This is a genomic window from Paenibacillus algicola, from assembly GCF_005577435.1.
Taxonomy (GTDB): domain Bacteria; phylum Bacillota; class Bacilli; order Paenibacillales; family Paenibacillaceae; genus Paenibacillus_AQ; species Paenibacillus_AQ algicola.
The window spans coordinates 4,100,344-4,158,014 of sequence record NZ_CP040396.1 but is presented as its reverse complement, the minus strand read 5'-3'; the positions used below and the strand labels follow the sequence as shown (position 1 = coordinate 4,158,014).

52 protein-coding genes and 1 riboswitch (2 of these 53 only partly in view) are annotated in these 57,671 nt (G+C 53.9%); of the genes, 51 read left to right on the top strand and 1 reads right to left on the bottom strand.

What is annotated here, in order from left to right:
- The 48 genes from fni to E6C60_RS19180 form a co-directional block, all read left to right on the top strand.
- On the top strand, positions 1 to 538 hold the 3' end of the coding sequence (fni, locus tag E6C60_RS19415) for a type 2 isopentenyl-diphosphate Delta-isomerase (protein ID WP_138227907.1). The gene continues 578 nt to the left of window position 1, outside the view; only the last 538 of its 1,116 coding nucleotides appear in the window; its start codon lies beyond the left edge, outside the window; it ends in the stop codon at positions 536 to 538.
- A gap of 244 nt (positions 539 to 782) precedes the next feature.
- Positions 783 to 1,883: a redox-regulated ATPase YchF gene (gene ychF, locus E6C60_RS19410; protein WP_138227310.1), complete on the top strand. Its 1,101-nt coding sequence runs from the start codon at positions 783 to 785 to the stop codon at positions 1,881 to 1,883.
- A gap of 407 nt (positions 1,884 to 2,290) precedes the next feature.
- On the top strand, positions 2,291 to 3,358 hold the full coding sequence (gene prfA, locus E6C60_RS19405; RefSeq protein ID WP_138227309.1) for a peptide chain release factor 1: 1,068 nt from the start codon (positions 2,291 to 2,293) through the stop codon (positions 3,356 to 3,358).
- Between the two features lie 25 nt (positions 3,359 to 3,383).
- On the top strand, positions 3,384 to 4,253 hold the full coding sequence (gene prmC / locus E6C60_RS19400; RefSeq protein WP_175415439.1) for a peptide chain release factor N(5)-glutamine methyltransferase: 870 nt from the start codon (positions 3,384 to 3,386) through the stop codon (positions 4,251 to 4,253).
- A 140-nt stretch (positions 4,254 to 4,393) separates the two neighbouring features.
- Entirely contained in the window at positions 4,394 to 5,596 is a 1,203-nt protein-coding gene (locus E6C60_RS19395; RefSeq protein ID WP_138227307.1) for an FtsW/RodA/SpoVE family cell cycle protein, read from the top strand.
- 241 nt (positions 5,597 to 5,837) lie between these two features.
- Positions 5,838 to 6,527, top strand: coding sequence for a stage II sporulation protein R (gene spoIIR, locus E6C60_RS19390; protein WP_138227306.1), 690 nt, complete (start codon positions 5,838 to 5,840; stop codon positions 6,525 to 6,527).
- A gap of 139 nt (positions 6,528 to 6,666) precedes the next feature.
- The gene (locus E6C60_RS19385) at positions 6,667 to 7,911 is read left to right on the top strand and encodes an L-threonylcarbamoyladenylate synthase (RefSeq protein ID WP_233281066.1); all 1,245 of its coding nucleotides are present in this window, start codon (positions 6,667 to 6,669) and stop codon (positions 7,909 to 7,911) included.
- Between the two features lie 157 nt (positions 7,912 to 8,068).
- Positions 8,069 to 8,629: a manganese efflux pump MntP gene (locus E6C60_RS19380; protein WP_138227305.1), complete on the top strand. Its 561-nt coding sequence runs from the start codon at positions 8,069 to 8,071 to the stop codon at positions 8,627 to 8,629.
- Positions 8,630 to 8,673: 44 nt separating this feature from the next.
- A complete protein-coding gene (locus E6C60_RS19375; RefSeq protein WP_138227304.1) occupies positions 8,674 to 9,258 on the top strand; it encodes a low molecular weight protein arginine phosphatase in 585 nt (194 codons plus the stop codon).
- A gap of 143 nt (positions 9,259 to 9,401) precedes the next feature.
- Positions 9,402 to 9,484, top strand: a riboswitch (ZMP/ZTP riboswitch).
- Positions 9,485 to 9,601: 117 nt separating this feature from the next.
- A complete protein-coding gene (gene rpiB / locus E6C60_RS19370; protein WP_138227303.1) occupies positions 9,602 to 10,057 on the top strand; it encodes a ribose 5-phosphate isomerase B in 456 nt (151 codons plus the stop codon).
- A gap of 121 nt (positions 10,058 to 10,178) precedes the next feature.
- Positions 10,179 to 10,772, top strand: a complete 594-nt coding sequence (locus tag E6C60_RS19365) for a TIGR01440 family protein (RefSeq protein ID WP_138227302.1) — start codon at positions 10,179 to 10,181, stop codon at positions 10,770 to 10,772.
- A gap of 58 nt (positions 10,773 to 10,830) precedes the next feature.
- Entirely contained in the window at positions 10,831 to 12,081 is a 1,251-nt protein-coding gene (gene glyA / locus E6C60_RS19360; protein ID WP_138227301.1) for a serine hydroxymethyltransferase, read from the top strand.
- A gap of 235 nt (positions 12,082 to 12,316) precedes the next feature.
- A complete protein-coding gene (gene upp / locus E6C60_RS19355; protein ID WP_138227300.1) occupies positions 12,317 to 12,946 on the top strand; it encodes a uracil phosphoribosyltransferase in 630 nt (209 codons plus the stop codon).
- A 97-nt stretch (positions 12,947 to 13,043) separates the two neighbouring features.
- Positions 13,044 to 14,201, top strand: a complete 1,158-nt coding sequence (wecB, locus tag E6C60_RS19350; protein ID WP_138227299.1) for a non-hydrolyzing UDP-N-acetylglucosamine 2-epimerase — start codon at positions 13,044 to 13,046, stop codon at positions 14,199 to 14,201.
- A gap of 175 nt (positions 14,202 to 14,376) precedes the next feature.
- Entirely contained in the window at positions 14,377 to 14,610 is a 234-nt protein-coding gene (locus tag E6C60_RS19345; RefSeq protein ID WP_138227298.1) for an AtpZ/AtpI family protein, read from the top strand.
- A complete protein-coding gene (locus E6C60_RS19340; protein WP_138227297.1) occupies positions 14,603 to 14,980 on the top strand; it encodes an ATP synthase subunit I in 378 nt (125 codons plus the stop codon). The genes E6C60_RS19345 and E6C60_RS19340 overlap by 8 nt, the downstream gene beginning before the upstream one ends.
- Positions 14,981 to 15,015: 35 nt before the next feature.
- The gene (gene atpB, locus E6C60_RS19335; protein ID WP_138227296.1) at positions 15,016 to 15,777 is read left to right on the top strand and encodes a F0F1 ATP synthase subunit A; all 762 of its coding nucleotides are present in this window, start codon (positions 15,016 to 15,018) and stop codon (positions 15,775 to 15,777) included.
- A gap of 107 nt (positions 15,778 to 15,884) precedes the next feature.
- Positions 15,885 to 16,097: a F0F1 ATP synthase subunit C gene (gene atpE, locus E6C60_RS19330; protein ID WP_138227905.1), complete on the top strand. Its 213-nt coding sequence runs from the start codon at positions 15,885 to 15,887 to the stop codon at positions 16,095 to 16,097.
- A gap of 95 nt (positions 16,098 to 16,192) precedes the next feature.
- Complete coding sequence (gene atpF, locus E6C60_RS19325) at positions 16,193 to 16,681, top strand: F0F1 ATP synthase subunit B (RefSeq protein WP_138227295.1); 489 nt, start codon at positions 16,193 to 16,195, stop codon at positions 16,679 to 16,681.
- A complete protein-coding gene (locus tag E6C60_RS19320; RefSeq protein WP_138227294.1) occupies positions 16,678 to 17,217 on the top strand; it encodes a F0F1 ATP synthase subunit delta in 540 nt (179 codons plus the stop codon). Before atpF ends, E6C60_RS19320 begins: the two co-directional genes overlap by 4 nt.
- Positions 17,218 to 17,235: 18 nt before the next feature.
- Positions 17,236 to 18,750: a F0F1 ATP synthase subunit alpha gene (gene atpA / locus E6C60_RS19315; RefSeq protein WP_138227293.1), complete on the top strand. Its 1,515-nt coding sequence runs from the start codon at positions 17,236 to 17,238 to the stop codon at positions 18,748 to 18,750.
- 281 nt (positions 18,751 to 19,031) lie between these two features.
- Entirely contained in the window at positions 19,032 to 19,889 is an 858-nt protein-coding gene (gene atpG / locus E6C60_RS19310; protein ID WP_138227292.1) for an ATP synthase F1 subunit gamma, read from the top strand.
- 111 nt (positions 19,890 to 20,000) lie between these two features.
- Entirely contained in the window at positions 20,001 to 21,401 is a 1,401-nt protein-coding gene (gene atpD / locus E6C60_RS19305; RefSeq protein WP_138227291.1) for a F0F1 ATP synthase subunit beta, read from the top strand.
- A 98-nt stretch (positions 21,402 to 21,499) separates the two neighbouring features.
- The gene (locus tag E6C60_RS19300) at positions 21,500 to 21,904 is read left to right on the top strand and encodes a F0F1 ATP synthase subunit epsilon (protein ID WP_138227290.1); all 405 of its coding nucleotides are present in this window, start codon (positions 21,500 to 21,502) and stop codon (positions 21,902 to 21,904) included.
- A gap of 288 nt (positions 21,905 to 22,192) precedes the next feature.
- Complete coding sequence (locus E6C60_RS19295) at positions 22,193 to 22,450, top strand: DUF1146 family protein (RefSeq protein WP_138227289.1); 258 nt, start codon at positions 22,193 to 22,195, stop codon at positions 22,448 to 22,450.
- A gap of 470 nt (positions 22,451 to 22,920) precedes the next feature.
- Positions 22,921 to 24,267 carry a UDP-N-acetylglucosamine 1-carboxyvinyltransferase gene (gene murA / locus E6C60_RS19290; protein WP_138227288.1) on the top strand — a complete coding sequence of 449 codons (1,347 nt, stop codon included), beginning with the start codon at positions 22,921 to 22,923 and terminating at the stop codon, positions 24,265 to 24,267.
- Positions 24,268 to 25,114: 847 nt separating this feature from the next.
- Entirely contained in the window at positions 25,115 to 26,017 is a 903-nt protein-coding gene (gene spoIID, locus E6C60_RS19285; protein WP_233281065.1) for a stage II sporulation protein D, read from the top strand.
- 60 nt (positions 26,018 to 26,077) lie between these two features.
- Positions 26,078 to 26,812, top strand: a complete 735-nt coding sequence (locus E6C60_RS19280) for a M23 family metallopeptidase (RefSeq protein ID WP_138227287.1) — start codon at positions 26,078 to 26,080, stop codon at positions 26,810 to 26,812.
- A 273-nt stretch (positions 26,813 to 27,085) separates the two neighbouring features.
- Entirely contained in the window at positions 27,086 to 27,373 is a 288-nt protein-coding gene (gene spoIIID / locus E6C60_RS19275; RefSeq protein WP_138227286.1) for a sporulation transcriptional regulator SpoIIID, read from the top strand.
- Positions 27,374 to 27,588: 215 nt separating this feature from the next.
- On the top strand, positions 27,589 to 28,587 hold the full coding sequence (mreB, locus tag E6C60_RS19270; protein WP_138227903.1) for a rod shape-determining protein: 999 nt from the start codon (positions 27,589 to 27,591) through the stop codon (positions 28,585 to 28,587).
- An 83-nt stretch (positions 28,588 to 28,670) separates the two neighbouring features.
- Positions 28,671 to 29,546: a flagellar hook-basal body protein gene (locus E6C60_RS19265; RefSeq protein WP_138227285.1), complete on the top strand. Its 876-nt coding sequence runs from the start codon at positions 28,671 to 28,673 to the stop codon at positions 29,544 to 29,546.
- Between the two features lie 33 nt (positions 29,547 to 29,579).
- A complete protein-coding gene (locus E6C60_RS19260; RefSeq protein WP_138227284.1) occupies positions 29,580 to 30,386 on the top strand; it encodes a flagellar hook-basal body protein in 807 nt (268 codons plus the stop codon).
- A gap of 11 nt (positions 30,387 to 30,397) precedes the next feature.
- A complete protein-coding gene (locus tag E6C60_RS19255) occupies positions 30,398 to 30,598 on the top strand; it encodes a DNA-directed RNA polymerase subunit beta (protein WP_138227283.1) in 201 nt (66 codons plus the stop codon).
- Positions 30,599 to 30,883: 285 nt separating this feature from the next.
- Complete coding sequence (gene fabZ / locus E6C60_RS19250; protein ID WP_138227282.1) at positions 30,884 to 31,321, top strand: 3-hydroxyacyl-ACP dehydratase FabZ; 438 nt, start codon at positions 30,884 to 30,886, stop codon at positions 31,319 to 31,321.
- Positions 31,322 to 31,375: 54 nt separating this feature from the next.
- Positions 31,376 to 33,091 (top strand): phospho-sugar mutase, encoded by a 1,716-nt coding sequence (locus tag E6C60_RS19245; RefSeq protein WP_138227281.1) that lies wholly within the window; start codon positions 31,376 to 31,378, stop codon positions 33,089 to 33,091.
- Positions 33,092 to 33,231: 140 nt separating this feature from the next.
- The gene (locus E6C60_RS19240) at positions 33,232 to 35,253 is read left to right on the top strand and encodes a DUF5693 family protein (RefSeq protein ID WP_138227280.1); all 2,022 of its coding nucleotides are present in this window, start codon (positions 33,232 to 33,234) and stop codon (positions 35,251 to 35,253) included.
- Complete coding sequence (csaB, locus tag E6C60_RS19235; protein ID WP_138227279.1) at positions 35,226 to 36,347, top strand: polysaccharide pyruvyl transferase CsaB; 1,122 nt, start codon at positions 35,226 to 35,228, stop codon at positions 36,345 to 36,347. Before E6C60_RS19240 ends, csaB begins: the two co-directional genes overlap by 28 nt.
- A gap of 1 nt (position 36,348) precedes the next feature.
- Positions 36,349 to 37,101: a WecB/TagA/CpsF family glycosyltransferase gene (locus E6C60_RS19230; protein WP_138227902.1), complete on the top strand. Its 753-nt coding sequence runs from the start codon at positions 36,349 to 36,351 to the stop codon at positions 37,099 to 37,101.
- Between the two features lie 123 nt (positions 37,102 to 37,224).
- Positions 37,225 to 38,349: a glycosyltransferase family 4 protein gene (locus tag E6C60_RS19225; protein WP_138227901.1), complete on the top strand. Its 1,125-nt coding sequence runs from the start codon at positions 37,225 to 37,227 to the stop codon at positions 38,347 to 38,349.
- A 184-nt stretch (positions 38,350 to 38,533) separates the two neighbouring features.
- Complete coding sequence (locus E6C60_RS19220) at positions 38,534 to 42,514, top strand: S-layer homology domain-containing protein (protein WP_138227278.1); 3,981 nt, start codon at positions 38,534 to 38,536, stop codon at positions 42,512 to 42,514.
- A gap of 152 nt (positions 42,515 to 42,666) precedes the next feature.
- A complete protein-coding gene (locus E6C60_RS19215; RefSeq protein WP_138227277.1) occupies positions 42,667 to 43,011 on the top strand; it encodes a hypothetical protein in 345 nt (114 codons plus the stop codon).
- 388 nt (positions 43,012 to 43,399) lie between these two features.
- Entirely contained in the window at positions 43,400 to 46,411 is a 3,012-nt protein-coding gene (locus E6C60_RS19210; RefSeq protein ID WP_138227276.1) for an Ig-like domain-containing domain, read from the top strand.
- Positions 46,412 to 46,490: 79 nt separating this feature from the next.
- Positions 46,491 to 47,009: a hypothetical protein gene (locus E6C60_RS19205; protein ID WP_138227275.1), complete on the top strand. Its 519-nt coding sequence runs from the start codon at positions 46,491 to 46,493 to the stop codon at positions 47,007 to 47,009.
- Between the two features lie 108 nt (positions 47,010 to 47,117).
- Entirely contained in the window at positions 47,118 to 47,420 is a 303-nt protein-coding gene (locus E6C60_RS19200) for an alpha/beta-type small acid-soluble spore protein (RefSeq protein WP_138227274.1), read from the top strand.
- Between the two features lie 197 nt (positions 47,421 to 47,617).
- Positions 47,618 to 48,820, top strand: coding sequence for a methionine adenosyltransferase (gene metK / locus E6C60_RS19195; RefSeq protein ID WP_138227273.1), 1,203 nt, complete (start codon positions 47,618 to 47,620; stop codon positions 48,818 to 48,820).
- 209 nt (positions 48,821 to 49,029) lie between these two features.
- A complete protein-coding gene (locus E6C60_RS19190) occupies positions 49,030 to 51,729 on the top strand; it encodes a stalk domain-containing protein (RefSeq protein ID WP_138227272.1) in 2,700 nt (899 codons plus the stop codon).
- A gap of 46 nt (positions 51,730 to 51,775) precedes the next feature.
- Positions 51,776 to 52,930: a sensor histidine kinase gene (locus tag E6C60_RS19185; protein WP_138227271.1), complete on the top strand. Its 1,155-nt coding sequence runs from the start codon at positions 51,776 to 51,778 to the stop codon at positions 52,928 to 52,930.
- Positions 52,931 to 52,934: 4 nt separating this feature from the next.
- Positions 52,935 to 53,657 (top strand): response regulator, encoded by a 723-nt coding sequence (locus E6C60_RS19180; protein ID WP_138227270.1) that lies wholly within the window; start codon positions 52,935 to 52,937, stop codon positions 53,655 to 53,657.
- Positions 53,658 to 53,784: 127 nt separating this feature from the next.
- Here the strand turns inward: E6C60_RS19180 and E6C60_RS19175 are convergent, their stop codons facing one another.
- Positions 53,785 to 54,324 (bottom strand): 2,' 3'-cyclic nucleotide 2'-phosphodiesterase, encoded by a 540-nt coding sequence (locus E6C60_RS19175; RefSeq protein ID WP_138227269.1) that lies wholly within the window; start codon positions 54,322 to 54,324, stop codon positions 53,785 to 53,787.
- Positions 54,325 to 54,500: 176 nt separating this feature from the next.
- Here E6C60_RS19175 and E6C60_RS19170 point away from each other — a divergent pair, with 176 nt between their 5' ends.
- The 3 genes from E6C60_RS19170 to E6C60_RS19160 form a co-directional block, all read left to right on the top strand.
- Positions 54,501 to 54,923 carry a hypothetical protein gene (locus tag E6C60_RS19170; RefSeq protein WP_138227268.1) on the top strand — a complete coding sequence of 141 codons (423 nt, stop codon included), beginning with the start codon at positions 54,501 to 54,503 and terminating at the stop codon, positions 54,921 to 54,923.
- Positions 54,924 to 55,070: 147 nt separating this feature from the next.
- Positions 55,071 to 57,017 (top strand): helicase-related protein, encoded by a 1,947-nt coding sequence (locus E6C60_RS19165; RefSeq protein WP_138227267.1) that lies wholly within the window; start codon positions 55,071 to 55,073, stop codon positions 57,015 to 57,017.
- On the top strand, positions 57,014 to 57,671 hold the 5' portion of the coding sequence (locus tag E6C60_RS19160; protein ID WP_233281064.1) for a ComFC family protein. Its footprint extends 347 nt past the window's final position; only the first 658 of its 1,005 coding nucleotides appear in the window; its start codon is at positions 57,014 to 57,016; its stop codon lies off the right edge, out of view. The genes E6C60_RS19165 and E6C60_RS19160 overlap by 4 nt, the downstream gene beginning before the upstream one ends.

The window sequence follows — 57,671 nt, the reverse complement described above, 5'->3', positions numbered from 1 at the left end:
GGAAGGCAACCTTTCCTTCAAAGGGCTGCTGAAACAAATTGAGCAGCTGTGCGGGGCGCTGGAGGTGCCTGTCGGCATCAAGGAGGTCGGCTGGGGCATCGACGCGGAAGTCGCCGTACAGCTGGTGGAAGCCGGAGCCTCCTTCATTGATGTTGCCGGCGCAGGCGGCACCTCCTGGAGTCAGGTGGAGAAGTTTCGCAGTCCTGACCCGGTGCGCAAGGCCGCGGCAGAAGCCTTCGCGGATTGGGGCAACTCCACGGCGGATTGCATTGCTGAGGTGCGGGCTGCGCTGCCGCAGACCGAGCTCATCGGCAGCGGCGGTCTTACCAGCGGAGTGGACGCCGCCAAGACCATTGCGCTTGGCGCAGACATTGCCGGCTTCGGCCGGGGTCTGCTGGGCTCGGCGGTGGCCTCGGAGGAGGCGCTGGATGCCCGGCTGGCTCAGGTCGAGCTGGAGCTGAGCATCGCCATGTTCGGCATCGGAGCCGCTACCATTGAAGAGCTGCAGGGTCATAAGCGGCTGATCAGGCTGGGATAGGCCGTAAACGGGATGTGCGGAGCAGCCGGAGCTTGGGAAGAACCGGCAGGGAGCTTGCCGTGCGGCAGCCTTGGCAGTAAAGACCGTGCAAATGGAATGGAACAGGCCGGAACGCCAGGGGCGAGCCGGCCTGTTCTGCTGTGTAAACTTCAGTTTCAACAACCGGGATCATCTGCTATAATTAATAGGATTGTTTAGCGGCAAGATATTTGAGGATGATTATTCATAAGGAGTTGTCATATACATGGCTTTGAAAGCAGGGATTGTAGGTTTGCCGAACGTCGGCAAATCGACGTTGTTTAACGCAATTACGCAGGCAGGTGCGGAATCGGCCAACTATCCGTTTTGTACGATTGATCCGAACGTAGGTATTGTTGAGGTGCCGGATGAGCGCCTGGACAAGCTGACAGAGATGGTGGAGCCGAAGAAGACCGTGCCGACCGCCTTTGAATTTGTGGACATTGCCGGGCTGGTCCGGGGAGCGAGCAAGGGCGAGGGGCTGGGCAACAAGTTCCTGGCACATATCCGTGAAGTGGATGCGATCGTGCATGTCGTCCGCTGCTTCGAGGACGAGAACATTACCCACGTCGACGGCAAGATTGATCCCGTCAGCGACATTCAGACGATCAATCTGGAGCTGATTCTGGCGGATATCGAGAGCGTGGAGAAGAAGATTGAACGCTCCAAGAAGAATATGAAGGGCGGCAACAAGCAGTTTGTTCAAGAGGTTGAGGTGCTGGAGAAGGTCAAGGCGGTGCTCTATGAGGACAAGCCAGCCCGCAGCATGGACCTGACCGAAGACGAGCGCCTGCTGGTCCGCGATCTTCATCTGCTGACACTGAAGCCGGTGCTATATGCGGCGAACGTAGCGGAGCATGAGATTGGCGATGTCGCGAACAATGCCTATGTGCAGAAGGTTCGTGATTTCGCAGCGGCGGAGAATGCCGAGGTCGTGCCCATCAGTGCCAAGGTGGAAGAGGAGATTTGCGAGCTTGAGGGAGAAGACAAGCAGATGTTCCTGGATGAGCTGGGTATTCAGGAGTCCGGCCTGAACCTGCTTATTAAAGCAGCATACAAGCTGCTCGGCTTGTACACTTACTTTACCGCCGGTGTGCAGGAGGTTCGTGCCTGGACGATTCGCAAGGGCACGAAGGCTCCGGGAGCAGCCGGTGTCATTCACAGCGATTTCGAGCGCGGCTTCATTCGGGCCGAGGTCGTGTCCTACGAGGATCTGGTCGCTGCCGGCTCCATGAACGGAGCCAAGGAGCGGGGGCAGCTTCGCCTGGAAGGCAAGGAATATGTCGTGCAGGACGGCGATGTGATGCATTTCCGTTTCAACGTATAGCAGAGAACGGTGCCAGCCCGCCGCGCTTTAGAAGCGCGGCGGGCTGGCTTGTTTGTCTTGGCGGGAATTGCCAGGGGTTATCGTGTTCTCGCGGAGTCAGCGCGATGTCTATCGCTAGGCGTGCTGCACGGTCTTTGCCGTTGTCGTTGTAGCTGTCTTTCCCGAAAAGCTGTTGCTATTCAAAGCCTGTAGAATATGATATAATTAAGAGTCGTATGACTAGTGTTTTGAAACTAATGATGAAATGACGTAAAGCGAGATGTGCAGGGGAGACGGAGCGTTTTTGTACGCTGGCGGCCGAAATTCTGCAGCAGCTGGCGATCTGATAATGAATGAAATAGAAGCATGCTTCCGGACAAAGTGTACCCGGGGCGTGAAGAACATACCATACCATGAGGTGACAAGCCATGTTGGATAAATTACAGGCATTAGCGGATCGTTATGAGAAGCTCAGCGAGCTACTCTGCGATCCGGATGTGGCCAGCGATACGAAGAAGCTGCGGGAATACTCTAAGGAGCAGTCCGATCTCCAGCCGACGTATGAGGCGTACAATGAATACAAGCAGGTCAGCGAAGAGCTGGATGCCGCCAAGGAAATGCAGGGCGAGAAGCTGGATGATGACATGCGCGAAATGGTCAAGATGGAGATCGACGAGCTGTCCGGACGGAAGCAGCAGCTGGAGGAGACCATCCGCGTCCTGCTTCTGCCGAAGGACCCTAATGACGACAAGAACGTCATTGTGGAGATTCGCGGCGCAGCCGGCGGCGATGAGGCCGCGCTGTTCGCCTCCGATTTATACCGGATGTATACCCGCTATGCCGATACTCAGGGCTGGAAGGTCGAAGTGATGGATGTCAATACGAATGATCTCGGCGGTTTTAAAGAGGTTATTTTCCAGATTATCGGCCGGGGAGCATACAGCAAGCTGAAGTTTGAGAGCGGGGCACACCGGGTGCAGCGGATACCGGCTACGGAATCCGGCGGCCGGATTCATACCTCCACTTCAACGGTAGCGGTGCTGCCGGAGGCGGAGGAAGTGGACATCGAGATTCACGACAAAGACATCCGCGTGGATACCTTCTGCTCCAGCGGTGCTGGCGGCCAGTCCGTTAACACGACGAAATCGGCGGTTCGTGTAACCCACGTTCCAACGGGCATTGTGGCAACGTGTCAGGATGGGAAATCCCAGAACTCCAATAAGGAGAAGGCGCTGCAGGTGCTTCGGACCCGGATCTATGACATGATGCGCCAGGAAGAGGAAGCGAAGTATGCCGGTGAGCGGAAGAGCAAGGTCGGCACAGGAGACCGCAGTGAGCGGATCCGGACCTATAACTTCCCGCAAAGCCGTGTCACAGATCACCGGATCGGCTTGACGGTACACAAGCTGGATCAGATCATGAACGGTGAAATTGAGGAAATCGTTTCAGCCCTGACGATTGCAGAGCAGGCAGAAATGATGGATAAAGGAGAATAACGCTTTGGAGCGACAAAGGTTCAGCATGACGCCGGAGCAGACGATACGGGAAGCCTTTGCAGAGGCTTCTTCTTTTTTGAAGGCCCATGAAGTGATGGAGCCGCAGCGCAATGCCCAGCTGCTGCTGGAGCATGTGCTGGGGCTGTCGGGAACGTCTTATTACGTAGCCTTGGGAGATCCTTTTCCTGCCGAGAAGCAGGGAGAGCTAGAGGAAGGGATCACCCGGAAGGCACAGGGAGTTCCGGCTCAGTATATTACAGGGGTACAGGAGTTTTACGGCCGGGAATTTAAGGTGTCGCCCGCCGTGCTGATTCCCCGCCCTGAAACCGAGCTGCTGGTGGAGGCGGTGCTGCAGTATGGACAGAAGCTTGCGGCCGGTCCCGGCGGCGAGCTGAATGTGGTGGATATCGGAACCGGCAGCGGTGCTATAGCCGTAACCCTGGCGCTGGAATCGCCCCGCTGGCGTGTGCTCGCCAGCGATATATCCCCGGCGGCCCTGAACGCTGCCGAAGAGAATGCCCGGAAATGCGGCGCTCGGGTAGATTTCCGCCAAGGGAATCTGCTGGAGCCGTTCAGCGGACTTATGATTCACATTCTCGTCTCCAATCCTCCTTATATCCCGGCGCGGGATATAGAGGAGCTGCAGCCGGAGGTCAGGGACCATGAGCCGCGCACTGCACTGGATGGCGGCCCCGATGGGCTGGACCCATACCGGGCTATGATGGAGCAGCTTCAGCTGCTGCAGGCGCCGCCGCGCCTTATAGCTCTGGAGCTGGGCATGGGCCAGGCGCCGGAGGTGGCGGAGCTGCTGCGCCGTGCCGGGCACTGGCAGGATATTGTGACCGTTAAGGACCTGGCAGGCATTGAGCGCCATGTGCTTGGGGTGGGGCGCTAGCTGCAAGTGTGCAGTCAAGGAGTCCATCATGAGCGCTGGCATTGTACTGCGGGAAGGTTTTCTTTTACAATAGATGGAGGATATGAACTTGAAAATGGAAACACTAAAGAGCTTGCCCGGCTCTTGCATGGAGGGATGACATGCTGAATAAGCTTAAAAAAATCGACTACCTCATCGTCACCGCCCTGGTAGGGATGATGATCGTCAGCATTACGTCTATATACAGCGTTACCAAAGATACAGCGGATATGGATGGAAGCCATCTGACGATGATGGCTTACTATGTCGTCGCGTTTATTGCATTTTTCGGCATGAGCCTGCTGGATTACCGGCTGCTTCACAAATACGCCCTGTATATTTATTTGGGCGGCATCGGCATCCTGGTATTTACGCTATTTTTCGGGAAGACAATTAATGGCGCCCAGGGCTGGCTGGATCTCGGGATTGTGAACCTGCAGCCGGCAGAGATGTTCAAGCTCATTCTTATTATTTTTGTCACTCATGTGCTCATTATGAGAAACAAGCCGGAGCTTTCCTTTATCAAGGATATTATTCCGATCGGCCTGCTGACCTTCATTCCGTTCGCGCTCGTCATGATTCAGAATGACCTGGGGAATGCACTGGCGTATGTGGTCATTCTGCTTGGCCTGCTGTGGATCGGAAACGTCAAGGTGACTCATGCGCTGATCGGTCTGGTGCTGGTGGCAGGGACGGCTTTTGGCGGGATTCAGGCCTACATTCATTATCATGATCAGATTGAGGAGTTCTTGGGCAAGGGCTCCCGTGCGCACTGGATGGACCGGATCGATCCCTGGCTGATGGCCTCCAGTGTGGATACGTCCGGCGCAGGCTGGCATACGTATAATGCCAAGCTGGCTATTGCGAGCGGCGGGATGAACGGGGAAGGCTTTATGCAGGGGACGTCGGTTCAGTCGGGTCGCGTGCCTTATACGTATTCGGATTCGATTTTTGTGCAAATTGCGGAGGAATACGGGTTTGTCGGGTCCTCGGTCGTCCTGCTGCTGTATTTCATTCTCATCCACCGGATGATTCTGATCGCGCTGGAAAGCCGGGAGCGGGCAGGTCCGTTCATGATCGTTGGTATTGTGTCGATGCTGCTCTATCAGATTTTCGAGAACATCGGGATGTTTATCGGGCTGATGCCGCTGACAGGCATTACGCTGCCGTTCATTAGCTACGGCGGAACGTCGCTCGTGATCAGCATGGCTTCGCTGGGCGTGGCCATGAGCGTCAAGCTGCACGGGCAGGACATCGAGGAGGATTTCCCCGAGCCCAAAACCTACCGCACCCAGGCGGCGCGGATTCGTCCGCAGAACCGTTGATGTCAGTCCAGCAGGGCGTGGCGGGGTGCCGCCATGCCTGGTTGGCAGCAGGATGAGTTTGGCGGGGATGCTCAAGATGAGATGAACCATAAAGATCCCAAAGCTGAAGGCCCCCGTGCGGGGCTTTTTTTTGGATGGAGAAGAAGTCTATCAAAAAATCATAGACCGCCACGTTTATCTCTCAAAGCTGCCGGACATACTGGTAGTATCATAGAGTTATCGTAAGAGAGGCGGCTGTCCAATGCAATCATCCCATCCATCCCGTGATCCACTGCGTACTGCAGTCAAGCAAATTGTCGTGCTGTTATCCATCTTGTTTCTGGTTGTCATGTCCTGGGAGGAGCAGCGCATTGATGCTGCTGTCACGGAAGGCGCCATCCCGGAGGAGTCCATTCGGCTCCGCATTCTTGCTCATTCCGACGCCCCGGAGGACCAGCTGGTGAAGCAGGACATTCGTGACGCTGTCGTGATGCAGATGAAGAGCTGGGTGGGTGAGCTGGCACCGGAGAGCCTGGAGCAGGCGAAGGCGATGACGAGAAATCACTTGCCGGAGATCGAGGCGCTGGTTGCACAGGAGCTGGATGTACGGGGTATCACGTATGCTTACCAGGTGGAGCTGGGCGAGGTCCCTTTTCCGACCAAAATGTACGGAAGAGTGATTTATCCCGCAGGTGATTACGAGGCGGTTCGCATTACACTGGGATCCGGCAAGGGCAAGAACTGGTGGTGCGTGCTGTTTCCGCCGCTGTGCTTCATCGGGGACAATGGAGATGTGAGTGCGCCAAAGGAGGCTGCAGGAACACGCACGGCTTCTGCCGAGCCCGCTCCGTCTGAGACGGCAGAGGCAGAGGCGAGTGCGCCGGAGGTACGGTTCTTCCTCTTGGACCTGCTGGCGTCGCTGTGGAGCTGGGTTAGCGGACTGTTTAAGTAGGGTGGAATATGATACACTTTCTAGCAAAAGAGTGCTTGTTCTCTTCAGCGCCGCCACGACCGCTTGCCAAGCGGCGGGGAGCGCTCAGGGCTGGAAGCACTTTTTGTGATTGAATTCGAAGAGAAAGCTTGGGATATAGATGAAGCATGAGAAATGGCAAGATGCAGCAAAAGAAAGACAGCCGCTGACAGGCGGCAAGCGTGCAACGAAGCTGTGGATGCTGGGCGGAAGCGCCCTTGATGGGGCTGAGGCTGAAGGGGGCGCTGCGGCTTTGTTCCATGCGGATTCCCGCAGACTGTCAGCTGGGAGCGGGAGAGGGCAGGAGGAGATCCTCGGCATTGCGGATGCACCAGACACTTGTGCGCTGCAGGAAGCAGGAGCCGTTCTGGCGGCAGGCGGAACCGTCGCTTTTCCGACGGAAACGGTGTACGGGCTCGGCGCGGATGCGCGCAGCACGGCTGCGGTGGAGCAGATTTTTGCCGCGAAGGGACGGCCTTCGGACAATCCGCTCATCGTACACATTGCAGATCCGGCACAGCTGCAGGAGCTGGTGACCGGCGTGAATGACACCGAGCGGCGCCTGATGGCGCAGTTCTGGCCCGGTCCGCTGACGCTGGTGCTGCCGGTGAAGCCCGGCGCGGTATCGCCGCGGGTGACGGCCGGACTGGATACGGTCGCCGTGCGGATGCCGGATCATCCGGCGGCGCTGGCGCTGATCCGCGCCTCCGGCTGTCCGCTGGCCGCACCGAGCGCGAACCGCTCGGGCCGTCCCAGCCCGACGCTGGCCGCGCATGTGCTGGAGGACCTGTCCGGGGCCATCGACGGTGTGCTCGACGGCGGACCGGCAGGCGTCGGCGTCGAATCGACAGTCGTGCAGGCCGCCCCGGACGGCGCCGTTACGGTGCTTCGCCCCGGCGGCATCACCGAGGAGCAGCTTGCCGGCATTGCGGCAAGCGTGCGGCGCGACCCGGCGCTGGCGCACGCCGGGGGCACAGACAGCCCGGCGCCGCGCTCGCCGGGCATGAAGTACACGCACTATGCGCCTCAGGGCGCGCTGTGCGTGGTCACCGGGCGGACAGCAGCTGCCGTGTCCGCCCGCATCCAGGCCGAGCTGGACGCGGCCCGCACGCGCGGGGAGAAGACCGGTGTGCTGTCGTTCGACGAGCACATCGGCTTCTACCGCGCGGACGTTGCCGTCTCGCTCGGCAGCTTGGCCGCGCCAGAGGAAGCGGCACGGCGGCTGTACGCCGGCCTGCGGCAATTCGATGAGGCCGGCGCGGCCTTCCTCCTGGCGGAAACCTGCCCGGAGGAAGGCCTCGGTGCCGCAGTGATGAACCGGCTCCTGAAGGCGGCGGGGCATCACATCATAGATGCCGACGCCTAATCAGCGGGACGCGCTGCCCCGCCCCTAGCCTCCCGCGCCCGCGATGCTCAACGCGCCCATAGCGCCCGCTCCGGCCCTGGCCTCCCGCGCCCGCGCGGAATGATTTCCTCCTTGTCCGCATATGGTGTACAAGACCATAGGACTTGGAGGAAAGCGCATGCTGGAGACATCTGTCCAGACCGGGCAGCTGGCCGCGATCTTGATGATGGCCGTGGCCCTGGGGCTGGATGCTTTTTCGCTGGGCATCGGAGTCGGCATGAAGGGGGTACGCCTTCGGCATGTTCTGGGCATCGGGCTCATGACGGCGCTGTTTCATATGCTGATGCCTCTGCTGGGGCTCATCTTCGGCCGATATGTCGGCGCTCTGCTGGGCGAGATTACGGGGATTGCAGCGGGAGGGCTGCTCGTGCTGCTGGGCGGACATATGATCTGGAACTCCTTTCAACAGGGGGAATCCCGTCCCGTGAACCATACGACCCTGCTGGGGATGCTTCTATTTTCCTTGAGCGTCAGCATCGACTCCTTCTCGGTCGGAGTCTCCCTGGGGATGTTCAACAGCCACGCGGCATTGATCGTCAATGCCTTCGGTATTGTCGGCGGGCTGATGTCCATCTGCGGCCTGCTGCTGGGACGGAAGGCGGCAAGCCGTCTGGGGGAATACGGCGAGCTGGCAGGGGGCGCGATTTTGCTTCTGTTTGGCTTGATGTTTATCTTTTGATACAATAACCGCAGATCTTTACAGGCGACAGGAGGCGAGAAGCCGTGACTAATATTTTGTTTCTGTGCACAGGCAATACGTGCCGCAGCCCCATGGCAGAAGGCATGCTGCGCAAGCTGGCGGCCGGAAGGTCCATGAAGCTTGAGGTACGCTCTGCCGGGGTAGCTGCCGTGGAGGGCATGCCGATTTCGCGTCACGCCCAGGCGGTGCTGCGGGATCAGAGCATTGAGGGGGAATTCACCTCGAAGCCGCTCAGCCGGGAGCTGGTAGCATGGGCAGATTTGATTCTGACACTGACTCAGTCCCACAAGCAGTTCGCGATTTCCCGGTTTCCGGAGGCAGCAGACAAGGTGCACACGCTGAAGGAATTTGCCGGAGCGGATGAGCAGGTCATGCAGGATCTGCAGGAGCTGGACCGGCTCTATGTATCGGCAGAGCTGACCCGTTCGCTCGGGGGTGCCCAGTCCAGCCAGGAGCGGGAGCGCTTGATCGAGCTGCGCCAGCGGATTCCGAGCTTTGATATCTCGGATCCTTATGGCGGCTCGCTGGAGGACTATGAGGCGACGGCGGCCGAGATCCGGACCGCGCTGTTCCGCCTGCTGGACAAGCTGGAGGGAGAAGCGCGCTGAGGCTGGCTTTAGAGAGCCGGTTTTTTGCAGTCTTTCATCCTGCTGTTTATGAGAATGAGGGACGGCTGCACATCGACGTAAATGGTCCAAATGTCTCCCTTGCTTTTGGGGATGTTTTGATTTAAGATGAAGTGGAAAAAGTGAGATTCCGATGTAACTGGCGACGAAGTGGAGTAAACCACGATGGAGCATCGGAGACATACGGCCGGTCGCCTGGGCAAAGAGCATTTGTGCACGTTATGCGTGTGCAGACTGCTCTTTTTTCGTCTTTTGGCCAGACCATGGGTTATACTATAACTAGTATTTGAACCAGAGGATGAAATCACGAGGAGGTTTTTCAATCATGAGAATCGCATTGGGCACGGATCACGCCGGTATACGCTTGAAGGAAGAGATGATCAAGGTCATTCAGGAGCTGGGGCATGAGGTCGAGGATTTAAGCTGCGGCTGTGAGACGTCTGTGGATTATCCGGATTATGCTCTGCCCGTCTGCGAGCGGGTCATCGCCGGTGAAGCTGACCGGGGCATTCTGATTTGCGGAACGGGGATCGGCATGAGCATTGCAGCGAACAAGGTGCCGGGCATCCGCTGCGCGTTGACCCATGATGTATTCTCCGCCAAAGCGACGCGGGAGCATAACGACAGCAATGTGCTGGCACTGGGCGAGCGTGTCGTGGGGCCGGGGCTGGCTGCGGAGATCGTAACGGCCTGGCTGACTACGGAATTCAGCCAAGGTGAGCGCCACATCGGGCGTGTAAGCAAGATTAAGGCCATCGAGGATCGGTATCTGAAAGCCTAAACCCTGGAGCCTGGAGCTTGTTGCTTCGGGGGAAGCCGAGGCTGCGGCCCTTCTAAGGATACGGTTCAACTTGGCATAAGAACACTTCCATACAATATACAGGCGGGAGGCGGTCCACTGGATGGAGCATGGGGCAGAAGTGAGAGACATGAGCTTGAAGGAGCAGACGGTGCAGGTGTTGAGAGAGCTGGCGGAAGCAGCCGGTCTCAGGTCGGGCAAGGTGCTGGTGGTCGGCACAAGCACGAGTGAAGCGGCGGGCCGGCGGATCGGCACAAGCGGCGCCCTGGACATCGCGGAGCAGCTGCTTCAAGGCATTCAAGAGGTGCAGCAGGAGCTGGGCTTTGATACGGTTTATCAGTGCTGCGAGCATCTGAACCGCGCGCTGGTTATGGAGCGGAAGGTGCTGGAGCGGCTGTCCTTGAATGAGGTTGCAGCGATTCCCGTCCCTAAAGCCGGCGGCTCGATGGCCGCGGCCGCTTACCGCAGCTTCCGGCAGCCGTGCCTGGCGGAGCATGTCGCGGCAGATGCGGGGCTCGATATTGGCGAGACGCTGATTGGCATGCATTTGAAGCATGTCGCGGTGCCCTTCCGCCCTTCGCGCCGCAGCATCGGCGAGGCGAGAGTAACCGCGGCATTTACCCGCCCGAAGCTGATCGGCGGCGAACGCGCCGTGTACAGGCTGGAGAACGAGAGCGGAGCCGGTTTTTGTGATTGATGACGTTATTTACCTTACTTTTATATAAATACTATGTAGATTCAGGGAGGAAATAATTATGATGGAACATTTGCGCAAGGCCGACCCGGCTGTACTGGAAGCCATGAATCTGGAGCTTTCCCGCCAGCGCAGCAACATTGAGCTGATTGCATCAGAGAACATTGTCAGCGAGGCTGTTATGGAAGCTATGGGCTCCGTGCTGACGAACAAATACGCGGAAGGCCTGCCGGGCAAGCGCTACTACGGCGGCTGTGAGCGTGTAGATATTGTTGAGGATCTGGCGCGTGACCGTGCGAAGGAGCTGTTCGGAGCAGATCATGCGAATGTACAGCCTCACTCCGGCGCACAAGCGAACATGGCCGTTTACCTGGCTGTGCTGAAGCCTGGAGATACCGTACTGGGTATGAACCTTGCTCATGGCGGACATCTGACGCACGGCAGCCCTGTGAACGCTTCGGGCCTGCTGTACAACTTCGTTGCCTATGGCGTACAGGAAGACAGCTTCCTCATCGACTATGATGAAGTCCGCAAAGCGGCGTTCAAGCACCGCCCTCGCCTGATTGTAGCCGGCGCGAGTGCATACCCGCGGATCATTGATTTCGAAAAAATGGCTTCCATCGCAAACGACGTCGGCGCGCTCTTCATGGTAGACATGGCGCACATCGCCGGCCTTGTTGCAGCCGGTCTGCATCCGAGCCCGGTTCCGCATGCGCATTTTGTAACGACAACTACGCACAAGACACTGCGCGGACCTCGCGGCGGCTTGATTCTGTGCAAGCAGCCATGGGCGACGGCTATTGACAAGGCTGTGTTCCCTGGCTCCCAGGGCGGTCCTTTGATGCACGTCATTGCTTCCAAGGCGGTGGCTTTCGGTGAAGCGCTGCAGCCTTCCTTCAAGGAATACTGCCAGCAGGTGGTGAACAACGCGAAGGTGCTGTGCGAAACGCTGATTGAGGAAGGCCTGAACATTGTATCCGGCGGCACTGACAATCACCTGATGCTGCTCGATACCCGCAATATGGACATCACCGGCAAGGACGCGGAAAAAGTGCTCGACTCCATCGGCATCACGGTGAACAAGAACGCCATTCCGTTTGACCCGACATCTCCGTTTGTTACCAGCGGCATCCGGCTTGGTACGCCGGCAGTCACCTCCCGCGGCATGGACGAAGCTGCAATGAAGACGATCGGCAAGGTCATTGCCATGACACTTCGCCAGCCGAAGGACGAGGAGAATCTGGCGAAGGCCGCCCGTATGGTGGCTGAGCTGACGGACCAATACCCGCTGTATCCTGAAATGAAATACTAATCCTTTATCGACTGCTATTACCAAGGCCCCGTCAGGTATGACGGGGTTTCTTGCATATTCTTTACAGAGCGGGAAACGCCGCTTCTACAGGTGGAAAACATTCATCGGTCTTGCAGGTGTAAAATCACATCCGGGAGTGATATAATAGACAAGATTTATGGAGCCACAATCCTGCTTGCAGCCCATATTGAAGAATATATAAGAACATATACGTAACCAACCGGAGGGACCTGACATGGGAAAATTGGTGATTTGTGATCACCCTTTAATTCAACACAAACTAACTTTTATACGCGATAAGCAGACCAACACGAAGGATTTTCGGGAGCTGGTGGATGAGGTCGCTACCTTGATGGCGTATGAAATTACACGCAATATTTCATTGGAGTCCATTGCTGTAACGACACCGGTGGCGCAGACGGAGGGCAAGGTCATTTCCGGCCGCATGCTGGGGCTCATCCCGATTCTTCGCGCCGGGCTGGGGATGCTGGATGGCGTCGTGAAGCTGCTGCCGGCGGCGAAGGTCGGACATGTCGGCTTGTTCCGGGATCCGGAAACGCTGCAGCCGGTCGAATATTATACCAAGCTGCCAACCGATGTGACCGAGCGCGAGCTGATCGTGATCGATCCCATGCTGGCTACCGGCGGCTCGGCGATTGCGGCCATTGATGTGCTGAAGAAGCGCGGCTGCACACAGATCAAGATGATGAACCTGGTTGCCGCGCCGGAGGGCGTGAAGGCTGTGCATGATGCTCATCCGGATGTCGATATTTATGTAGCGGCGCTGGACGAGGGTCTGGATGATCACGGGTACATTGTGCCTGGCCTTGGCGATGCCGGTGACCGGCTGTACGGCACGAAGTAGCCGCCGCAAGCCGAGATATAAACGCTGTGATGCTTTGATCCATGCTTTCGCATGGAAGGTCTTTGCTGTATAGCGGGAGAAGAGGAGTTAGTCCAACATGTCCAAAATTAAAGTGATGACGATCTTCGGCGTCCGGCCGGAGGCGATCAAAATGGCGCCGCTCATTCTGGAGCTTCAGCGCCATCCCGAGCACATTGAATCTGTGGTCTGCGTGACCGCGCAGCACCGCCAGATGCTTGATCAAGTGCTGGACGTATTCGGCATCGTGCCGGATTATGATCTGAATGTAATGAAGGACCGCCAGACGCTGAATGAAATTACGGTTCGCGTGCTGGAGGGGCTGGAGCCCGTGCTGCGCGAAGCGAAGCCGGACATTGTGCTCGTTCACGGCGACACGCTGACGACCTTCCTCGCCAGCTATGCGGCTTTTCTTCAGAAGATCCAGGTGGGCCATGTTGAAGCCGGTCTTCGAACATGGAACAAGCTTTCTCCGTATCCGGAGGAGATGAACCGCCAGCTGACCGGGGTGCTGGCTGATATTCATTTTGCGCCAACCGATCTGTCTGCGGGCAATTTGAGAAGCGAGAACAAGAATGAAGACTCGATCTATGTGACAGGCAACACCATTACCGATGTGTTCCGTTATACCGTGAAGCCGGATTATACCCACCCGATGCTGGACTGGGCCAAAGGCAAACGGCTGATTCTGATGACCGCCCACCGGCGGGAGTCGCAGGGGGAGCCGCATCGTAATGTGTTCCGCGCTGTGAAGCGGATTGCGGATGAGTTTGAGGACGTTGCGATCGTGTATCCTGTTCATCCCAGCCCTGCGGTGCTGGAGCCGGCTCATGAGATTCTGGGAGGCCATCCCCGCATCCGTCTGATCGATCCGATGGATGTGGTGGACTTCCACAATTTCTACCCGCACACCCACCTGATCCTGACGGATTCCGGCGGACTTCAGGAGGAGGCGCCTTCTTACGGCGTGCCCGTGCTGGTGCTTCGGGATACGACGGAGCGGCCGGAAGGCGTTGAAGCAGGGACGCTGTCGCTCGCCGGAACCCACGAGCAAGAGGTTTATGAGAAGACGCGCAGCCTGCTTACGGATCAGGATCTGTATGAGTCCATGAGCAAAGCCGCGAATCCGTATGGGGATGGACAAGCCTCGGAGCGGATCGTGAATGCGATTTTGCATCATTTTGGCGTGCAGAGCGAGCGTCCGTCGGAGTTTCACAGAATGTTCACAAACCGTTAAAAAAATATAAGCTGCAGTACAGCAGCGCAGTATACAGTTGAACTGTACGGTTGACGCGGCGTTTCGGGATTTTAAATACCCTGAAACGCCCGTTTTATAAGGAAAATCAGTCAAAGTGATTCATTGACAAACTCTTCTGTTATTCAGTAAAATGAGTTGGGATTAGAGAGGTACTATGAAAAATCCGAACAGTCAAGATAACCCTTGGATGATTGCGCTTTATCTCGGCGGATCCGGCGGACTGCTGGCAGCCTACATCGTAATTGGTTTTTTTGCAGGAAGGTGGGTCATGGAATGGATGGACGGGCCTAGGTACTGGCTGGCCATTGGAACCTTGACCGGACTCGCTTTGGGGATTTTGAATATATCTCTTCTCATTAAAAAGTTTCTGGGGGCACAACGTGAATGATCTGACATCCATTGTGGGCGCCGTGACGAGGATTTCCTATCTCATTATGGCAGCGCTGTTTCTGGGATGGGCTGTATATCCGGAATTTCGGCCAGAGTTTGCCGGAGGGATTCTGGGCATGACAGCAGGGCTGTTTAACTTTCGCTTCCTTTCCCTGAAGGTGCGGCAGGTGGCCCAAATGGCGGTCGACAACCATGACAAGCGGCTCAGCTTCGGCTTCATTACCCGCCTGTGCATCGGTGTGCTGATCGCAGCTGTGGCCATCAAGCTGGAGCAGGTATCATTGGGTGCGGCTGTCGCCGGTTTGTTCATCCCCCAGATGTTGACGATTCCTGTCAGCATTGTGTTCAGTTTGAGAAACAACCAATGACCAACGCTAACTTGGAAAGGGGTGAAAACTAATACATGCATGATTCACCGGTTATTATTCTCGGCGGGCTACATATTGACTTGTCAGCGGTTCTGATGCTCCTGGTCACCTGCGTGGTGGTCTTTGCACTCGTGATGCTGTCTGTCCGTAATCTGTCTGTCGAAAACCCTTCCAAACTGCAAAACTTCATGGAATGGGTAGTAGAATTTGTGCAGGGCATCGTCGCTAGTGCAATGGACCTGAATAAGGGAAGGCAGTACATATCGCTCGGCCTGACTCTGATTTTGTTCATTTTTGTAGCGAACCTTCTGGGCTTGCCGTTCTCCGTCATTACAGATCTTCCAGCCAATTTCACTGTGTTTGGACACGTGATCGAGGCGACGAAGGATCTCAAGCCGGATTACTATGCACACGTTCTGTGGTGGAAATCGCCAACGGCTGACATCTCGGTTACCGCAGGTCTGGCCATCGTCGTTTTCATCTTGATGAACTACCTGGGATTGAAGCTGAACCGCAAGCATTACCTGAAGCACTACATCGAGCCGTTTCCAATCTTCCTGCCGCTCAACATTGTTGAGAACCTGGCAAAGCCTATCGCTTTGTCGATCCGGCTGTACGCAAACATTTTTGCAGGTGAGGTATTGATTACGGTTATTCTGAAGACAGGCTTCTACGGCATTCCGTTTATGGCGGCATGGCAGGGCTTCAGTATCTTTGTCGGCGCGCTGCAGGCGTTTATCTTTACCATCCTGACGATGGTGTACATCTCGCAGGCTTCGATTCACGAAGAGCATTAATGAACTCCGAGAATTGCCCGTGCAAGCGGTGTGATTCGAAAGAGATATTATTTATAGCTTTACCAATTCAAAGCAACTTAATTTAAGGAGGATTTTTAACAATGGGAATGGAATATTTGGCAGCAGCAATTGCAGTAGGTTTGGGCGCATTGGGCGCAGGCTTGGGTAACGGTATGATCGTAAGCAGAACGGTAGAGTCTATCGCTCGTCAGCCGGAAGCTCGCGGCCAGCTTCAAACAACGATGTTTATCGGCGTAGGTATCGTCGAGGTTATTCCTTTGGCGGCTACTGTAATCGCGTTCCTGATCATGTTTTCTTAATAACAATACAACGGTTTGGCGGGGAGGGCCGATGCCATCCGCGCCTTCGTTTTGTTAAACACCGCACTTCGTGTTAACGGAAAGGAGTGACTTTAATGCATATTTTGTGGGAAAACATTGCAATTACGATAATTTCATTTATCTTGCTTTATGTTCTGCTTCAGAAGTTCGCATTCAGCAAGCTGTTTGCGATTATGGAGCAGCGCCGCGAGCTTGTCATGGGTCAAATGAATGAAGCAGCACAAACCCGCCAGCAGGCGGCTCAATATGTAGAAGATCAGAAGAAGGCACTGGAGCAGGCTCGTAAGGATGCTCAAGAAATTATTGAACGTTCCAGACAGACCAGCAGCAAGCAGGCTGAGCAAATGCTGGAGCAAGCGAAGGAAGAGGCTGTACGTCTGAAGACGGAAGCTGTTCGCGACATCGAGAATGAGAAGAACAAGGCTGTTGAAGAGCTGCGCAGCGAGCTGGGCACGGTATCCGTGAAGATCGCATCGAAGCTGATTCAACGTGAAGTGAGCAACGGCAAAGCCCAGGAAGAATTGGTAGACCAATACCTTAAAGAGGTAGGGGGCAGACCATGAGCCAGGAAACTGTAGCAGCGAAGCGGTATGCGCGGGCGCTGTTCGAAGTGGCGGCTCAGCAGCAGAAGGGTCTGGAAGTGGAAGAGGAGCTTCGTTCGGTAGTCCAAGCCATTGAAGGCGATACCGACATTCAGAAGTTTATCTCCACTCCGAATGTGCCTCAGTCCGTGAAGATGGAAGTGCTTAGCAAGGCATTGGCAGGGAAAGTGTCAGCGCCGGTTATGAATACAATGGAGCTGCTCTTGAACCGTGGACGCGCAGAGCTGATCAGCGACCTGCTTGACAGCTATGTGAAGATTCAGGGAGACAGCCTGGGAATGGCGGATGCAATCGTGTATTCGACCTATCCCCTGAGCGAGCAGGAGCAGAATCAGGTGTCTGCCGAATTCGGACAGATGGCCCAGAAGAAGATTCGTGTTAGTAATGTAGTGGACGAGAGCCTGCTGGGAGGACTGAAGGTTGTAATCGGCGATAAGCTGTACGACGGCAGTCTGGCTGGCAAGCTGCAGCGTCTCGAGAAATCTTTCAGAGTTTAGAAGATAGGGGTGAACACGTTGAGTATCAGACCTGAAGAAATCAGTACTTTGATTAAAAGTCAAATTGAACAATACAAATCCGATATCGCTGTTTCTGAAGTGGGTACGGTAATTCAAGTTAGTGACGGTATCGCTCGCGTATACGGCCTTGAAAATGCCATGTCCGGTGAATTGCTGGAGTTCCAAAGCGGCGTATTCGGTTTGGCGCTCAACCTGGAAGAAAGCAACGTGGGTGTCGTTATCCTCGGTCCTTTCTCCGACATTAAGGAAGGCGATCAGGTTAAGCGTACGGGACGGATCATGGAGGTGCCTGTAGGTGAAGCACTTCTGGGACGTGTCGTAAACCCGCTGGGTCAGCCACTGGATGGCAAAGGCCCAATTGAAGCGGCTGCATATCGTCCGGTAGAAAGCAACGCTCCAGGCGTTATCGACCGTAAATCCGTTCATGAGCCGATGCAGACTGGAATTAAAGCGATCGACGCTATGGTTCCAATCGGCCGCGGTCAGCGCGAATTGATCATCGGTGACCGTCAAACAGGTAAAACCTCGATCGCGATTGACACGATCCTGAACCAGAAGGGCAATGGCGTGAAATGTATTTACGTCGCAATTGGTCAGAAGCAATCCACGGTTGCACAGGTTGTAGAAACACTGCGTCGTCATGGTGCACTGGAGTACACAATCATCGTGACCGCTTCCGCTTCCGAACCGGCTCCTCTGCAGTACATTGCTCCATACGCAGGCTGCGCTATGGGCGAGTACTTCATGTTCAAGGGTGAGCATGCCCTCATCATTTATGATGACCTGTCCAAGCAGGCAGCAGCTTACCGCGAACTGTCCTTGCTGCTTCGTCGTCCTCCGGGTCGGGAAGCATATCCGGGTGACGTTTTCTATCTGCATTCCCGTTTGCTGGAGCGTGCAGCGAAGCTGAGCGACGAGCTGGGCGGCGGTTCCCTGACGGCACTGCCATTCATCGAGACGCAGGCTTCTGACGTATCCGCGTACATTCCGACGAACGTGATTTCGATTACCGACGGACAGATCTTCTTGGAGTCTGACCTGTTCTACTCCGGTCAGCGCCCAGCGATCAACGTAGGTATTTCCGTATCCCGTGTCGGCGGCTCCGCGCAGATTAAAGCGATGAAGAAGGTTGCCGGCGGTCTGAAGCTGGATCTCGCACAATACCGCGAGCTTCAAGCGTTCTCTCAGTTCGGATCCGATCTGGACAAATCCACACTGGCTCGCCTGAATCGTGGTGCGAGACTGATGGAAATCCTGAAGCAGGGTGTAAACCAGCCGTTGTCTGTTGAACAGCAGGTCATCAGCTTGTACACAGCAGTGAAGGGTTACCTGGATGAAATTCAAGTTGCGGATGTTCGCCGCTTCGAGAAAGAATTCCTTGCCTATGTGGAAAGCAATAAGCCGGAAATCATTCAATCCATTACGGATACGAAGGATTTGACAGCGGATAACGAAAATGCGCTGAAGAGTGCCATCGAGCAGTTCAAGAAGGGCTTTGCTGCTTCGGCATAAGGCTCGGCATTCTCAGTAATACAATGGAAGGGGAGCCGCGTGGCGCACGTCCGGTATCCTCTTTCATCATAATCAGGTACCGCTTTGGCTTCGCCAAAGCTTATGCTGATGCTTACGAAGTAACTTTGGCTTCGCCAAAGTTTATGTTGATGCTTACGAAGTAACTTTGGCTTCGCCAAAGTTTATGTTGATGCTTACGAAGTAACTTTGGCTTCGCCAAAGTTTATGTTGATGCTTACGAAGTAACTTTGGCTTCGCCAAAGTTTTGAGGTGGTGAAAACATGGCAAGAGGATTACGCGATATCAAACGGCAGATCAAAAGTATCCAGAACACCAAGCAGATCACCAAGGCAATGGAAATGGTCGCTGCGGCCAAGCTGAGAAGAGCGCAGGAGAAGGCGACATCCGCCCTTCCTTACTCCGAGAAGCTGAAAGAGGTAGTCGGCAGCATTGCAGCCGGCACCAAAGGCATCAGCCATCCCATGCTGGAAAAGCGCGAGGTGAAGAAGACCGGTTACCTGGTCATCACTTCCGACCGCGGTCTTGCAGGGGCTTCCAACTCCAACGTTTTGCGTAAAGTCTCGGCGATTCTGGCTGAGCGCCATAAGTCCAAGGACGAGTACACGATCTTCGTCATTGGCCGTAAAGGCCGCGATTACTTCCGCCGCCGCGAGCTTCCGGTTTCAGAAGCGCTGACAGATTTGTCAGACAGCCCTACATATGGGGACATCAAGTCGATTGCATCGGCTGCGGTACAGCAGTATGAGCTGGGTCATATTGACGAGCTATACCTTTGCTATAACCGTTTCTTGAATGCTTTGACACAAACCCCGGAAGTGGACCAGCTTCTGCCTATGGAAAATATCGGAGCCGGCGCAAGTGCATCCGGTCATGAATACGAGCCTTCGCCAGAGGCGGTTCTGGAGGCTTTGCTTCCGAAATATGCAGAAACGCTCATCTTCAGCGCAATGCTGAACGCCAAGGCAAGTGAGCTCGGTGCCAAGATGACCGCGATGGGTGCTGCAACGAAGAACGCCAGCAAGCTGATCGGCGAGCTGAAATTGACATACAACCGTGCCCGTCAGGCTGCAATCACTCAGGAAATCTCCGAGATTGTTGCCGGTGCCGACGCACAGTAACGTGCTAAACCTAGCTTCAACATGAAGAAATACTGGCAGCACAGATCGTGCTGCTTTACGATGATCGCTCGCCGTGCATAACGGCGGGCGGGTAGGAGGGAAAACGAAAAGATGAACAAAGGACGCGTTGTCAGCATTACAGGCGCTGTTGTTGACATTGAATTTGAACGCGGTCAGCTTCCCGACATCTTTAACGCTGTCAAGATTGAAGGCGTTGTGGAAGGCGGCCGTTCGGTTAATCTGACTTTGGAAGTATCCAACCACCTGGGTGATAACCTGGTACGTTGTATCGCGATGTCCTCGACCGATGGCTTGATTCGTGGAATCGAGGCAACGGATCTGGGCAGACCGATTACTGTACCTGTAGGCTCTTCTACACTGGGCCGTGTATTTAACGTTCTGGGTGAGCCGATTGATAATGCAGGCGTGGTTGTATCCGAGGTCAATAACCCGATCCACCGTGAAGCTCCTGCATATGATGAGCTTTCCACGCAAGCTGAAATGCTGGAAACCGGCATCAAGGTTATCGACCTGCTGGCTCCTTACCAAAAGGGCGGCAAAATCGGTCTCTTCGGCGGCGCGGGTGTAGGTAAAACCGTTGCGATCCAGGAACTGATTAATAACATCGCTCAAGAGCACGGCGGTATCTCTGTATTTGCAGGGGTCGGCGAGCGTACTCGTGAAGGTAATGACCTGTACCACGAGATGAGCGATTCCGGCGTAATCAACAAAACCGCGATGGTTTTCGGACAGATGAACGAGCCTCCGGGCGCGCGTCTGCGTGTAGCCCTGACCGGTTTGACAATGGCGGAGTATTTCCGTGACCAGGAAGGCAAGGACGTACTGCTCTTCATTGATAACATCTTCCGTTTCACCCAAGCGGGTTCTGAAGTATCGGCCCTCCTCGGCCGGATGCCTTCGGCGGTAGGTTACCAGCCGACACTGGCTTCCGAGATGGGACGTCTGCAAGAGCGGATTACCTCCACGAAGAAAGGCTCTGTAACGTCCATCCAGGCGATCTACGTGCCTGCGGATGACTACACGGATCCGGCTCCGGCAACGACGTTTGCCCACTTGGACGCAACGACGAACCTGGAGCGTAAAATTTCCGAGATGGGTATCTACCCGGCGGTAGATCCGCTGGCATCCAGCTCCCGGATTCTGGCTCCTGAGGTTGTAGGCGAAGAGCATTACAACGTAGCTCAAGGCGTTAAGAAAATTCTTGCTCGTTACAACGAGCTTCAGGATATTATCGCCATCCTCGGTATGGACGAGCTGAGTGAGGAAGATAAAGCGATCGTTGCGCGTGCGCGCCGCGTTCAGCGTTTCCTGTCCCAGCCGTTCCACGTAGCCGAGCAGTTCAACGGTATGCCGGGTAAATATGTACCGGTTAAAGAAACCGTGCGCAGCTTCAAGGAAATTCTGGATGGTAAGCATGACAGCCTTCCAGAGGCCGCTTTCCTGTTCGTCGGCACCATTGAGGAAGCAGTGGAAAAAGCCAAAACTATGTAAGCTGACGCTCTCGTATCAGACAGGCGGGACGCTGATAATTCAGCGTGTCTTGCCTGCTGCTGCGGGTTTTCTGCGGAAAACGGTGAGGAGGGATGGAAGTGAGCACCTTTTTGTTAGAGATTGTAACTCCGGACCGCCTGGTGTATTCCGAGCAGGCCAACAGCATTACTGTGCGTGGTGTGGAAGGGGAGCTGGGCATTTTGCCGGGGCATATCCCATTCGTAACGCCGCTGCAGGTCGCTCCGGTTTTCGTGAAAATCGGAAATCAGACTACCGCATTTGCGGTTCAGGGCGGGTTTGTTGAGGTCCGGAAGGACAAAGTGGTGATCTTGGCAGAAAGCGCCGAGAAAGCGACTGAAATTGATCTTGAGCGTGCTGAGGCTGCAAAGAGCCGGGCAGAAGCCCGTCTGGGCGCAAGCCGCCAGGATGAAATAGACCATCGCCGTGCCGAGCTGTCTCTGCAGCGGGCGATGAACCGGATCAAGGTTTCCGGCGGAAACTAAGATTTATCATAGTCACTAAAGAAGCGATTCAGCTGTGCAAGCAGCCGAATCGCTTTTTTCATTGGAAAAAATCTTGGCGTTTTCAAAGTAAAAAGAGCGATGAATCCTGATATAGCGCGGTTTAGGGCCATAAGTCATGAAAAAGTTCATGAAAATGACCATAAGTGATCATTTTTTTTTATTTCCGAGGAAATGGTGGGATATAGGGGTGGATTCTTCAGGCTTTGCCAAGTATGATAGAGAAGTCGGTCCTTTTCGGGCCTAACATCTGAGCCTGGAGGAGGGAATATGAATCAAGACATTTCAAGTGCCGTAGACAGTGCGGTAGGCGTAAGCGGACTTATCTCCATCACCGTATCGCTCTTATGCATTGCACTGGCATGGTGGGCATTACAAACATTAAAACTGGATTTGGTGATCCGAAATCCCAAAAGTCCCCAAGGAAGGCTGCTGCATGTGCTGCTAGCTGTAGTGCTGGGTCGTTTTGTAGCTGAATTTCTCAATGACTATTTGATTTGGAGCCAAATGATCCGATATATTTTTTAGGTTTATTGCTAGCTGTGTTTTAACGGGGTCTTGATTGGTTATAAGTCTGATAGGCTGCCTGAGACAGATGTCGAATAAACGTGAATTATTATGTTAACAATGACAATAAGCATAATAATCGGGCGGACGAACATGACTTCTGAACTAAAACGTTCACCCGCTCCTGAATGAAATGACAGGTCAGGAATAACGCGTGGGAACCTTTTGAGGTCTATGTCGCATACAACTAATGTATTGAAATGCTTGTTAGAGGAATTGAAATGTGTTTAAGGATGTAGACAGGGGTCAGTTGGATAATCGTAGAAACAGATCATCGGACGGGACGAAGTGTATGGGAAATAGTCCTTGGTAACCTTGTACGTCTGGAAATGGCAATGGTAAGATGTAAGTTGGAAATTTAGCAGGTATTTGTAACGTCATTGATAAGAATGTATGATAATCAGAATTTATGGACGCGGAGGGAAACCAAGATGAGCAAATTTATCGTCCGCGGTGGCAAAAGACTGGCCGGAAGTGTCAAAGTCAGCGGAGCAAAGAATTCAGTTCTTCCGATCATCGCCGCCTCTCTTCTCGGGGAAGAAGGAGAAAGTGTCATTATTGACGCCCCTCCTCTTGACGATGTGATGACCATTAGCAAGGTGTTGGAATCTTTAGGGGCTGCAGTTACATATAAGGATGATGTGATCACCGTGAACGCGGAGAACATCTCCACATGTGAAGCACCGTATGAATGGGTGCGGAAAATGCGTGCCTCGTTCCTGGTGATGGGACCTTTGCTTGCTCGCTGTGGCAGCACGAAGATTTCTCTGCCGGGTGGCTGTGCCATCGGGACCAGACCGATTGACCAGCATTTGAAGGGCTTTGAAGCATTGGGTGCAGAGATCAGCTTGGGCCAGGGATTCATTGAAGCCAAGAGCAATGGAAGACTGCGCGGTGCAAAAATATATCTGGATGTTGCCAGCGTAGGCGCAACCCAGAACATCATGATGGCGGCTACGCTGGCTGAAGGCGTAACCACGATCGAAAATGCGGCGAAAGAGCCGGAAATTGTCGATTTGGCGAACTACCTGAACGGAATGGGCGCTGTGGTTCGCGGTGCAGGCACCGGGGTCATTCGGATCGAAGGTGTAGAGAAGCTGCACGGCGTGAAGCATCATGTCATTCCGGACCGGATTGAAGCCGGGACCTTCATGGCGGCTGCCGCCATTACGGGTGGAGATGTGTATGTGGAAGGTGCGATTGCGGACCATTTGGGCTCTTTGATTGCGAAGATGGAGGAAATGGGTGTGACGGTACAGCCGGATGAGAACGGGATCCGGGTGATTGCCGACAAGCCGCTGAAGGCTGTGGATGTGAAAACTCTCCCATACCCGGGCTTTCCGACCGATATGCAGTCCCAGATGATGGCGCTGCTGCTGAAATCCAAGGGAACCAGTGTGGTTACGGAGACCGTTTTTGAGAACCGCTTCATGCATGTGGAAGAATTCCAGCTTATGAATGCGGAAATCAAGATTGAAGGACGCTCCTCCATCGTAACAGGAGACGCCAAGCTGACCGGAGCAAAGGTATGCGCAACGGACCTTCGCGCAGGCGCAGCCTTGATTATGGCTGGATTGGTGGCTGAAGGAACGACAGAGGTCACAGGTACGCATCATATTGATCGCGGCTATGTGAATCTGGCAGAGAAGCTGTCCGGTCTTGGCGCAGACATCTGGCGTATTTCGACAGAAGAGCGCAGCACACAGGAGACGGCGAAGCCGGCTGTTGCAGAAACCGAAGACACGAAGGTGTTCAAGGTTCAGCCAAGCTGGGTGTAAGGAAACGACTTCTAGAGTTCTCTTAAAACGGCGGATGAAGCCGGGGGAGAAGCTGCTGCTTAGAAATAACAGCCTGCGATAGAAGTAACATGAACAAAGACATGGTGATACCAGGAAGCTGTTCCCGGTACCGCCATGTCTTTGTTTGTTTCTAGGGAATGCTAGGGAGCACACTACGTTCGGATCCGGTTCTATCATCTGTTACTCTCTCATACATATATATCAATTCAAAAATATGGACGCACTTGGCGTGAAAGCTTAGGGATTCAGGAGGGAGAGCAGAATGAAAGATTCCAAGGTTCGTATTCAAGTTTCGATCCCGGCTCAGCGCGGCAGCGACGCTGCCATAGATACAAGAGAGGCAGGAGAGGGCGAGCATAAGCATGAGCAGGAGCAGATGGCAGAGCCGCAGCCTATGATTACGTGGAGCTTCCCGGGCGGTTCCGCTGGGGAGCACGGGGCGGCGAGAGAGCCGGGGCGGCCGAGCGCGGGCACGAGAGTGGCGGCGAAGCACGGGACGGCAAGGGCAGAGCAAGGCAGCGCGCGGGCCCGCGCAGCGGAGGCGGCGCCGCTGCCCGTGCCGGGCGCGGCCGCGGCTGCGCCTGGCGGCGCGCTGCGCGGGAGCCCCGCACGCACGTCCCGTGCGCGCCTCCCGCGCCCATGGCGCCGCGGCCGCGCCGCGCGGCGCCCGGCCCGCCCGCAGCGGGTGCAGCTGCACCCCGCTGCGTGGGCCCTGGCGGGCCTGCTGGCCCTCGCGCTGGCGCTGCCGCTGCTGGTGGTTGCCCCGGGGGGCACCCACCAGCCCGCACCGCCCGCGCCCGGGCCGGCGCCCGCCGCCCCTTCCGCCATGCCGAAGGCGGCGGAAGAGCCGACCGTGTCCGTCTACCTGTCGGGGACGGACACGGTGGAGCAGCTCCCGCTGGAGCGCTACCTCGTCGGCGTCGTCGCCGCCGAAATGCCGGCGGCGTTCCAGCTCGAGGCCTTAAAGGCTCAGGCGATCGCCGCCCGCACCTATATCGTGCAGCGCCTGCGCAGCGGTGATACCAGCGGAGTCCCGGGGGACAAGGCTCTGGTCACCGACACGGTGGCGCACCAGGCCTATATTTCCCGGGACATGCTGGAGAAGGAATGGAAGGCAGGCGGCAAGCAGCCGGAGCTGGACAAGATTCAACAAGCCGTGAATGACACGCGAGGCATCGTGATGACGTATGAGGGGGAGCCGATCACTGCTTCTTTTTTCTCCACCAGTAATGGGTATACCGAGAATTCAGAAGACTACTGGAGTAACGCCTTTCCCTATCTCCGAAGCGTAGAGAGCCCATGGGATCTGGAAGTTTCGCCGAAATACAAGACGGTCGTCACGATGAAGCGCAAGGAGCTTGTGAATCAGCTGGGATTGGCCAGTGCCGCGGTTCCGGTGTCGAAGTCGGGAGAGGGCAGCGCGAGCTTTTTCAAGGTCACTGCCTACACGGAGGGCGGGAGGATCAAGCAGGCGCTGCTGGGCGGTCAAGCCTTTACCGGCCGGGAAATCCGCGAGAGGCTGGATCTGCGCTCCAGTCAATTCGATCTTGAGCTGCGCGGGGAGGAGGTCATCATTACGACCTATGGCTTCGGGCATGGTGTGGGCATGAGCCAGTACGGTGCAGAGGGGATGGCGCGCGAAGGCTACCTGGCGAAAGAGATTCTGAGCCACTACTACACAGGCATTTCTTTTGCTGAAACTGATAAACTACTGCCCTCGAAAAAATAATAGATAGCCCACGTATAAAAGAAAACACCCCGGTAACAATGGTTACTGAGGTGATTGCAAATGAATGAATCAAACAAAAATGCTCCAAACCGCGAAGAAGCTCCCAAAACTGCACAGGGAGAGCCGGCTCAAGCGCCGTCTTCGTGGAAAAAAATGTTGTCCAGACGGTGGGTGTTCCCGGCAGCTTATGTAGCAGCAGCGGCAATTATACTAACCCTCGTGTGGGTCTACCAGGACACCGACCAGCAACCGCTGAACCCGCAGAACGCCGTGAATGACGCTCAAGGCGCAGGAACGACAACGGCTGCGGAAGGCAAGGACGGGGAAGCGGTAGAAGTGATTGCCAGTGCGGAGAACATGATTTGGCCGGCCGCCGATCAAGCGGAAGCGGTCATCGTCAAATCGTTCTTTGATGCAGAAGCTCCGGAAGAAGAGCATGCGGCAGCGATGGTTCAGTACAATGACACGTTTACACCGAACACCGGTATCGACCTGGCGCGCCAGGACAACAAGCCTTTTGATGTACAAGCTGTACAAAGCGGTCAGGTTACCCGGGTAGAAGAGCATCCCGTAAACGGAACCGTAGTCGAAATTACCCATGCCGGTGAGCTGAAAACCGTATACCAGAGCCTTAGCGGTGCCGCGGTTGAAGAAGGCAGCGAAGTGAAGCAGGGCGATGTGATCGGCCAGGCCGGACGCAGCGAGTTCGAGAAGGATCTCGGCAACCATCTGCACTTCGAAGTGTATCAGGCCGGTAATCTCGTGAACCCGGAAACACTGTTCAGCAAAAAATAATACCGACCAGCCTTGGCAGGCCGTGCGCTGCCGGATGGACAAGAGGAAAGCGGGGGCTTGTTCCCCCGCTTTTTTTGTGCTGTGGCAAGGGCTGTACAGGCTGCCGCTGCTCCAGCGTGTCAGCGCGCCCCTGCCTCTGCGAGAAGCAGCCCAGCCGGCATGTCCGCAAAATAATTGGGCCCCGCGCAGCTTGTCACCCCGTGAAACCGCGAATATCCCGTCATGCCACTCATATAATGTACCAAACTATCCACACAGTAGGGAGGCGGGAGCGTGCACGATTACATCAAAGAGCGGACCATTAAAATCGGACGCTGCATCGTGGAAACCAGGCATACAGTCCGAACGATTGCCAAAGAGTTTGGCGTGTCAAAAAGCACGGTGCATAAGGATTTAACCGAGCGTCTGCCGGAGATCAACCCGGACCTGGCGGATCAGGTTAAGCATATCTTGGAGTACCACAAGTCCATCCGCCATCTCCGGGGCGGCGAAGCGACCAAGATCAAGTACAAAAAAACGGCCTCCGGTTCCCGCGAGCCTGTGATTTCTGCTAAATCCTGATTATAGGTCAAAGGTCGCGAAAATGGCGTTGAATCCCTCCCCTAAAGTATGATATGTTAAAAGCTGGTATAAGATCGACGATTTTATCCCGGGCTGTGCCGGTTTTTCACCGGAAATGTCGTTATATGTCAGTTTGTTAATGCCGCAAATTCTATTACTACTACCGATAACCGGTACACTTTTATCATAAAATAACACTTTGGGGGCTTTTCATGATGTTTAGCAAGGATATCGGGATCGATCTCGGAACAGCGAACGTATTAATCCACGTCAAGGGCAGAGGTGTCGTCTTGAATGAGCCCTCTGTCGTGGCGATCGAAAGCGAGAATCGGCGAGTCCTTGCCGTCGGGGAGGCAGCACGGCGTATGGTAGGCCGCACCCCCGGCAACATTACGGCGATCCGCCCGCTGAGGGACGGGGTTATCGCCGATTTTGACATTACGGAAAGCATGCTGAGGTACTTTATCGACCGCGTTGGCGCCCGAAGCTGGCACAGCCGCCCCCGTATTCTGATCTGTGCGCCTACGAATATTACATCCGTAGAGCAGAAGTCGATCCGGGAAGCGGCCGAGCGCAGCGGGGCAAAGGATGTGTTCCTGGAGGAAGAGCCGAAGGCTGCTGCCATCGGGGCAGGCATGGATATTTTTCAGCCCAGCGGCAATATGGTAGTGGATATCGGAGGGGGCACGACGGATGTGGCCGTCCTGTCCATGGGCGATATCGTCACTTCCTCTTCGCTCAAAATGGCGGGGGACAAGTTCGACGAGGCGATTATCAAGTACATCAAGCATAAATATAAATTGCTGATCGGGGAACGGACGTCGGAGGAGCTCAAGATGTCGATCGGAACCGTGCGGCCCGGCGGCCGGATTGAGGAGATGGACATCCGCGGGCGCGATATGGTATCGGGCCTCCCGCTGACCATTACCGTCACCTCGGCCGAAATTCAGGAAGCGCTGTTAGATCCCATGTCTGCCATTGTTACAGCGGCCAAGCAGGTGCTGGAGCGGACACCACCGGAGCTGTCAGCGGATATTATTGACCGGGGCGTTATCCTGACCGGCGGCGGCGCGCTGCTTCACGGCGTGGACGAGCTGTTAATGGAGGAGCTTCGCGTCCCGGTGCTCGTCGCGGAAGACCCGATGCACTGTGTGGTAAAGGGTACGGGCATGATGCTGGATCATTTGGATAAAGTCGTAAAGAAAAAGTTCTAATCTTCCGATATATAAGGATAGGAAGTTTGCTGACGGATAGAGTTTGCTTGTTATCGCTTGGATCAGGAAGGGAAGTGCTTGATGTGCTGAGAGGTTTATATAATGCGGCGGCCGGAATGGTGACCCAGCAGCGGCGTCATGATACAGTAACGCAGAATATATCAAATGTGAACACCGCCGGGTATAAGCAGAATGATACGGTGATCCGTTCATTCCCGGAAGTGCTGGTGTCCATGATTGGCGGGGAGCCTGGCAATCCGAGGCATGTAATCGGCAAGCTGAACACAGGCGTATTCGCAGAGGAGAGCATCGCGCTGCACCTGCAGGGCGATCTCCGAGAAACGGGACAAGCCTCTGATTTTGCAATTGTATCAGAGCTGAACGTCATTGATGAGGATACAGGCCTTGGCATGGTCTTTGACGGATCGGGCAGGCATGTTGGCGAAGATGGCGAGGTAACCTATCGCCCCCAAGCCTTCTTTACGGTGCAGGACAATAACGGAAATCTGCGCTACACCCGCAGCGGCGAGTTTCGGGTAGGGCCGGAAGGTCAGGTTCTGACGTCAGCCGGGTTTCAGGTGCTGGGCGCGGACAATCAGCCCATTGTATTGACAGGCGGAGCGGCGGACCTTACAGTGAATGAGCAAGGATTTATTTTGGATGGAGCCGGAAACCCGACGGGACAGACGCTGGGCGTTGCGGTCGTGTCTGCTCCAAATGATCTGGTGAAGGAAGGCAACGGCCTGTATCGGCTGAATAACGAGGATGGCTTCCGAATGCTCGCGGCGGGCGATAATGTTATCATCCGGCAGGGCTATATTGAAGCCTCCAACGTGGATGCATCGAAATCCATGGTCGAGCTGACAGCGGCCCTTCGGGCCTACGAAACCAATCAGAAGGTCGTTCAATTCTATGACAGATCGCTGGAAAAGGCCGTGAACGAAATTGGCAGAGTCTAACTGTCTACATGACACCCATCGGGAGGGAAAGCGATGAATAACTCCATGATCAGCGCCATGGTATCCATGAACAGCATGCAGCAGAAGCTGGATGTGATCGCGGACAATATTGCAAATGCAAACACAACGGGCTACAAGAGCAAGGATGCTGTGTTTGAGGATGTGCTGAACCGGGTGCAGCAGCACCATAAGGATTTCAAGCTCTCCGGGCGTGTGACGCCTCCGGGCTACAATATCGGCTTCGGCATGAAGCTGTCCACGGTGGAGCAGAATATGGAGCAGGGCGTTCTGAAGGAAACCGGCAATCCGCTGGATCTTGGCATTGAGGGCCGTGGCATGTTCGCTGTCCGAAGCGGCGAGAATATTGCATATACGCGCGAGGGCGGATTTCACGTCTCCCCAGACCCTGAGAATGAGGGACGCGTTCAGCTGGTCAACAATCAGGGCTATTTCGTGCTGGATCAGAATAACGAGCCAATCTCACTGCCGCAAGGCGCAGCAATCGCTGTGGATGCCGGCGGCCAGATCTGGATTGAGACGCCAGCCGGCAGAGTTCAGGGACAGGTGCTGAAGATTGCGGAGCTGGATCGTCCGGAAGGTCTGGTGCAGATGGATGGCAACCTGTTCATGCTGCGCGGCGGCCTGACGGAGGATGAAGTGTTCGGTCCTGCAGGCCAGAATTTGTCGCAGGTGCGTTCCGGTTTTCTGGAGCAGTCCAATGTAGATTTATCTGATCAGATGATGAAAATGATGGAGGTCCAGCGGGCCTATCAGCTATCCGCGCGAGCCCTGAGCTCCAGCGATACCATGATGAACCTTGCCAACACAATGCGAGGATAGGTGATTATACCGTGAGTGAAGCAAGCGAGCCCAAGCGCCGCAAGGCCTCCGGGTGGAAAATTGCACGCCGCATCATCGTTCCCTTGATGCTGCTCCTGGCGCTTGCCGGAGGCATGGTGGTTGGCTATGTCGTTTTGGGCGGCGGAGAGCTGAGTGATGCGCTGCAATGGGAAACCTGGAAGCATGTGTATGACCTGGTATTTGCACCTTAACCAGGCTGATCCAATCCAGTCTTAATATGCTGTTCGTAGACTCCCTTGCGGGAGTTTTCTTTTTTTTTCGTTAAACGTTATAATGTAGGGGTTAACGCTGAAAAGGGCCCCCTGGCCTCAGGCTGCGCTGAAAGGACCGAGAACCCCTTATATCAACCTTCATGTCTGCAGTCATAAAGGGTATCATCATTGTTGCCGTAAGGCCGTGGATTTATGCATTTTTTACATAAGTGATCAATCAAAAGGCGTACCCTAAGGGTACATACATGGGAAGGGAGTTTTACTGTGACGGTACTGAATATCGGACAAATCCAGGACATTATTCCGCATCGCCCGCCGTTTCTGCTGGTGGACAAGATTATTGAGATGGAAGAGGGCCAGCGCGCGGTCGGCATCAAGAATGTGACCATGAACGAGCCGTTCTTCACCGGCCATTTTCCGCAGTATCCGGTGATGCCGGGCGTGTTAATTACCGAGGCGCTCGCTCAGGTGGGCGCTATTGCCATGCTGAGTGTGGAGAGCAACAAGGGCAAGCTGGGCTTTTTGGCCGGACTGGATGGCTTCCGCTTCCGCGGACAGGTCGTTCCGGGCGACACGCTGCGCCTTGAAGTCGAGATTACACGTCTTAAAGGCTCCATCGGCAAGGGAAAAGCGACCGCCAGCGTAGAGGGCAAGGTCGTTGCGGAAGGCGAGATTATGTTCGCACTGTCAGACCCCGCATAGCTTCTTCTTAACATGCACCACCATATATTAGAGATTGGGAAGGGGAAAACCATCATGGCAGAAATGAGTCAAAGAACCGTAGAAACTGTTCAGCGCTGGCTGAATGATCACCACGTGGATGAAGAAACCAAGGCCGAGCTTCGCGGGATTGAAACCGATCCGCAGGAGCTGGAAGAGCGCTTTTACCGTGATCTGGAGTTTGGAACCGGAGGGCTTCGCGGCATTATCGGTGCCGGCAGCAACCGGATGAACAAATATACGGTGGGCCGTGCGACGCAAGGCTTCGCGCAGTTCATTCTGAAGCAGCATCAGGGCTCGGGCCAGCCATCGGTGGTCATTGCCCATGATTCCCGCCACTTCTCTCCGGAGTTTGCCTTAGAGGCAGCATTGGTGCTGGCAGGGAACGGCATTGCAGCCAAGCTGTATCCTTCGCTTCGTTCTACGCCGCAGCTGTCCTACAGCGTACGTTACTTGAACGCCTCGGCAGGGATTGTCATTACGGCTAGCCATAACCCGCCGGAGTATAATGGCTACAAGGTGTATAACGCTGAAGGTGGACAGCTTGTACCGGATGAGGCGGAGCAGGTGATCAGCCTGATTCAGGAGGTAGACTCTTTTGCCGCAGTGAAGAAGCTGACACGGGAGGAAGCAGAGCAGCAGGGATTGCTGGTCTGGCTGGGTGATGACGAGGACGAAGCCTTCATAAACACGGTGTCAGGCCTTAGTGTGAACCGCGAGCGTATCGCCTCCAGCCTGAGTGACGATTTCCGGATCGTGTTTACACCGCTTCACGGAACAGGTAATCAGCCGGTGCGCCGCGTCCTGGAAGGAATCGGCTTCAAGCATGTGCATGTGGTAGAGGAGCAAGAGCAGCCCGATGCAGATTTCTCCAGTGTGAAATCTCCGAACCCGGAGGAGCGGGAAGCCTTTACCCTGGCGATGAAGCTGGGAGAGCAGGTGGATGCGGACATTCTGATCGGTACAGATCCCGATGCAGACCGGATGGGTGCTGTCGTGAAGAACCGTGACGGCGAATATGTAGTGCTGACGGGCAACCAGTCCGGTGCGATCATGATTCACTATTTGCTGAGCCAGCTTAAAGAAGCAGGCAAGCTGCCTCAGAACGGAGCGGTCATCAAGACGATTGTCACGAGCGAGATGGGTGCAGTCATTGCAGAGCATTACGGCGCGGCGGTGCTGAACACCTTGACCGGCTTCAAATATATCGGGGAGAAAATGACCCAGTTTGAGAACAACGGACAGCATACATTCCTGTTCGGCTATGAGGAGAGCTACGGTTACCTGGCCGGCAATTATGCCCGCGACAAGGATGCAGTGCTGGCCTCCATGCTGATCTGTGAGGCAGCAGCCTATTACAAAGGCCAGGGCAAGACTCTGTATGACGTGCTGCAGGAGCTGTATGAGCAGTTCGGCTATTTCCTGGAGGGCCTGGAATCCCGTACTTTGAAAGGAAAGAACGGAATCGCGCAGATACAGGGCATCATGTCCGACTGGCGCTCCAACCCGCCGCAGGAGCTGGGGAGTGCTGTTGTAGAGAAGGTGCTGGATTACGCGGAAGGCCTGGACGGACTGCCTAAGGAGAATGTGCTGAAGTACATGCTCTCGGACGGCTCCTGGTTCTGCCTGCGTCCATCCGGTACGGAGCCGAAGATCAAAGTATACTTTGCTGTAAGAGGAGCTTCCTCGGAAGAAGCGAAGCAGAAGCTGAAAGATTTGTCATCGATCGTGATGGCACGCGTAGACGCATAACATAACATTTCAAGAAAGGGCGGCAGGCAGGAAGCGACGGCGCCGCCCTTTTTGAACAGGCCGGGATTTTGAAGGATGGCCTCGCAGAGCTGCGGGCAAGTACCGATAAATCCCGTCATTTGAATGAGGGGGAAATTTTTGTGGTTCAACAATGGAAGCGCTGGAGTCTGGCTGCCCGCAAGTGGCTATGGATTCTGGTTGCCCTGGGTGTGCTGTCTGCGCTCCCGGTAGGCTATGACCGGCTGCAGACGGAGTCAACCTCGAAGCAGGTAGAGCTGGTGTTTGATTATCGTGATTTACTGGATATTTCCGTGTATCGAACCTATCCGGAAGCTTACATAACGGAGCAGCTGGACCAGCTGAAGGATGCCGGTGTCACGAGTATGGCACTGTTCGAGAGCACGCTGGAGGAATTTATCAAGTCCGGCCGGATTGTTGTGTATGATGCGCAGCAGGCGGCTGATTTAACGGAAGAGGCGGTGTCGCGCCGCAACAACTTTACGTATGTCGTCTTCTCGACAGCGGAAAGCGCGGAGACCATCAAGCCAATCATTGAAGCGACCTTTACCCGCCTGGACATTCCGGTAAGAGACTGGGAATATAACGGCTCTGACGGTCTGATCCTGGAAATACCGCGCGTTGAGGCAGGGCTGAAGCCGATGGCGCCGGATCCGATCACGATGGACATGCTGCGGGAGAAGGGTTTTAGCATTGTTCCAAGACTGTCCGATACGCTTCCGTATAATGAAGAGTACATGACCAGCCTGATGGCTTACTTTGCGGATTACGGTGTGCAGCGGCTTCTGTTCGATGGCGATGCGGCCAAAGGCTTCAAGAATCATGAAGAGGACAAGAGCCTGACGCATTTTGCCGGTCTGCTGAATCAATATGATATCGGCCTGATCGCGATTGAGAACATCAAGGTGCCGCAAAAAGGCTTTGAGCTGCTCTCGTATCTGACGGATTACAATGTAGCCCGGCTGTATTCTCTAAGCGAGCGGGATGCTGCGCTGGATCCGAAGGTGATCAGCGACCGCTTCGTGCTGGCGTCGAAGGACCGCAATATCCGCATGTTCTATCTGAACGCGGAGCCGCTTCGCGACGGGACACAGGGAACCATCACGGACCCCATTAACAATCTGGTGGAGGCACTGGGAGAGACAGGCCACACCATCTCGGACATGGAACAAAACGGCTTTACAATGGGGCCTGCGGAAGCCTTTGAGGTGTCCGAGTCCTCGCTGCAGCGCTACTTCAAGCTGGGCGCGCTGATCGGCGCTCTGGCGCTGATTACGCTCATGATTTCGTATTTTATTCCACTGTTGACTATTCCGGCCTTTGTGATCGGACTGATCGGAACGGCAGGCTTGTACGTTCTGAACAGCGAGCTGATGGAGCAGGCGGTCGCGCTTGCTGTCACGATCAGCGGTCCGACCGTGGCTATGATTCTGGCGGTACGCAAGGTGACCGAGAGCAGCAGCCGTGTGGGATCAATGAGCACCGGCAGGCGCTTGACTCACGCACTGGTGCTGTTCATCAAGACGACGGTGCTCACCCTGGCTGCTGTGCCGCTGCTGGTGGCACTATTGAACAATGTAACTTACATGCTGGTTCTGGATCAGTTCCGGGGCGTGAATCTTTTGGCTGTAGCTCCTATGGGCTTAACTGCTATTTATGTGCTGCTGTATCGCGGAGGACAGGCCTCACGGGCCGGAATCCAGACATTATTGAACACGCCGATAACACTGCTCTGGGTAGCAGCGGCCGGGATCATTGGCATTGTAGGCATGTACTATTTAAGCCGGACGGGCAATGCGGGATCCGTTTCTTCTATAGAAATGGCGTTCCGATCCTTCCTGGAGAATACATTTGGCGTGCGGCCGCGGAACAAGGAGTTTCTGCTTGCGCATCCAGTGCTGCTGCTGGGACTGTTCCTGTCCTTTAAATACCGCCATGCCGCCTACCTGCTCATTATCGGAGCGATGGGCCAGCTGTCCATCGTAGGTACGTTCACGCATCTGCATTCCCCGCTCTATATTTCGGCGGTTCGCGGACTGCTGGGACTGGGGCTGGGCTTGCTCATCGGGCTTGGACTGATTCTCGCCTGGCAGATCGGGGAAAGGATTTGGAAATCATGGTCTCATCGGCTAAAACCATTGTAATCTCAGGTTATTACGGCTTCAGAAACAGCGGTGATGAAGCCGTTCTGAAATCGATTTTGACGGCGCTGGAGGAGGAGGGCAAGGCGGCAGGGATCAGGATTGAGCCTGTCGTTCTGTCCATAGATCCGGAATGGACTGCGGCTACTTATGGTGTCTCTGCGGTTCACCGCATGAAGCTAGGCGAGGTGCGCAGAGCGATTGCGGCAAGTGACGGCCTCATCAGCGGCGGGGGAAGTCTGCTTCAGGATGTGACGAGTCCCAAGACCATTCCGTACTACCTCGGAGTGATCAAGCTGGCGCAATGGGCGGGCAAGCCCACTTTTATATATGCTCAGGGTGTCGGGCCTGTGAACCGGAGATTATTCTACCCTGCTATCCGTTCAGTCCTGCGGAAATGCACCTATATTTCAGTACGGGATACGCAGTCCGGCGAGCTGCTTCAATCCATGGGCATTGCACCAGACGTGATCCAGGTTGTCCCGGATCCGGTCATGGGACTTCCGTTACCGGAGGCATTGCATCAGCGCGCTGGTGATGAGCTGCCGGTAATCGGCATTTCGGTGCGCTTCTGGGATGCACAGCGACGGGAGCTGAACGCGATTGCCGAAGGACTGAAGGCACTGCTGCGGCAGCGTCCCGTGCATCTTCGTTTCCTGCCCTTTCATCGTCCTGATGATGAGGAAGCGTCCCGGTATATTACCGAGCGCTTGGGTGATATTACAACCTATGGGGGAAAGATCAGCTATTATGTGGAGGAGCAGCAGCCGCAGGATATGTTGGCAGAGGTCAGCCGCTGTGACGTCGTGCTCGGCATGCGGCTGCACAGCCTCATCTATGCGGCCAATCAGAGCATTCCGCTGATCGGAATCTCATATGATCCCAAAATCGATCATTTTCTGAAGCGCCTGGACAGCGCTCCAGTGGGCCGGAGCGAGGCACTGGACCCTGAGGATCTCAAGCGGCTGCTGATTTCCATGCTGGACCATGCAGAAAGCTGGAAATCAGAGCATGAAGCACAAATCGGGCGGTTAAAGCAGGAGGCACAGCTGCCTGCCCGCCATATTGCACAATATTTGGGTACAGAGGGTGAGTAAGTTGAAGCAGGCATCGCCTTTTCCTACCGTTCCAATCTTCGGCATTCCTTTCTCCAAGCTGGATTTCAAGGATACGGTAGCTTATTTAACGGAAGCCGTGGAATCGGGGCGTCCCCATCAAGTTATTACAGCCAATCCTATCATGGTCATGGCGGCCCTTGAGAAACCCGCCTACAAGCAGATGATGCTGGGGGCAGACATCATTGTGCCGGATGGCACCGGCATCGTATGGGCAGCCAGCAAGGGCGGGGAGCCGGTGGCGGAGCGGGTAACCGGCTTCGATCTGGTACATGAGCTGTTTCGGGCCGGAGAGATGAAGCGCTGGAGGTTTTACCTCCTCGGCACGACGCCGGAAGTGATTCAGGCAGCAGCGGAACGGTTACAAATGCAGTATCCGGCGGCAATTGTGGCCGGATACCGTGATGGATTTTTTGGACCGGAGCAGGATCAGGAGGTTATTGCAGACATCCGCAAGGCAGAGCCACATATTCTTCTCGTGGCCCGCGGCGCAGAGACGCAGGAGCCCTGGATTGCAAGGTACAAGGAGGACCTCGGTGTCCCGTTGATGATGGGGGTTGGCGGAACCTTTGATATTGTTTCCGGCAAGTCCAAGCGGGCGCCGAAGCTGGTGCAGAAGATGAGAATGGAATGGCTCTACCGCTTGCTGCGCGAGCCGACCCGTTTCAAACGGATGCTTGCTCTCCCGAAATTCGCCGTAAAAGTGCTGCGCGAGAAAGAAAACGTGACGAAATGAGACAGGCAGTACTGCTTTTTTCGTGAAAATCACTGAAATTCGCCGAAAATTGGTATTGGATTTCAAGGACGAAGGGAGTATAATTCAACACGGTAGAACCATAATGGGGGTTGAATGATTACAATGTTACCAGTATACGTAATCGGGTTTATTGTGTCGCTGGCGCTGGCGCTGGTGCTGACACCGCTCGTGAAGAAGTTCGCGATCAGAATCGGTGCTGTGGATGTCCCGGATGCCCGTAAAGTGCATACCAGAATTATGCCCCGGCTTGGCGGATTAGGCATTTATCTTGCATTTGTGATCGGATTGATTGCCGTACTTCCCTTTATTCCGGACAGCCTGTCGGCGCGGGATGCTAACTTTATGAAGGCCTTTCTGATTGGCGGCTCCATGATCGTATTGATCGGAGCACTGGATGATCGTTTCCAGCTATCCGCCAAGGTGAAATTTCTGGCTCAAATCGCGGCCGCTTGTGTGGTCGTATTCGGATTTAATATTACCGTTGACTTTGTAAATATTCCGTTCCAGGATGCCTACTCTTCACTGGAGACCTGGATTGCTGTACCGCTGACGATCTTCTGGATTGTCGGTGTGACGAATGCGATTAACCTGATCGATGGACTGGACGGCCTTGCTGCCGGCGTCTCCGGGATCGCCATCGGCACGATCCTCGTAATGTCCCTGCTGATGGGCTATACGATGGTTGCGATGCTCTGTCTGCTGCTGCTTGGTGGAATTATCGGCTTCCTGTTCTTTAACTTTCATCCTGCGAAGATCTTCATGGGGGATGCAGGCTCGCTCTTCCTGGGCTTCAGCTTGGCGATGCTGTCTCTCTTGGGCTTTAAGCAGATTGCGATCGTGTCCTTTATTACACCGCTCATTATTATCGGTGTTCCATTGTCGGATACCTTCTTCGCGATCGTGCGCCGCAAGCTGCAGAACAAGCCGATCTTTGCTCCGGATAAAGGTCACCTGCACCATTGCCTGCGGGAGCTGGGCTTCAGCCACCGCCAGACGGTGCTGCTGATCTATGCGATTGCTGCTTTCTTCGGTGTATTGGCGGTCATTCAGTCTTCCGCCGCACTGTATGAGGCAAACTGGGTTACGTTCGTGGTCATCTGCTTCATGATGTTCTTCATGCAGATTGGTGCGGAGGTCATCGGCCTGGTTAGCAAGACCAAGCGCCCGCTTCTCAGCCTGATTAGCCGGATGCGCGTGCGCTCCAATGCCGATTCCGGCAGTAAATAATGGCGTCAGCAATTCTAAATTTATTATTCGTGATATAGCGCATAAGTACGAACCTCACCTGGAAGCAGGTGAGGTTTTTTGTGATTTCGACTAATTAATGGAGAGTTACCTGCCGATATAAAAGGGTATATGACTGCTCCAAAGATCTGGTACAGGACTGGAGTTGAATTCGAAGGAGGCTACTATGTTAAAAAGACTACTGTCCATCATGCTGACGGTCGTTATGGCTGCGGGCCTGATGCCCCCAGCCTTCATGGAAAGCGTTAAGGCTGCAGGAACATCATTCTTGTTCCCGCAGGAATATTACAATCTGGCGTCCCCGCCGGTCTCAATCTCAGAGAAGCTGAGCTTGAACGGTACGCTGTCCGGCGTCAGTGACAGCAACATCTCCTATGATGTTTACCAGATCACCAAGACGCAGGATGGGAACGGCAATACCGTCCAGAAGGACATCATCGACCGTCGTGAGGGCATCACGGGCAATATCAATGCCAGTGGCCAGAACATTCAAGTCAGTGAGATTCAGCTGTTCCCAGGCCTGAACAAGATTGTGTTCCACGGCAGACAGGGCTCCAGCACAATCACCGACAATCCGATCTATGTGGAGTATCGGAATGGCCCGTCCCTTTACAACTTGAAGGCGTATCTGTCTCAGGGCAGCCGGGATGTAGAGCTGAAGGAGAACGATTCTGCAGTGCTGATCGCTCCCGTCGCGACGCCATTCTACGGAGTGGATAAAGCGGATATCAGCATCACAGGCAGTGCTCCGAGTGCAGAGAAGATTACCGTTGAAGTGAACGGCAAGATCTGGAGCTACAATCTGTCCAGCTATAATAACTACGAATTTATCGCTTCACCAGTCAGTGTTAACTCCGGCAAGAATATTGTGAAGCTGACGGTGTATAACAAGAATCAGAAGCTCGAAACTATCCGGGAAATAACCTTCTTTAACGGCCGGACGACCTTCTATGATGTAACCGCGCTGCAGAAGAATGCCAGTGGCAGCGTGCTGAGAGAGTCAACAGACATGACGGCAGGAGCCGATTTTCCAATTGAAACGACAGCAGGCGATCCCATCTCCGCCAAGGGTAAGGTCATAGTTCCTGTAGTGAACGGAACTTACCCTACCTCATTGACATACACCTTCAGCGGCGGCGCAACCGGGACCGGTACGATTCCGCTGACGTTCGATCCGTTGTCATCCCCTTCTAACGGGTATATGATCGGGGAATTTGTAACGAGTGATGTCAGCTCCTACACGCTGGACAGCAGAGTAACATTGAGCATGCGGGCGGGAGATACGACCGGAGATGCGTATGTGACGCTGCGGGATATGAATCGCCCGTACGTGGCCGAGATTAATTATCTCAATGGCTATACCAGCGGGATGTCCAATCAGCGGCTGCTTGGTTTGACAGGCAGTACGCTGGACGGCGCAACCATCACTTCCGTGCCGACTGCGGTAGAAGTGCTGGTTGTGAACGGTACAGGACATAACATTCAAATCAGCCGCATAACCGACTCCAAAGGCAATACCCTGGCGCTGTCGACGTATCCTCAGCTATACCAGGATACTGTGGTGAAGAATATTAACGGCCGACCAACTTATCTTGACCGGTTCATTCTAGAGCTGACCAGCCTGCCGGCCAACGGGTATCAGAAGCTGACGTTTCGTATCGACGGTCCAAATGGAGGAGATACGAAGGATGCTGCGGTAACACTGCTCTATGGACCGTTTGTCCAGTTCACAAGCATGGTCGATGAGCAGATGATTTCAGTGGATACCTCCAATATTTCTTCGGCAAGTGATACCGTAGCAGATGCGCTCAGCCGTATGAGCGGTACACTGAACAATGTCCCGAACCGCAGTGATATTATCTACAGCGGAACCGGACAGACTGTGTACTTGTATGTGAATAATGTAGAGGTGCGTCTGGAGTCTGACGGAAGCGATGGCTTCAGATTGGCGGGAGGCCTTACCAATCAGGATTTATATAATCGGTTTAGTACCGGACAGAATACGGTGCGCTTTGTGTACCGTACAACCAAGAATACGTACGAAAGAACCTATAAGGTGAACCTGCTGCCGCTCAACGTACCGACAATTCCGGCGAAGGACACCTTGGGCATTATCCCGTTCCCGTACCTGGGCTATAATGACAGAGCACCGGACCAGCTGGACGCACGTTTTGAGAAGTCCGGTTCCATCTACAAGACCGAAGAGAGCCGCATGAATGTATACGGCACCTTTGATATTTTGAATCTCGGAGGTAACCCTACCGAAGTAAATAACAAGTTCGGTACGATGACCACTGCGGACAAGCAGAAATACATGCTCCAGATCGTGTCTCCGAAGATTGATGGCAGCGACCAGACTTATACCTGGACTCTGGACCATGAGTTTATTGTAGACAATGTGAGCATGAATGCTTCCAATCCGGTACCGGGACTGACTGTGTACTACCATCCGGACAAGAAGAGCTTCTCCTTCATTCTGAGAGACCAGGAAATACCGGCTGACGGCACACCGAAGGTATACACGATGAAAGTGTTTAACAATGGCGCCGGCGGACCTTCTGCTTCCCAGCGTCTTGAAGTCATCAAGATTACGAAGCCGATTAACGTGCTGCGTCCTGTAGTCGGGAAGAGAATCGTGAACCAGAACTTTGTAGAGGTGATCATTGCTTCCGACCAGGCCTCTGAAATCTTGATTGGCAAGGAAAAGGCAGAGAAGTTTGCCTATGATATTGATTATGACGGTGTTATTGACTATCCGAATGCTTTCCGTATTCTGGTGAAGGATCTCAAGCCAAACAAGGCGAACGAGATCGATATTGTGGCCGTTGTCGGCGATGATGAGGTGGAGCAGTCAATCTCCATTCAATACGTTCCGGTTAATATTCCGGGAGCACAGTACATGATGGAGATGAAGACATCTCATAAAGTGTTCGACAATGCGCTTTCCCTGACGTTCCAGCGGGGCACCAGCCTGATCCGCAGAGATTATAACATTCCGGAGCAGCTGAAGAATCAGGTGTTTACAGGACATGATATTCTGTTTGCGATCGGCAACAGTGAAGACGGGGTTGTAAACCGTTATGAATTCGAAGGTGTGCCGATTGATTTCGACAACATGGTAGCTACAGGCCGCCGGGAGTTTATCAGTAACTTCCAGTCACGTTTCGTGAAGTCGAGTCCCGTATTCTGGATTGATCCGGGTATTGCAGACCGGGTAGCAACGAAGAGTGATTATGACCCAACCACGTACGGGGTGGATCCGTACCAGTTTGCGGGCTCCGGCATGAGAATGTTCTACGACCGAATTCCAGAGGATGAGCTGGTTCCATCCAAGGTGGGAACGCTTGAGTTGTCTTACGATTCAAGCATTTCGGTAGAGGCAGGCAAGCTGATTACGGTTTTCCGCTACAACCCGGACATTAAGAAGTGGGAAAATATTGGCGGTGTAGTGGATGCCAAGAAGCATACCATCGAGGTGCCGTTTGATCGGTTTGGCTACTATGTTGTCGCGAAGCTGGGATACTCTTATCAGGATATTGTAGACCATCCATATGCCAAGGATTTTGCAGAGACGCTGTATGCTAAAGGAATCATGAACGCATTTGATCCGACGAATGAGTTCGGGATGTCCAAGTATGTATCCAGAGGCGAGTTCACAACGATGATCGTGAAGTCGCTGAACCTGCCGCTGAACTACATGGGACCGAAGCACTTCTCCGAGCTGCCTTCAGATCCGACACTTGTGAATCCGGACGGGCTGTATGATTTCCGATACATCGAAACAGCTGCAAGAGCTGGTATTGTCCGCGGTACTCAGCCGCAGTATTTCGATGCTGCGAATTCCATTCAGCGTCAGGATGCCGCGGTCATTATTGCCGGCGCACTAAATATGAAGCTGGAGACCGATCGAGACAAGATTGATAAAGGGCTGCAGAAGTATTTCAAAGATTATGCCGAGATTAACTATTATGCACGTCCAAGCGTACTTGCGATTGCGAAGAAGGGCTTCATTCAAGGCTCTCTTGTAGACTCGAATGATCCGTCGAAGGGTTATATGTTTAACCCGAAGGCGAGAACGCTGCGTGCAGATGCCGCCATCATTGTGGCGCGTGTCATGGTAGACCTTAAGAAGCTGCCTAAGATGTAATAGAAGGCGAGAGAGCCGGGGAATCCCGGCTCTTTTTCCATGAATCAAAGCTAGTAATATTTGTCAGACCAGTTACAGATCTTTGAAATTAAATAGGGAATGCGCTACAATAGCGAAAGCACATAATATTTTTTAGAGGGTGAAATGATTTTATGAAGCCGAAGTTATCGAAAGCCCAGCTGGATTATATGAAAGCGAAGACACAGTTCGAAGATAAAGCCAAGGTTATGGAGAAGAAGATCGAGCTGACTCGCAAGAAGGTTCCAGAGATTACTCAGGAGGTCATGGAGGGGCTGGTTCTGGAGACAGGCTTCCATGATGCCTTTAATGAATTGACGCTGGCGGAGAACGCCTTGATTCAATGGTCACATGTGACGATCAAGCATGAGAAGGAATACCGCGACAACAAGAACCACATTGAGAACATGTACAGCAAGCTGAACGAGGATCCGCAGATGCGGGCGCAGATTATTCAGCTCGCGATGAAGATTCGTTAGGACAGGAATGAGGACGCCGATGAGGCGTCTTTTTTTTGCTCTTTAGGGGGCGTATTACTGCGTTGTTAGCACCTTTTTGGGGTAATCAATCTTGGCTTTCAAAAAAAACGAAAAAAAATTGAGAAACATCCGCAACTTTTTCCCTCCCTTAACGTTTAAGATGTAGAGCACAACGAGATGCCCAACATATACCGGCGTAAGAAACATATCTCTTCCTTAGAAAAATGTTCTTTACGGCATTTGGCAAGCATTGTATAATACCTTAGGTGGGATTCTAGGAATCTACAAAAAGGGTCAGTGTTCGACCGGTTACAAGTTTCTGTGATACCCGTCACAGACATCATTTATATGATTTCTGCTCAACTCGGGGAAGGAGGTGTATCGGCTAATGAGTAACAAGAGCTATCAATCTAAAGAAAATCCATTATATGTTCCTATTCAAGGAGGAGACAAAAAGGTTATGAAGAAAATTTTATCCGTAGCACTGTCTACAGCAATGGCATTCTCCATGTTTGCTGGTGTTGCATTCGGTGATGACAATCTTACTGCACAACAAAAGTTTGACGTACTTAAAGAAGCTAAAGTCGTAGCTGGATATCCAGACGGCCAAGCTCACCTTGACAAAGAACTGACTCGCGCTGAGTTCGCGAAAGTAGTATCCACTCTGATGGGTCTGCAGCCAATCACTGGCCAGCTGTCTTTCAAAGACAAAGGCTACACATCCTCTAACTGGGCTGTTCCTTACATCGAAGCAGTTTACTCTGCTAACCTGATGGAAGGTAAGAGCACTACGAAGATGATCTTCGACTACAACGGTAAAATTTCCGTACAGGAAATGGCTACAGTTCTGGTACGTGCACTGAAGCTGGAAATCCCTGCTGAAGTGAACAACAACGCTTCCACTTGGGCTAAAGGATATGTTCAAGCTGCAATCAACAGCAACATCATCTCCGCTTCTGCGAACCCAACTGCGAACGCTACACGTTCCCAAATGGTAGACACTGCTTACGCAATTTACCTGGCTGAGCAACAGCCACAAGTTATGTCCTACGAAGTTTCCGAGAACGGCAAAGTTGTTACCTTCAAACTGGCTAACAACGAAGCTGTGAAAGTAACTCTGGAAACTGCTTTGGCTCCTAACACAGCAACTGAAGTGAAGTTCTCTAACGGTGGCTACGACTACACTGAGAGCGTAACTTGGGTTGTAACTGACGCAACTAAAGTTGAGAATGTATCTGCATCCAACCTGCGTGAAGTTGTTGTAGGATTTGATGGTGAGGTAGATCCTACTACTGCTGAAGATGAAAGCAACTACAGTATTGCTGGTTTTACTGTAAAGAATGCTGATCTTTCTAATGACAGAAGAACAGTGACTCTGACAGTTGCGGATAGCACTAATGCTAATGCAGGATTGACCAACCAAAAAGAATACAAGCTGAGCGTGATGAACGTTCGTGCAGGAAGCAAAGTAATCTCTGCAACTGACGTTAAATTCACACCGGTTGACGCTGCTCTTCCAGTAGCTCAATCTGCTCAAGCTCTGGGTAACAAAACAATCAAGGTTACTTTCAGTGAGCCTGTAATGAACGCAACAGTTAACAACTTCAAAATCAACAACAACAACGTTTTCGGTGCTACTGAAGTAACTGGTAATGTTGTGATCTTGAAGGTGTACAACACTCTGCCAAATGGCGAGCACACACTGAACGTAACTGGAGTATCTGACTTCTCCGGACTGAAGAACCTGTCTTCCGATCTGAAATTCACTGTAGTTGAAGATGTTACTGCTCCAACTGTAGCTGGCGTTGAGAAAGCTACATTCGAAGAAGTAACTCTGAAATTCAGTGAGCCGGTAGACAAAGCTTCTGTGCTGGCTTCTAACATCTACTGGATGCAAGGCTCCAGCAAGCGTGTTGCTTCTAGTGTAGAAGCAATCAGCGATGATACTTACAAGTTTACTTTCAACTCTACTAACAAGCTTGTATACACTACTGACCTGATGGTTGAAGGCGTAAGAGACTACTCCGGTAATGCGATTGCGGCTAACACTAAAGTACAAGTGAGCCCAGTTATCGACCAAACTCGTCCAGAAGTTGTAAATGCAACTCTGAAGAACAATAACAAGACTATTACTGTGAAGTTCTCCAAGAACGTAGGTAGCTCTGCATTGACTGCATCCAACTATGTAGTTAAGGATGCTGACGGTAAAGAAGTTTCTAAGCTGAAGGATGTCACTCGTGTTGGTGGTGATTCCAAAACAGTTGAAGTAGAATTGTATCAAGCCTTGTCCCAAGGCAAGAAATATACTCTTGAAATTGCAGGAGTAGCTGATACAACAACTCTTCAAAATGTAATGCTTCCTTACTCCAAGGAACTGACCATTGGAGATACAACTGCACCTACAGTAACTAATGTATCTTATGTGGCTGCAAACAACAGTGTCGTTGTTACATTTAGTGAAGTGATGGCAACTAGCGGCGACGGCGCGATTGTTCTGCCTGAGAAATATTCTTATAGAAATGAGAATAATGCTTGGCAAACTCTGCCTTCGGGTACAACGGTTAACGTTTCTTCTGACGGCAAGTCTGCAATCTTGGTGTTCCCATCTGACGTAAGTGTTTCTTCTAAAGTTAAAGGCTTTGAAGTGAGACTTGTTAAAGACGTAGCAGGTAACTACCTGGAGAATCTTCGTGACACAAGAGATACAATTGGTGAAGCAAATGCTATTGCATTAAACGCAGCTAACGCTACAGCTACAAACAAGATTGAAGTTGTGTTTAGCCAAGCTCTTCAATCCGGTTCTGCACAGATCAGTGACTTTACTGTGACAGCTGATAATGAAGAACTAGCTGTAAACTCTGCAGTTGTAGACGGCTCGAAAGTTGTTCTGACATTGTCAGATAACAACAAATTGGATGCTAATGGCCAGTATGATGGTGAACAAGTTAGTGTAGCTGTCAAGGCTAATGCTTCCTTGGCTACTCCAGCTGGTAAGCAAATCGCAGGTGCGGCAAACACAACTGTTCAAGATAAAATTGCTCCAGCAATCAAAGAAGTTGCAACTACTGTGAGCACTTCTACTTATGCCTTTAACGTTACATTCACAGAGGCTATTGCAGCTGATGCTAACAACGCTTACGACTTTGAAGTGCGTGTAGACGGCAAGACTCTGCAAGCAGGAGCTAGCAATGACTACACAGTCCGAGTTGGTACTGGTATCAATGGTGATGTAGCTACTAACGTAGTTGTTGTCGACCTTGCTGATGCTGTAGGTACTGCAAACAAAGGTAAAGTGGTTGATGTTCGCGTCAAGCCTTACCCAAGCTTCCTGAAGGATACTGAAGGTAACCTTGTATCTGGCAACGACAGCTTCTACTCCACATTTATTCCTAACAACTAATATTAGTTGACCTTAAGAGGTCCGCCTTCGGGCGGGCTTCTTTTTTTCTAACTTAACCGGGTAGGGAGGAATTTGTCTGATGAATAACAGATTGAAACAAGTTTCAATAATAACAGGAATTGTTAGTCTGATAGGCACGTGTATTGTTGGGTTGAATATAGCCTTTAACCCACCTGTCAACAGCGCCAGCCCCAACACCCAGCCGGGCACTGCTGACGATCCCGTCGTTACCAAGAGCTATGTGGATCAGCAGATCCAGAAGGCACTTGGAGGCGGTGGAGTGACTCCGAATCCGTTGGAGCCGACAGCGCCGGCAGTGGATCCCACTGCGGTGAATATTGTAACCTTGAAGCCCGGGCAAATTCTGATCGGCAAGGCTGGAGCTGAGTTTATTGTTCGTTCCGGCCTTGCGGTCATCTATACGCAGGATAAAGACGGCGTTGCCGATCTGACGGACGGTAAAGACCTCGTCAATGGTGAGACGGCACCGAAGAATCATCTGTTATCTTTTCCGCGCGATGGACGCGGTATTCAGGTGAAGCAAGGGCAGAGCCAAAGTCTGGTTGTCATGGTCCGCGGCGGCTACGCTGTACAATAAGCTTGTTATAATTATTGCCAGGATAGGCAGTCATTTATACGTGTGAAGGCCTGAGTACGGTCACATACTATCGTTGAGAATGTTATTATTCCAGGAGGTGTGTGAACCATGGCCAGCAGAAATGCAAGACAGCGGCAAGTCGTTCCAGAAAGCCGGCATATGCTGCATCAAATGAAGTATGAAATCGCCGCCGAATTTGGTATTATTCCTCATTCCTCACCTACTGCCTATGGCGCCGACACGGAATTTGGCGGAGAGCTCGGCGAGATGGGTACCAGGGGCTACAATACTTCCCGCAGACCTGGATGGGGGCATTATACCTCGCGTCAAAATGGTTCTGTCGGCGGAGAAATTACGAAGCGACTGGTCCGCCAGGCGGAGCAGGGGATGTTCGGCTCGTTGGGAGATTGATCCTTGCAAGGTACGTTTCAACACCGTGCAGCATACCCTATATAAAGTGGTGGCTATCTGGATTGACACCAGGTATTAAATACGATATTATGCATGTTGAGGATTGTACATCAAACCTTTTCCAATCGGAAAAGGTTCATTTTTTGTGTAAGACTTGTCGTTGTTAAACACACTATCCATATGGGAGGTTGATCTTTATGACTTTAAAAGGGCGCCGCTTGTTTACCTCGGAATCCGTGACGGAAGGCCATCCGGACAAGATCTGTGACCAGATTTCCGATGCTGTACTCGACGCTTTTTTGGCCAACGATCCCAACGCGCGCGTTGCATGCGAGGTATCTGTAGCTACTGGTCTGGTTTTGGTTATCGGTGAAATCAGCACCAAATCCGAATATGTGGACATTCCGTCCATCGTACGCAATACCGTGAAAGAAATCGGGTATACCCGTGCTAAATACGGTTTTGACTTCAACACCTGTGCGGTGTTGACATCCTTGAATGAACAGTCTGCGGATATCGCCCAAGGCGTAAACGCGGCGCTGGAGAATCGTGATCCTGCCCAGATGGATAAGGAAACCGAGAACATTGGTGCGGGTGACCAAGGCCTGATGTTCGGCTTCGCAACGAATGAAACCCCGGAGCTGATGCCGCTTCCGATCGCCTTGTCCCATCGTATTGCACGCCGCTTGTCGGAAGTGCGTAAGAACGGTACACTGGATTACCTGCGTCCGGACGGTAAGACGCAAGTAACGATCGAATATGATGGCGATCAGCCAGTGCGTGTCGATGCCATTGTTGTATCTACACAGCATGCTGAAGAAGTGACTCTGGAGCAAATCCAGAAGGATATTAAAGAACAAGTTATTCTTCCTGTTGTTCCGGCAGAGCTGCTGGACGGCGAGACGAAATATTATATTAACCCGACAGGGCGCTTCGTCATTGGCGGTCCTCAAGGGGATGCCGGTCTGACCGGACGGAAGATTATCGTAGATACCTACGGCGGTTATGCCCGTCATGGCGGCGGTGCGTTCTCCGGTAAGGATCCGACGAAGGTTGACCGTTCTGCAGCGTATGCAGCACGTTATGTGGCGAAGAACCTCGTCGCTGCAGGCCTTGCTGACAAGTGTGAAATCCAGCTGGCGTATGCGATCGGTGTGGCTACACCGGTATCGATCAGCGTGGACACTTATGGCACAGGCAAGGTGAGCGAAGAGAAGCTCGTCTCCCTGATCCGCAATAACTTCGATCTGCGTCCTGCAGGCATTATCCGCATGCTGGATCTGCGTCGTCCGATCTACAAGCAGACTGCAGCGTATGGACATTTTGGCCGTACCGATCTGGATCTGCCTTGGGAGCGTATCGACAAAGCGGACATCCTGAAGGAACAAGCAGGCATCTAATTCTTAACTGATCGTTACCAAAGCCCGGTACCTTAGCTCTTCTGAGCGGGTATCGGGCTTTTTTTTGTGTTTTTTTCACCGAGTAAGAGGAAGGACTCTAGCATTTCTTTCAGGATTTTCGTAACTTTTCCTAATCTATGAAGTCTATTAAATAGAGACTTTAACGTTCAGCATGTCTGGGCTAAATAGATGGGAGAGTTCATAGAGCAATGAAACGCAAGGAAGCAAGGAACAGAGGCAAGCAGGCAGGCGGTAGAAAATGGCTGGTAATAACGTTGGCTGGTGTGATGGGCATGACTCCGGTGCTGGGGAGCGGACTGCCGTTTGGACAGGGACTGTTATCCGGATATGTGGTAGAAGCCGCGTCAGCATCCAGCGTCACGAAGCTGGGCGAGGAGATCCTTACCTCGGGTGCGGTGCTGATGAAGTACCAGATGAAATCCGGCACGCAGACGACACTGGCTGATGTGATTCGGGTGGATCTGAACAATAAGTATGTGAAGCTGGATGTGATGACCGGGACCAACAATCAGTTCACGGCCAGACAGAGCACCGGGGGCATGGCGCAGGAGAATGGTGCGGTTGCTGCGGTAAATGGGGATTTCTTCATTACAGGCGGGCAAGGGGCTCCCATGGGCGGACAGGTCGGAAACGGAATTCTGATGTCGACTCCATCCCAGCTGCAGGGCATGTACGCGTTCCTGGTCACGAAGGACGGGAAGCCTATGGTGGATGAGTATACCTTTGAAGGCAGTATTCAGGCAGAGAATGGTGCAGTCTTTCCGCTCGCGGGCATGAACAAGTCGGCCTATGTGCCGGAGGGTGGAGCCTCGAAGTACAGCCACCTGGATGCGGCATATATCTACACGGGCGCATGGAAGGCGATAGAGCGGCCAACGAACAGCTCGACAACGCCAACTGAGGTTATGGTGACGAACGGCGTTATTACCGAGATTTCCTCCATGGGGGGCATTCCTTCCGCCGTGCCGGAGGGCAGCTATATACTGAGAACACACGGAAAAGCGGCCGAGTTCGTCCGCAATCAGCTGGCGGTGGGTCAGACTCTGACTGCTAATTATTCGCTGGTATCTAAGCAAAGCGGCGCCCGGGTGAACCCGGACAGCCTGCAGATGATGATCGGGGGACACACTTTGCTGGTCAATGGGGGCAAGGCGTCGTCCTTCACGAGAGATGTCAGCAGCATTGGCGGGACGCGAGCACGGACGGCTGTAGGCTATTCCAAGGACAACCGCTATATTTATCTGGTCACGGCCCAGAAGAATAGCAGCAGTGCAGGAATGTCTTTGAGTCAGCTGCAGGAATTTATGGTCAGCATCGGGGTGTGGAAGGGGCTGAATCTGGATGGCGGCGGCTCCACAACGATGGTTCATCGTCCGCTTGCTGAAGGTTCCACGAAGCTGACGTTCAACACCGAATACGGCACCGCACAGCGGAGTATCGTGAATGCACTGGGTGTTTTTTCGACAGCGCCCAAGGGGTCGCTGAAGGGAGTCAAGATCAGCGGCGACACTACGCTCCTGATCGGGCAGGCAGGGCAGTATCAGTTAAAAGGATACGACACGTACTACAATCCGGTGGATATGGGCAGTGTGAATACCTCATGGAAATCGAGCAGCGGCAGTCTTAAGGTTAATGGAAGCACCATTACGGCGGTCAAGCCGGGAACCTCCACATTGAGTGCAGCCAGCGGCAGTGCCTCAGCATCGATGAAGGTCACGGTGCTCGGCAGTGAGGATATAAAGGAGCTTCGCGCCGGTACGCCTTCCGCACCGCTCGCAGCGGGAACAACGGTATCGGTGCCGGTTACGGCCGTGCTGAACAACGGTTCAAGTGTTGATGTACCGGACAGCGCCCTGCAATGGGAGTTCTCTGGGTTCCAGGGCAAGGTCGCGAACGGACAGCTCACGGTATCCTCGGTGAACCCGGGGACACAGGTCGGCTATGCCATTGCCCGCTATGACGGCTTCAGCACCGTAGTAGTGCTGTCGAGTGCTGCTGAAAGCATGTGGGAGGATTTTGAATATACAAGCTATCCCATCAGCTTTACGACCAATGTTGCCGCAGTGACCGGCAAGGCTGCCATTGTACAGGATAATGATACCAACAATCGCTCGAAGGTGCTGAAGCTGGATTATGATATGACCGGCGGCATCGGTCAGAAAATGTACGCCTACGCCGAGTTTAACGGTACGACAGGCAAAAGCGTGCCTGCCACCGCAGCCTCCATGTCGCTGGATGTGAAGGGAGACACCAGCTTCAATTGGCTTCGCGCAGAGTTTAAGGACAAGAACGGCAAGACCGCTTATGTAGATCTGGCCAAAATGATCGACTGGAGCGGCTGGAAAACATTAAATGTGGATTTGAGCGCCTACGGGATTGCTTTTCCTGCGCAGCTGAAGCGGGTCTATGTAGTCAATGTCGAAGAAGGGCAGGATGAGCGGTCGGCGACGGGCTCGGTTGCTTTTGACAATCTCTCGTTTATGATGCCATCCTTGTCGAGTGATGCCGGATTGCCGACAGGAACCGCGCAGATGAGCATCGGACAGAAATCGATGACGGTGAACGGCACCAAGATCGCTACTGACGCAGCACCGCTGCTCAAGGACGGGACGACTTACGTGCCGATCCGCTTCGTGCTGGATGCCTTTGGCGGCCAGGCCGGCTGGAGCGGAGCAGATCAACGCGTGACGGTTTTGCGGGGCAGCAAGCTGCTGGAGCTGACGGTCGGGAAGAAGGAGCTGGTGCTAAATGGGAAGCGAATGACGTCCTCCGTAGCACCGATGATTGTAAGTGGAAGGACTTTAGTCCCACTTCGTGTCGTTTCTGAACAGCTAGGACTGACTGTAAAATGGGACAACAATAACAAGACCGTTACGATCCAATCATGATATGGTATGATGTGTAGTATGAAACGTTAGAAATGGAGTAGAGTGCGTGGATTATCAAGCTGATGCCATTGATCGTGTCATAAAGAACGCCATCCAGGTGATGGAGGACAGCAAATACCAGATGTTTGAAATATTGGAGACGGCCCGCGATGAGCTGGTGTCTCTCAATCAGGAACTGCAGCAGGTATTGAAGGAAACGACGGAAACCTTGGAAAAGGTGGACCAGCTGGAGATGAACTACCGCCGCTCCCGGATCCGGCTGACAGAGGTCAGCCGGGATTTCGTCCGGTATAAGGAAGAGGACATCAAACAGGCGTATGAAAAGGCAACACAGCTTCAGCTTGATCTTATGATCTACCGCGAGAAAGAAATGTACCTGAAGGCGCGGCGGGATGAGCTGCAAAAAAGGGTGCGAAACGTTGAGCATTCGGTGGAACGCGCGGAATCCATTGGCTCTCAAATGGGCGTAGTGCTGGAATATTTGTCGGGTGAGCTTGGACAGGTATCCCGCATTATTGAGTCTGCCAAGAACCGCCAGGTCATTGGCTTGAAGATTATATTAGCCCAAGAGGAAGAGCGGAAGCGAATTGCGCGTGAAATTCACGATGGCCCTGCCCAGCTGCTGGCGAATCTGGTGCTGCGGACAGAAATTGTGGAAAGAATGCTGACGAAGCAGGAAATTAAGATGGTGCAGGACGAAATAGTAGATTTGAAGGGACAGGTTCGATCCAGCCTGGAGGAAATGCGCAAGGTGATTTTTAACCTGCGTCCCATGGCTCTCGATGATTTGGGACTTATTCCTACTCTTCGCAAGTACGTGCATGATTTTGAGGAAAAAACAAAGATCCGTACGTTGTTCGAGACAAGGGGCAATGAGCATCGCCTTTCTTCAGCCATGGAGGCGGCGGTGTACCGGCTGGTCCAGGAGGGCCTTTCGAATGCGGCCAAGCATGCCTATCCGACGTACGTGCTGGTGGAGCTGACCTACCAGGCCCAGATGATTAAGATTGTGGTCCAGGACAATGGACTGGGCTTCAAGGTCGAATTGCTGGAGCAGAAGAGCAAGGACCACTTTGGATTAATCGGCATGCGCGAGAGGGTCGAGCTGCTTGAAGGGAGAATGGAGATCAATTCCGCCGAGAATGAGGGCACCAAGATCGTGATCCACATCCCGACGAACGTAGAGAAGAGAAAGGAGTAACAGGATGGAGCTTATGGATAATGAAAAACCGGTCATTAAAGTGCTTCTGGCGGACGATCATCAGCTGTTCCGCGAAGGACTGAAACGAATTCTGAATATGGAGGACGATATCGACGTCATCGGCGAATGCGGAGACGGCATTCAGGTGCTGGAATTCTGCAATGTCGAGAAGCCGGATATCGTGCTGATGGATATTAATATGCCGACCGAGAACGGCGTGCAGGCAACGGAGAAGCTACGTGAAATGTTCCCGGAGATCAAGGTCATTATTCTATCGATTCATGATGATGAAAGCTACGTGTTTGAGACGCTTCGCAAAGGGGCGAACGGGTATCTGTTGAAGGATATGGAGGCCGAGTCGCTCATCAACGCGATCCGCTCGGTGCACGAGGGCTTTGCTTTTATCCATCCAAAGGTGACTGGCAAGCTCATTCAGCAGCTGCGCCGCATGACTTATGTCAATGAAGCGGGCGCGATGGCCGAGGGCACGTCGCGTGAAGCCGGCGTGAAATTTGTCGCAGGCGACAACAATCCGCTCACCCGCCGGGAGGCGGAAGTGCTGCGCCTGATGGCGGAGGGCAAGAGCAACAAGATGATCGGGGAGTACCTGTTCATTAGTGAGAAAACCGTAAAGAACCATGTCAGCAGCATTTTGCAGAAGATGGAGGTCGACGACCGCACGCAGGCCGTGATCAACTCTATCAAGTATGGCTGGGTGACGCTGTAAGCGGCATGTCCCAAGGTATGGGGGCCGCTTGCGGATGGAGGGGAATCGCCGGAGGGCGGTTCCTTTTTGCGTTGGGGGGAGGCGCATAAATGCAAAAGAGCCCTGAAGGGCTCTGATGAAGGTGTTCTTATTTAACTGCTGCAAGGGCGGCTTCTGCTTCAGCAATATCAGCTTGAATTCCAACAATAGATTTGTTGTGCTCCACTAGCTGCTCTTCCCAGAAAGAAATCATTTCAGGCGTCTCTGCGAGCTTCAGTCGGTTGATTTCGGCCGTGACGCGATCACGGGCATCCAGTGCTTCCTGCAAAACATCTTCTTTTAAAATTTTTAATGTTGTTTCAATCTCGGTTTTGCTTTTTCCCAGGTATTTATTGTTGCTGACCGGGATTGCAGTGTCTTTGGGGATTTCTGTCTTGATAATGATGGTTCTGCCGTTAATGTTCAGGGAACCGCCCAGGGAGTCATTAACGCTTCGAAGAGGTACATGGGCTTTGTTATCCACCACAATAGCTTTGTCGGTCAAAAGCTTGCCGTTGACATTAACTGTGTACTCCCCGGCTACTTTTTTGCCGATCATGCTTTTAACCTGGTCTGCCATAGCTACAGTTGTTGTAGAGAGTACAGCACCAATCAAGACTCCGCTAAGTACGTAAGCAGACTTTTTCATATTACACGCCTCCAATATGTAAGTGATTTAGACACCATATAATGCCAAATTTATAATACCCGCAGATATAATGTTAGAAACAGTTCGTATTATATATTAATCAGCACTACCTGGGCATTCACTCACCTTGCTGGAGGTGGCAGCATATACTGCTGTATACGAAGGAGGTGAGTCTCATGGTTGCCCACTTGCTAGGCATCCTGATCACATACGCTGCAGCCGTTGCGCTGGTGCATGGCGTGCACGCCCGATACATCAAGCAATGGCAGGGACGGCGCCGGGCGGTGCATTATGTGCTGGTAACCTCCAACCATGAGCGGCAGGTGGAATGGATCGTGAGAGCCCTTTCACTATATGCTCTGTTGAGTGGTGTCCGCGTGAAGGCAACGATGCTGGATGAGCAATCAGCGGACGAGACGCTGGCGATTATGGGAAGAATGCAGAACCGCGCGGGAATCGAGCTGGTATGGGTCAATATGGATGAGGACGTTCGAAATGAGCTGAAGCATGAGCTGCGCAGCACTTCCAGACAAGACGATGACAGCATCTACATCGATCTGCGGATGGGAGGCGAAGGTGCCCGAATTCCGTATTGGTAGGAGACAGAATAGGTGGTATACCCCAAGGTTCAGGATGTGAAGCACACACTCGGCCGCGATGGCGAGGGTGTGCTTTTTGAGCTGCGCTGGAAAGTATGAAGGGAAGAAGATTATATTGCAGCTAGGCTATGAGAGGGAGGGTCCAGGATGGATGCAGCTTTATATGCGGTTCGGCTTGCCGGGGGATGGAGGCTGATAGCTTCTCTAGATCTTCGGGTGGATCTGTACTGGTGGTTCGGCAGCAAGGCACGAAAGATCACTGCGGGGACAAGCTCTCCAGGGCTGCCTGCTGTTTCAAAGGTGAGGTCTCATGACAGGGGTTATGCGGGCGCAGCGAAGAGGCTGGTGGTGTTATCACAGGGACTGCCGCTGGGTTGGGCGACTGCGGTACGGGATGATTTTGCCGAGGAGCGGGGCATGGATCTTTGGGGTTCAAAGGCGTGGGGGCGGTATGTCCGCTCCGCGCTAGAGCATGCGGTGGGCGCGCCGCTGCTGGAGGCGTCCGGCAGGGGGAGCCGAGCGCTGGCTGACGCGCCGTTATTCTTCCCCGGCGATGATGGATTACGCCAGCTGGAGGCGCTGTTTGGGCCCCGGGAGTGGGAGGGGCTGCATACTTTGGCGCTGCAGCTGGGCGGATGGTTAAGCGGCCGGGCGCTGCTGGCCGGGGAGGTGGAAGCGCTGCTGCAGGAGGCCGGCGGGGGCGTGCCCGCCGGCTGGGTGGCCGCGGCCCAGCTCGGTGAGCTGCTGGGCCGCCTGCGCTTTTACGCGGGGCTGGCGGCGGAGCCCGCCCCGCGATCGCCCGGCTGGCTGCGCCGCCGCCGGGCGAGGGGCTTGCGCTGCCGGCGATGCGGCAGCGCGGCAAGGGGCCGCACGGCATGCGCAGCGTGCGGCAGCGCGGCTTGTGCCTATTGCGAGACATGTCTCGCAATGGGGCGCAGCCGCGCTTGTGCGCTGCTCCTGCAGGGTGCAGCGCAATCGGCCGTGCAGGGCACGGCCGGGGGTTCCCCCACCGCGGCCTTGGGCCGGTGGGGGCTTAGCGCAGCGCAGAGCGCCGCCGCCGGCGCGGCGCTGCGGTTCTTGGCGGAGCCGGCGGTGCCGGGCTCCGCGGCCGGCCGCTTCCTGATCTGGGCCGTCACGGGCGCCGGGAAGACGGAGATGATCTTCCCGCTGCTTCAAAGCATCCTGACAGCCGGCGGCCGGGTGCTCGTCGCCGCTCCGCGGCGGGACGTTGTGCTGGAGCTGGCTCCCCGGCTGGCTGCCGCTTTTGCAGAGCAGCAGGTCGTCACGCTCTATGGGGGAAGCCCCGACCGCTGGAAGCAGGGCGGCATCACGCTTGCGACCACGCACCAGCTGCTGCGATTCAAAGAAGCGTTCGATCTCGTGGTCATCGACGAAATTGATGCTTTTCCTTACCACAATGACCCCATGCTGGACTTTGCGGCGAAGGGGGCCTGCAAGGCGGGAGGCAAATACATCTATCTGTCCGCGACCCCGCCGCTGAAGCTGCAGCAAGAAGCAGCAGCCGGCCGCCTGCCGCATGCCAAGGTTCCGGCTCGTTTTCACGGCCATCCGCTCCCGGTGCCGAAGGCCCATCGTATGATTTCCGTGCACCAGTGCCTCGCCCGGCGCCAGCTTCCTCCTGCTTTATTGAGACAGCTGCAGGCTTCGATTGAGCGGGGAGCACAGGTCTTTCTGTTTCTATCCCGCATCCGGCATATCGAGCCGTTCCTGGAGCTGCTTCGCCGCAGCCTGGTCAAGGTTCCACTGGACGGAACCTCATCCGTAGACCCGGAGCGGGCGGCCAAGGTGATGGCGTTCCGGCAGCGGGAGCTTCGGCTGCTGGTGACCACGACCATTCTGGAACGAGGAGTTACGGTGCCCCGCAGCGATGTATTTATACTAGACGCAGACAGTGAGCTTTTTGATGAAGCGGCTTTAATTCAGATGGCGGGACGTGCAGGCAGATCAAAAGAAGACCCGAACGGGAAGGTTCTATTCGCGGCCCACACCTGGACAAGCTCCCAGCGGGCGGCCTGCCGGCAAATCCGAAGGATGAACGTCATTGCCCGAAAAGGAGGCTACTTAAAGCGTTGAAGCCAGCTGTCCTTCGCAGAGCTGTACCTGTCACCTTTTATGTCCCGTGGTCCGTGCAGTTATTCATTATTCTAAAAGAGGTGAAGCCCTCCATGCACTCACATTCTCTCCACACACTGCTGCAGCAGGTGTACAAGCTGCTATCTCCGGCCCGCTTCTCTTGCAGCCTATGTCAGCACACGTCCACCCTAAGCTCTAGAATGCCGGGGCTGTGCAGAGCTTGTTATGCCAAAATCCCCTGGATTACACAGCCGCGCTGCCTCGCCTGCGGAAGAGCGATTGGCTGCCCGGATTGCAGCCGCCCTGAAGCCGGTCCCCGGCATTTTGTATGGAACCGAAGCGCTGTTCGCTACTCCGCCGAGATGAAAGAATGGCTTGCGCTGTACAAGTACCGTGGTCACGAAAAAATCGCCTCCCTGCTCATCCACATGCTGAAGCATGCCTACGTGCAGGCGCAGCGGGAGAGCCTCCTCGCGTCTATGCCGCGAAGTGCTGATCCAATATGGGCGCAGCCAGGCGCTAAGGATGTCCGGCAGAGACGCTCTGCCGAAGGTGCACAAGGGCTCTGGGAAGCCGATGTCCTCACCTCCGTACCGGTTAGTGATGAGAGAAGGCGGGAGCGGGGCTTTAACCAGGCGGAGGTGCTCGCTAGGG

Bases quoted from the DNA above. Each gene is read 5' to 3' on its own strand.
- E6C60_RS19320 (WP_138227294.1), top strand. From the start codon at position 16,678: ATGAGCCAGGAAACTGTAGCAGCGAAGCGGTATGCGCGGGCGCTGTTC.
- E6C60_RS19245 (WP_138227281.1), top strand. From the start codon at position 31,376: ATGGCAGAAATGAGTCAAAGAACCGTAGAAACTGTTCAGCGCTGGCTG.
- E6C60_RS19225 (WP_138227901.1), top strand. From the start codon at position 37,225: ATGTTACCAGTATACGTAATCGGGTTTATTGTGTCGCTGGCGCTGGCG.
- atpG (WP_138227292.1), top strand. From the start codon at position 19,032: ATGGCAAGAGGATTACGCGATATCAAACGGCAGATCAAAAGTATCCAG.
- E6C60_RS19165 (WP_138227267.1), top strand. From the start codon at position 55,071: ATGGATGCAGCTTTATATGCGGTTCGGCTTGCCGGGGGATGGAGGCTG.
- spoIIR (WP_138227306.1), top strand. From the start codon at position 5,838: ATGCAATCATCCCATCCATCCCGTGATCCACTGCGTACTGCAGTCAAG.
- murA (WP_138227288.1), top strand. From the start codon at position 22,921: ATGAGCAAATTTATCGTCCGCGGTGGCAAAAGACTGGCCGGAAGTGTC.
- wecB (WP_138227299.1), top strand. From the start codon at position 13,044: ATGTCCAAAATTAAAGTGATGACGATCTTCGGCGTCCGGCCGGAGGCG.
- E6C60_RS19260 (WP_138227284.1), top strand. From the start codon at position 29,580: ATGAATAACTCCATGATCAGCGCCATGGTATCCATGAACAGCATGCAG.
- E6C60_RS19215 (WP_138227277.1), top strand. From the start codon at position 42,667: ATGAAGCCGAAGTTATCGAAAGCCCAGCTGGATTATATGAAAGCGAAG.
- atpB (WP_138227296.1), top strand. From the start codon at position 15,016: ATGCATGATTCACCGGTTATTATTCTCGGCGGGCTACATATTGACTTG.
- atpD (WP_138227291.1), top strand. From the start codon at position 20,001: ATGAACAAAGGACGCGTTGTCAGCATTACAGGCGCTGTTGTTGACATT.
- prfA (WP_138227309.1), top strand. From the start codon at position 2,291: ATGTTGGATAAATTACAGGCATTAGCGGATCGTTATGAGAAGCTCAGC.
- mreB (WP_138227903.1), top strand. From the start codon at position 27,589: ATGTTTAGCAAGGATATCGGGATCGATCTCGGAACAGCGAACGTATTA.
- E6C60_RS19210 (WP_138227276.1), top strand. From the start codon at position 43,400: ATGAGTAACAAGAGCTATCAATCTAAAGAAAATCCATTATATGTTCCT.
- csaB (WP_138227279.1), top strand. From the start codon at position 35,226: ATGGTCTCATCGGCTAAAACCATTGTAATCTCAGGTTATTACGGCTTC.
- spoIID (WP_233281065.1), top strand. From the start codon at position 25,115: ATGCCGAAGGCGGCGGAAGAGCCGACCGTGTCCGTCTACCTGTCGGGG.
- E6C60_RS19190 (WP_138227272.1), top strand. From the start codon at position 49,030: ATGAAACGCAAGGAAGCAAGGAACAGAGGCAAGCAGGCAGGCGGTAGA.
- metK (WP_138227273.1), top strand. From the start codon at position 47,618: ATGACTTTAAAAGGGCGCCGCTTGTTTACCTCGGAATCCGTGACGGAA.
- E6C60_RS19380 (WP_138227305.1), top strand. From the start codon at position 8,069: ATGCTGGAGACATCTGTCCAGACCGGGCAGCTGGCCGCGATCTTGATG.
- ychF (WP_138227310.1), top strand. From the start codon at position 783: ATGGCTTTGAAAGCAGGGATTGTAGGTTTGCCGAACGTCGGCAAATCG.
- E6C60_RS19345 (WP_138227298.1), top strand. From the start codon at position 14,377: ATGAAAAATCCGAACAGTCAAGATAACCCTTGGATGATTGCGCTTTAT.
- prmC (WP_175415439.1), top strand. From the start codon at position 3,384: ATGACGCCGGAGCAGACGATACGGGAAGCCTTTGCAGAGGCTTCTTCT.
- upp (WP_138227300.1), top strand. From the start codon at position 12,317: ATGGGAAAATTGGTGATTTGTGATCACCCTTTAATTCAACACAAACTA.
- E6C60_RS19395 (WP_138227307.1), top strand. From the start codon at position 4,394: ATGCTGAATAAGCTTAAAAAAATCGACTACCTCATCGTCACCGCCCTG.
- E6C60_RS19280 (WP_138227287.1), top strand. From the start codon at position 26,078: ATGAATGAATCAAACAAAAATGCTCCAAACCGCGAAGAAGCTCCCAAA.
- E6C60_RS19220 (WP_138227278.1), top strand. From the start codon at position 38,534: ATGTTAAAAAGACTACTGTCCATCATGCTGACGGTCGTTATGGCTGCG.
- atpE (WP_138227905.1), top strand. From the start codon at position 15,885: ATGGAATATTTGGCAGCAGCAATTGCAGTAGGTTTGGGCGCATTGGGC.
- E6C60_RS19205 (WP_138227275.1), top strand. From the start codon at position 46,491: ATGAATAACAGATTGAAACAAGTTTCAATAATAACAGGAATTGTTAGT.
- E6C60_RS19200 (WP_138227274.1), top strand. From the start codon at position 47,118: ATGGCCAGCAGAAATGCAAGACAGCGGCAAGTCGTTCCAGAAAGCCGG.
- E6C60_RS19365 (WP_138227302.1), top strand. From the start codon at position 10,179: ATGGAGCATGGGGCAGAAGTGAGAGACATGAGCTTGAAGGAGCAGACG.
- atpF (WP_138227295.1), top strand. From the start codon at position 16,193: ATGCATATTTTGTGGGAAAACATTGCAATTACGATAATTTCATTTATC.
- E6C60_RS19385 (WP_233281066.1), top strand. From the start codon at position 6,667: ATGAAGCATGAGAAATGGCAAGATGCAGCAAAAGAAAGACAGCCGCTG.
- glyA (WP_138227301.1), top strand. From the start codon at position 10,831: ATGATGGAACATTTGCGCAAGGCCGACCCGGCTGTACTGGAAGCCATG.
- E6C60_RS19180 (WP_138227270.1), top strand. From the start codon at position 52,935: ATGGAGCTTATGGATAATGAAAAACCGGTCATTAAAGTGCTTCTGGCG.
- E6C60_RS19295 (WP_138227289.1), top strand. From the start codon at position 22,193: ATGAATCAAGACATTTCAAGTGCCGTAGACAGTGCGGTAGGCGTAAGC.
- rpiB (WP_138227303.1), top strand. From the start codon at position 9,602: ATGAGAATCGCATTGGGCACGGATCACGCCGGTATACGCTTGAAGGAA.
- E6C60_RS19170 (WP_138227268.1), top strand. From the start codon at position 54,501: ATGGTTGCCCACTTGCTAGGCATCCTGATCACATACGCTGCAGCCGTT.
- E6C60_RS19175 (WP_138227269.1), bottom strand. From the start codon at position 54,324: ATGAAAAAGTCTGCTTACGTACTTAGCGGAGTCTTGATTGGTGCTGTA.